Annotated in this window: 58 protein-coding genes and 1 pseudogene (1 of these 59 only partly in view); 26 read left to right on the top strand and 33 right to left on the bottom strand. The window is 40.2% G+C overall.

Features of this window, described 5'->3' with window-relative positions; genetic code table 11:
- Positions 1-542 carry the 5' portion of a DUF4437 domain-containing protein gene (locus KZZ04_RS11175; RefSeq protein ID WP_219422764.1) on the bottom strand. The gene continues 274 nt to the left of window position 1, outside the view, so the window shows 542 of its 816 coding nt (coding positions 1-542); its start codon is at positions 540-542; the stop codon falls past the left edge of the window.
- Between the two features lie 176 nt (positions 543-718).
- On the opposite strand from KZZ04_RS11175, the pseudogene KZZ04_RS11170 reads away from it, so the two are divergent.
- Positions 719-1,387: pseudogene (locus tag KZZ04_RS11170) on the top strand (substrate binding domain-containing protein); the annotation flags it as partial.
- An 18-nt stretch (positions 1,388-1,405) separates the two neighbouring features.
- Here the strand turns inward: KZZ04_RS11170 and KZZ04_RS11165 are convergent.
- Positions 1,406-1,735, bottom strand: coding sequence for a 5-carboxymethyl-2-hydroxymuconate Delta-isomerase (locus KZZ04_RS11165; RefSeq protein ID WP_219422763.1), 330 nt, complete (start codon positions 1,733-1,735; stop codon positions 1,406-1,408).
- A 204-nt stretch (positions 1,736-1,939) separates the two neighbouring features.
- Between KZZ04_RS11165 and KZZ04_RS11160 the strand changes: the two genes are divergently transcribed.
- Genes KZZ04_RS11160 through KZZ04_RS21240 form a run of 4 tightly spaced genes read left to right on the top strand, consistent with a single transcriptional unit; the run spans position 1,940 to position 3,504 of the window.
- Positions 1,940-2,422 carry a CreA family protein gene (locus KZZ04_RS11160; RefSeq protein ID WP_058403767.1) on the top strand — a complete coding sequence of 161 codons (483 nt, stop codon included), beginning with the start codon at positions 1,940-1,942 and terminating at the stop codon, positions 2,420-2,422.
- Between the two features lie 18 nt (positions 2,423-2,440).
- On the top strand, positions 2,441-3,202 hold the full coding sequence (locus KZZ04_RS11155; RefSeq protein WP_058403766.1) for a hypothetical protein: 762 nt from the start codon (positions 2,441-2,443) through the stop codon (positions 3,200-3,202).
- 8 nt (positions 3,203-3,210) lie between these two features.
- On the top strand, positions 3,211-3,369 hold the full coding sequence (locus KZZ04_RS11150) for a hypothetical protein (RefSeq protein ID WP_160327100.1): 159 nt from the start codon (positions 3,211-3,213) through the stop codon (positions 3,367-3,369).
- Between the two features lie 12 nt (positions 3,370-3,381).
- Positions 3,382-3,504 carry a hypothetical protein gene (locus KZZ04_RS21240; protein WP_257903615.1) on the top strand — a complete coding sequence of 41 codons (123 nt, stop codon included), beginning with the start codon at positions 3,382-3,384 and terminating at the stop codon, positions 3,502-3,504.
- 308 nt (positions 3,505-3,812) lie between these two features.
- On the opposite strand, the gene KZZ04_RS11145 is transcribed toward KZZ04_RS21240, so the two are convergent.
- Positions 3,813-5,006 carry a hypothetical protein gene (locus KZZ04_RS11145; protein ID WP_058403765.1) on the bottom strand — a complete coding sequence of 398 codons (1,194 nt, stop codon included), beginning with the start codon at positions 5,004-5,006 and terminating at the stop codon, positions 3,813-3,815.
- 260 nt (positions 5,007-5,266) lie between these two features.
- On the opposite strand from KZZ04_RS11145, the gene KZZ04_RS11140 reads away from it, so the two are divergent.
- The 5 genes from KZZ04_RS11140 (at position 5,267) to KZZ04_RS11120 (ending at position 9,228) form a co-directional block, all read left to right on the top strand.
- Positions 5,267-5,527, top strand: coding sequence for a hypothetical protein (locus KZZ04_RS11140; RefSeq protein WP_152995665.1), 261 nt, complete (start codon positions 5,267-5,269; stop codon positions 5,525-5,527).
- The gene (locus KZZ04_RS11135; protein WP_058403763.1) at positions 5,511-6,137 is read left to right on the top strand and encodes a LysE family translocator; all 627 of its coding nucleotides are present in this window, start codon (positions 5,511-5,513) and stop codon (positions 6,135-6,137) included. The genes KZZ04_RS11140 and KZZ04_RS11135 overlap by 17 nt, the downstream gene beginning before the upstream one ends.
- A gap of 26 nt (positions 6,138-6,163) precedes the next feature.
- Positions 6,164-6,655: a gamma-glutamylcyclotransferase family protein gene (locus KZZ04_RS11130; RefSeq protein WP_058403762.1), complete on the top strand. Its 492-nt coding sequence runs from the start codon at positions 6,164-6,166 to the stop codon at positions 6,653-6,655.
- A 13-nt stretch (positions 6,656-6,668) separates the two neighbouring features.
- The gene (locus tag KZZ04_RS11125) at positions 6,669-8,210 is read left to right on the top strand and encodes a serine hydrolase (protein WP_138530614.1); all 1,542 of its coding nucleotides are present in this window, start codon (positions 6,669-6,671) and stop codon (positions 8,208-8,210) included.
- 100 nt (positions 8,211-8,310) lie between these two features.
- Positions 8,311-9,228: a histone deacetylase family protein gene (locus tag KZZ04_RS11120; protein WP_058403760.1), complete on the top strand. Its 918-nt coding sequence runs from the start codon at positions 8,311-8,313 to the stop codon at positions 9,226-9,228.
- A 15-nt stretch (positions 9,229-9,243) separates the two neighbouring features.
- On the opposite strand, the gene KZZ04_RS11115 is transcribed toward KZZ04_RS11120, so the two are convergent.
- The 14 genes from KZZ04_RS11115 to rsmD form a co-directional block, all read right to left on the bottom strand.
- On the bottom strand, positions 9,244-9,537 hold the full coding sequence (locus tag KZZ04_RS11115; protein ID WP_138530612.1) for a hypothetical protein: 294 nt from the start codon (positions 9,535-9,537) through the stop codon (positions 9,244-9,246).
- A 2-nt stretch (positions 9,538-9,539) separates the two neighbouring features.
- The gene (locus tag KZZ04_RS11110) at positions 9,540-10,349 is read right to left on the bottom strand and encodes a DUF2797 domain-containing protein (protein ID WP_058403758.1); all 810 of its coding nucleotides are present in this window, start codon (positions 10,347-10,349) and stop codon (positions 9,540-9,542) included.
- Positions 10,350-10,372: 23 nt separating this feature from the next.
- On the bottom strand, positions 10,373-12,913 hold the full coding sequence (locus tag KZZ04_RS11105; protein ID WP_219422762.1) for an EAL domain-containing protein: 2,541 nt from the start codon (positions 12,911-12,913) through the stop codon (positions 10,373-10,375).
- A gap of 109 nt (positions 12,914-13,022) precedes the next feature.
- Positions 13,023-14,306: a phosphoribosylamine--glycine ligase gene (purD, locus tag KZZ04_RS11100; protein WP_138530610.1), complete on the bottom strand. Its 1,284-nt coding sequence runs from the start codon at positions 14,304-14,306 to the stop codon at positions 13,023-13,025.
- A 16-nt stretch (positions 14,307-14,322) separates the two neighbouring features.
- Positions 14,323-15,144 (bottom strand): class I SAM-dependent methyltransferase, encoded by an 822-nt coding sequence (locus tag KZZ04_RS11095; RefSeq protein ID WP_058403755.1) that lies wholly within the window; start codon positions 15,142-15,144, stop codon positions 14,323-14,325.
- 101 nt (positions 15,145-15,245) lie between these two features.
- Positions 15,246-16,832 (bottom strand): bifunctional phosphoribosylaminoimidazolecarboxamide formyltransferase/IMP cyclohydrolase, encoded by a 1,587-nt coding sequence (purH, locus tag KZZ04_RS11090; RefSeq protein ID WP_219422761.1) that lies wholly within the window; start codon positions 16,830-16,832, stop codon positions 15,246-15,248.
- A gap of 325 nt (positions 16,833-17,157) precedes the next feature.
- A complete protein-coding gene (gene fis, locus KZZ04_RS11085; RefSeq protein ID WP_002957804.1) occupies positions 17,158-17,448 on the bottom strand; it encodes a DNA-binding transcriptional regulator Fis in 291 nt (96 codons plus the stop codon).
- A gap of 19 nt (positions 17,449-17,467) precedes the next feature.
- Positions 17,468-18,439 (bottom strand): tRNA dihydrouridine synthase DusB, encoded by a 972-nt coding sequence (gene dusB, locus KZZ04_RS11080; RefSeq protein ID WP_201020856.1) that lies wholly within the window; start codon positions 18,437-18,439, stop codon positions 17,468-17,470.
- Between the two features lie 281 nt (positions 18,440-18,720).
- A complete protein-coding gene (prmA, locus tag KZZ04_RS11075) occupies positions 18,721-19,602 on the bottom strand; it encodes a 50S ribosomal protein L11 methyltransferase (protein WP_219422760.1) in 882 nt (293 codons plus the stop codon).
- 66 nt (positions 19,603-19,668) lie between these two features.
- On the bottom strand, positions 19,669-21,513 hold the full coding sequence (gene rpoD / locus KZZ04_RS11070) for an RNA polymerase sigma factor RpoD (RefSeq protein WP_058403752.1): 1,845 nt from the start codon (positions 21,511-21,513) through the stop codon (positions 19,669-19,671).
- A gap of 124 nt (positions 21,514-21,637) precedes the next feature.
- Positions 21,638-23,389, bottom strand: coding sequence for a DNA primase (gene dnaG, locus KZZ04_RS11065; RefSeq protein ID WP_219422759.1), 1,752 nt, complete (start codon positions 23,387-23,389; stop codon positions 21,638-21,640).
- Between the two features lie 240 nt (positions 23,390-23,629).
- Positions 23,630-24,076: a GatB/YqeY domain-containing protein gene (locus KZZ04_RS11060; RefSeq protein ID WP_008114877.1), complete on the bottom strand. Its 447-nt coding sequence runs from the start codon at positions 24,074-24,076 to the stop codon at positions 23,630-23,632.
- A gap of 19 nt (positions 24,077-24,095) precedes the next feature.
- Positions 24,096-24,311 (bottom strand): 30S ribosomal protein S21, encoded by a 216-nt coding sequence (gene rpsU, locus KZZ04_RS11055; protein ID WP_002957797.1) that lies wholly within the window; start codon positions 24,309-24,311, stop codon positions 24,096-24,098.
- Between the two features lie 145 nt (positions 24,312-24,456).
- Positions 24,457-25,062 carry a 16S rRNA (guanine(966)-N(2))-methyltransferase RsmD gene (rsmD, locus tag KZZ04_RS11050; RefSeq protein ID WP_138530600.1) on the bottom strand — a complete coding sequence of 202 codons (606 nt, stop codon included), beginning with the start codon at positions 25,060-25,062 and terminating at the stop codon, positions 24,457-24,459.
- Between the two features lie 206 nt (positions 25,063-25,268).
- Between rsmD and ftsY the strand changes: the two genes are divergently transcribed.
- The 4 genes from ftsY to rpoH all read left to right on the top strand — a co-directional run bounded on the left by ftsY (position 25,269) and on the right by rpoH (position 30,079).
- Entirely contained in the window at positions 25,269-27,026 is a 1,758-nt protein-coding gene (ftsY, locus tag KZZ04_RS11045) for a signal recognition particle-docking protein FtsY (protein WP_219422791.1), read from the top strand.
- 85 nt (positions 27,027-27,111) lie between these two features.
- Positions 27,112-27,789 carry a cell division ATP-binding protein FtsE gene (ftsE, locus tag KZZ04_RS11040; protein ID WP_058404528.1) on the top strand — a complete coding sequence of 226 codons (678 nt, stop codon included), beginning with the start codon at positions 27,112-27,114 and terminating at the stop codon, positions 27,787-27,789.
- Complete coding sequence (gene ftsX / locus KZZ04_RS11035; protein WP_058404527.1) at positions 27,786-28,772, top strand: permease-like cell division protein FtsX; 987 nt, start codon at positions 27,786-27,788, stop codon at positions 28,770-28,772. Before ftsE ends, ftsX begins: the two co-directional genes overlap by 4 nt.
- 443 nt (positions 28,773-29,215) lie before the next feature.
- Positions 29,216-30,079 carry an RNA polymerase sigma factor RpoH gene (rpoH, locus tag KZZ04_RS11030; RefSeq protein ID WP_219422758.1) on the top strand — a complete coding sequence of 288 codons (864 nt, stop codon included), beginning with the start codon at positions 29,216-29,218 and terminating at the stop codon, positions 30,077-30,079.
- A gap of 266 nt (positions 30,080-30,345) precedes the next feature.
- Here the strand turns inward: rpoH and KZZ04_RS11025 are convergent, their stop codons facing one another.
- From KZZ04_RS11025 to gpmM, 4 genes are all read right to left on the bottom strand, one after another.
- The gene (locus KZZ04_RS11025; RefSeq protein ID WP_219422757.1) at positions 30,346-31,101 is read right to left on the bottom strand and encodes a divergent polysaccharide deacetylase family protein; all 756 of its coding nucleotides are present in this window, start codon (positions 31,099-31,101) and stop codon (positions 30,346-30,348) included.
- Positions 31,102-31,177: 76 nt separating this feature from the next.
- On the bottom strand, positions 31,178-32,425 hold the full coding sequence (locus KZZ04_RS11020) for a S41 family peptidase (protein ID WP_219422756.1): 1,248 nt from the start codon (positions 32,423-32,425) through the stop codon (positions 31,178-31,180).
- Between the two features lie 34 nt (positions 32,426-32,459).
- On the bottom strand, positions 32,460-33,599 hold the full coding sequence (locus tag KZZ04_RS11015; RefSeq protein WP_219422755.1) for a murein hydrolase activator EnvC: 1,140 nt from the start codon (positions 33,597-33,599) through the stop codon (positions 32,460-32,462).
- Between the two features lie 3 nt (positions 33,600-33,602).
- Positions 33,603-35,147 (bottom strand): 2,3-bisphosphoglycerate-independent phosphoglycerate mutase, encoded by a 1,545-nt coding sequence (gpmM, locus tag KZZ04_RS11010; protein ID WP_219422754.1) that lies wholly within the window; start codon positions 35,145-35,147, stop codon positions 33,603-33,605.
- 271 nt (positions 35,148-35,418) lie between these two features.
- On the opposite strand from gpmM, the gene KZZ04_RS11005 reads away from it, so the two are divergent.
- Genes KZZ04_RS11005 through gpsA form a run of 4 tightly spaced genes read left to right on the top strand, consistent with a single transcriptional unit; the run spans position 35,419 to position 37,674 of the window.
- Complete coding sequence (locus KZZ04_RS11005) at positions 35,419-35,850, top strand: rhodanese-like domain-containing protein (RefSeq protein ID WP_058404523.1); 432 nt, start codon at positions 35,419-35,421, stop codon at positions 35,848-35,850.
- Between the two features lie 32 nt (positions 35,851-35,882).
- Positions 35,883-36,140, top strand: coding sequence for a glutaredoxin 3 (gene grxC, locus KZZ04_RS11000; RefSeq protein WP_058404522.1), 258 nt, complete (start codon positions 35,883-35,885; stop codon positions 36,138-36,140).
- Positions 36,141-36,174: 34 nt separating this feature from the next.
- Entirely contained in the window at positions 36,175-36,663 is a 489-nt protein-coding gene (gene secB, locus KZZ04_RS10995) for a protein-export chaperone SecB (RefSeq protein ID WP_058404521.1), read from the top strand.
- A gap of 3 nt (positions 36,664-36,666) precedes the next feature.
- Positions 36,667-37,674 carry an NAD(P)H-dependent glycerol-3-phosphate dehydrogenase gene (gene gpsA, locus KZZ04_RS10990; protein WP_058404520.1) on the top strand — a complete coding sequence of 336 codons (1,008 nt, stop codon included), beginning with the start codon at positions 36,667-36,669 and terminating at the stop codon, positions 37,672-37,674.
- A gap of 72 nt (positions 37,675-37,746) precedes the next feature.
- On the opposite strand, the gene trmL is transcribed toward gpsA, so the two are convergent.
- The gene (gene trmL / locus KZZ04_RS10985) at positions 37,747-38,211 is read right to left on the bottom strand and encodes a tRNA (uridine(34)/cytosine(34)/5-carboxymethylaminomethyluridine(34)-2'-O)-methyltransferase TrmL (RefSeq protein ID WP_058404519.1); all 465 of its coding nucleotides are present in this window, start codon (positions 38,209-38,211) and stop codon (positions 37,747-37,749) included.
- Between the two features lie 156 nt (positions 38,212-38,367).
- Here trmL and KZZ04_RS10980 point away from each other — a divergent pair, with 156 nt between their 5' ends.
- Positions 38,368-39,234, top strand: a complete 867-nt coding sequence (locus KZZ04_RS10980; RefSeq protein WP_082653611.1) for a cation diffusion facilitator family transporter — start codon at positions 38,368-38,370, stop codon at positions 39,232-39,234.
- Here the strand turns inward: KZZ04_RS10980 and KZZ04_RS10975 are convergent.
- The 3 genes from KZZ04_RS10975 to KZZ04_RS10965 are packed head-to-tail and all read right to left on the bottom strand — an operon-like array spanning position 39,194 to position 42,227.
- Complete coding sequence (locus KZZ04_RS10975) at positions 39,194-40,141, bottom strand: alpha/beta fold hydrolase (RefSeq protein ID WP_219422753.1); 948 nt, start codon at positions 40,139-40,141, stop codon at positions 39,194-39,196. The two genes, KZZ04_RS10980 and KZZ04_RS10975, sit on opposite strands and share 41 nt — an antisense overlap.
- 3 nt (positions 40,142-40,144) lie before the next feature.
- Positions 40,145-41,560, bottom strand: a complete 1,416-nt coding sequence (locus tag KZZ04_RS10970; protein ID WP_219422752.1) for an ATP-binding protein — start codon at positions 41,558-41,560, stop codon at positions 40,145-40,147.
- On the bottom strand, positions 41,538-42,227 hold the full coding sequence (locus KZZ04_RS10965) for a response regulator transcription factor (RefSeq protein WP_138530584.1): 690 nt from the start codon (positions 42,225-42,227) through the stop codon (positions 41,538-41,540). Before KZZ04_RS10965 ends, KZZ04_RS10970 begins: the two co-directional genes overlap by 23 nt.
- A gap of 184 nt (positions 42,228-42,411) precedes the next feature.
- On the opposite strand from KZZ04_RS10965, the gene KZZ04_RS10960 reads away from it, so the two are divergent.
- A complete protein-coding gene (locus KZZ04_RS10960; RefSeq protein WP_219422751.1) occupies positions 42,412-42,903 on the top strand; it encodes a Spy/CpxP family protein refolding chaperone in 492 nt (163 codons plus the stop codon).
- 97 nt (positions 42,904-43,000) lie between these two features.
- On the opposite strand, the gene yacG is transcribed toward KZZ04_RS10960, so the two are convergent.
- The 5 genes from yacG to KZZ04_RS10935 form a co-directional block, all read right to left on the bottom strand.
- Positions 43,001-43,231, bottom strand: a complete 231-nt coding sequence (gene yacG, locus KZZ04_RS10955) for a DNA gyrase inhibitor YacG (RefSeq protein WP_006794561.1) — start codon at positions 43,229-43,231, stop codon at positions 43,001-43,003.
- Between the two features lie 109 nt (positions 43,232-43,340).
- On the bottom strand, positions 43,341-45,017 hold the full coding sequence (gene pilB / locus KZZ04_RS10950) for a type IV-A pilus assembly ATPase PilB (RefSeq protein ID WP_219422750.1): 1,677 nt from the start codon (positions 45,015-45,017) through the stop codon (positions 43,341-43,343).
- A gap of 132 nt (positions 45,018-45,149) precedes the next feature.
- On the bottom strand, positions 45,150-45,782 hold the full coding sequence (coaE, locus tag KZZ04_RS10945) for a dephospho-CoA kinase (protein ID WP_219422749.1): 633 nt from the start codon (positions 45,780-45,782) through the stop codon (positions 45,150-45,152).
- A 17-nt stretch (positions 45,783-45,799) separates the two neighbouring features.
- The gene (locus tag KZZ04_RS10940; RefSeq protein ID WP_219422748.1) at positions 45,800-46,693 is read right to left on the bottom strand and encodes an A24 family peptidase; all 894 of its coding nucleotides are present in this window, start codon (positions 46,691-46,693) and stop codon (positions 45,800-45,802) included.
- 135 nt (positions 46,694-46,828) lie between these two features.
- Positions 46,829-48,055 (bottom strand): type II secretion system F family protein, encoded by a 1,227-nt coding sequence (locus KZZ04_RS10935; protein ID WP_219422747.1) that lies wholly within the window; start codon positions 48,053-48,055, stop codon positions 46,829-46,831.
- Between the two features lie 123 nt (positions 48,056-48,178).
- Here KZZ04_RS10935 and KZZ04_RS10930 point away from each other — a divergent pair, with 123 nt between their 5' ends.
- Complete coding sequence (locus tag KZZ04_RS10930; RefSeq protein WP_257903614.1) at positions 48,179-48,790, top strand: fimbrial assembly protein; 612 nt, start codon at positions 48,179-48,181, stop codon at positions 48,788-48,790.
- Here the strand turns inward: KZZ04_RS10930 and KZZ04_RS21365 are convergent.
- From KZZ04_RS21365 to nadC, 3 genes are all read right to left on the bottom strand, one after another.
- Positions 48,771-49,202, bottom strand: a complete 432-nt coding sequence (locus KZZ04_RS21365) for a prepilin-type N-terminal cleavage/methylation domain-containing protein (protein ID WP_219422746.1) — start codon at positions 49,200-49,202, stop codon at positions 48,771-48,773. The genes KZZ04_RS10930 and KZZ04_RS21365 overlap by 20 nt on opposite strands.
- A 6-nt stretch (positions 49,203-49,208) precedes the next feature.
- Positions 49,209-49,634: a prepilin-type N-terminal cleavage/methylation domain-containing protein gene (locus tag KZZ04_RS10920; protein ID WP_306430581.1), complete on the bottom strand. Its 426-nt coding sequence runs from the start codon at positions 49,632-49,634 to the stop codon at positions 49,209-49,211.
- Positions 49,635-50,162: 528 nt separating this feature from the next.
- Positions 50,163-51,008: a carboxylating nicotinate-nucleotide diphosphorylase gene (gene nadC, locus KZZ04_RS10915; protein ID WP_219422745.1), complete on the bottom strand. Its 846-nt coding sequence runs from the start codon at positions 51,006-51,008 to the stop codon at positions 50,163-50,165.
- A 217-nt stretch (positions 51,009-51,225) separates the two neighbouring features.
- Here nadC and ampD point away from each other — a divergent pair, with 217 nt between their 5' ends.
- The 5 genes from ampD to KZZ04_RS10890 all read left to right on the top strand — a co-directional run.
- Positions 51,226-51,780: a 1,6-anhydro-N-acetylmuramyl-L-alanine amidase AmpD gene (ampD, locus tag KZZ04_RS10910; RefSeq protein ID WP_219422744.1), complete on the top strand. Its 555-nt coding sequence runs from the start codon at positions 51,226-51,228 to the stop codon at positions 51,778-51,780.
- A gap of 13 nt (positions 51,781-51,793) precedes the next feature.
- Positions 51,794-52,645 carry a beta-lactamase regulator AmpE gene (ampE, locus tag KZZ04_RS10905; protein WP_058404509.1) on the top strand — a complete coding sequence of 284 codons (852 nt, stop codon included), beginning with the start codon at positions 51,794-51,796 and terminating at the stop codon, positions 52,643-52,645.
- Positions 52,646-53,031: 386 nt separating this feature from the next.
- The gene (gene pdhR / locus KZZ04_RS10900) at positions 53,032-53,781 is read left to right on the top strand and encodes a pyruvate dehydrogenase complex transcriptional repressor PdhR (RefSeq protein ID WP_138530562.1); all 750 of its coding nucleotides are present in this window, start codon (positions 53,032-53,034) and stop codon (positions 53,779-53,781) included.
- A 90-nt stretch (positions 53,782-53,871) separates the two neighbouring features.
- Positions 53,872-56,538: a pyruvate dehydrogenase (acetyl-transferring), homodimeric type gene (gene aceE / locus KZZ04_RS10895; RefSeq protein WP_219422743.1), complete on the top strand. Its 2,667-nt coding sequence runs from the start codon at positions 53,872-53,874 to the stop codon at positions 56,536-56,538.
- Between the two features lie 10 nt (positions 56,539-56,548).
- Positions 56,549-56,961, top strand: a 413-nt coding sequence (locus KZZ04_RS10890; RefSeq protein WP_306430580.1) for a biotin/lipoyl-containing protein, incomplete at its 3' end; no start/stop codon positions are given.

Here is a 56,961-nt window from a genome sequence, read left to right as displayed (position 1 = left end):
TGTACTGCATTAGCATTAATATTATTTATGTCGCTTTTGTTTAGCCAAACCAGGTTGTCTTTATGTAAGTTTAATGGGCGTTCGCCATTATCAAACTGTTTGTTTGTAGGTTTTACTAAATAAGGACCAGAATCTATTTCTAGGTAAATTAGATTTGTAGTGTCATTAGCTGCAGTAGTGTGGTTTTCACCGGCGGGTTGTGTCCAAAATGATCCTGTTGGCATCCACATTTTTTCAGCTGTGGGGTCGTCATTGTGCATTTGACCTTCAATTACGATACCTCGGTAAGTAATGTTATGAATGTGCGGCGGAGACTCAAACCCTTTTTTAAAGCGTACTAGCATACCTGTTGGAGTGTCTGCAGTACGATCGCCCCATAAATCAGCTGCACCAGGACTTTGCTCGCCTCTTAATGGGTTTAAGTAGCCCCATTTTACTTTGTTGGCAGGTATTACTTTTGACTCGTGTTCGTCTGCAAAAGTAGGTGCAGATATAAGTGAAGTTGAGAGTATTAAAGCCGATAAAACAATTCTACATTTCATAAATAGTTTCCTTTGCGTTGAATACAGACACAATAGCGAGTGTTTATCATTCGATAAATAGGCTAATGTTTAATACACTTTCGTTAAAACGTGAATAATAGTTTTTTAGGGTCTGTTTATCTCTCAAGGTTGAATTTGCACCAGTCTGTTTGGTATTTAGACAAGGCAGAGCCTATGCTGTGTCGTCTGAAATGGGACGTAATTTAATGCGTGTTTTGCTCAATGATATTATGAATGCCCATAGCTCTATAACATTGAGGTTGCATGCAAGTGATAGCCGTGCCGATTTTTATCGTGATGGGGTTGATGTTGCACTAAGGGCGATGAAAAAAGGCGTAGCTGAGGATCTTAACTTATATGGGTTTAAAATTTGTAATATTCCACACGTAGTGTGTGCTTCACTTAGTTACTTAAAACTCAATGGCGAGCCGTGCGTGCCGAGCGACTTAAGCGAGCATAATGCATTACTTTATAAACTTTACGAAGTCGTGCATGCTGATTGGGAATTTTATGATAATACGCAGCAATACAAAGTTAAAATGAACAGTGATAGAGCTGTAAACGATGGTGATATTGTAAGGCGCTGGTGTATTGATGGTGCCGGGATTGCTAAAAAGTCAGCTATTGATGTGGCAGACGATTTGCTTAGCGGTAAGCTCAAACGAATAATTCCCAATTATAAAGTCCCGTTAACAGAAATGTGGCTAGTGCTTCCGAGCCGGCAATTTATTTCGCCTGCAATAAGGCTAATTCGCGATGAGTTAAAAAGTAAAATAATGGCGCTTAGGGCATCGCTATTGGCAAAGCATATTCTTAGTGAAGATGAGTGGCCTTGTGACGACTAGCACAAGGCCGTACTTGTGTTAGTTTTTACGGTAAATCTCGTGATCCATGTCGTAAATATTAACGCTTAAACTGTCAGATTCCCTGCAATAGGTTTTTAAACACGCAAGTAGGTGCTCACTTAACATTTGCTTTTGTTCTACTGTTCGCCCTGTCATAATATGCGCCTGTACATGTATAAACCCTTCTTTGCCTACACCTAACTGATACTGCTGATATGCAACTGCGCGAGTTTTAATAGTTTCTAAATCAAATAAACCGCTTTCGAATGTACAGTTATGAATTTTTTCAACCAGTACTTGAGGTAATACAGGAAGGTCTTCTGAGTGCTCAATAATAATGTGCGGCATGTGGGTGGTTCCTATTGTTTACGGCATTAAGCGTGTCGTTAATTGTAACAAATACACGAGGACTCGCTAAACCCCATACGGCTAAAATGTTTGTTTTAAACTAATTTAGTTGTGCTGATTTTTGATGTTAGTATAAAAACACACAGGTGAACCCAAGCTTATTGAAATAAGCGTATAAAAACCGAGTTTAGGTTAAGGATGAATATGAAACTTCAGCAAAAAATTAAACGTTTAGCCCTGCTTATGGGCGCAGTGGTTACGTTAAGTGCCTGCTCTGATGATGTTGCGTCAGTGAGTTTAGGTTTGTTTACTACAAAAGATGTGGTGGTGAACTCGCAGCAAGATCCGATTATTAAAGGCGTAACGTGTCACATCAGTCATGTTGAGGCCGACTTAGACTTTTCTGATCCGTCAGATATGTCGATTGCGTGTCGTCAAACAGGGCCTATCACCGCGGAGCAATTACAAGAAATTGATCGTAGTAAGTCTGGAGAGGTAGTGTTTAAGTCATCAAAGAGCATTTTATTTAAATCGTTAAAAGTGCGTCGAATATACGATGCAAAAACGCGTACTTTATTGTACTTGTCGTATTCAACAAAAGAGTCGAGCGGCAGCCATCACCACGCATTATCAACTGTACCGCTATATAACACAAAGGCGTGGCAATGGGCAAAAGAACAAGAATAACTAAATTAAGAGCACACTATGTTAGCGTTATTTAAATCAGCGCCCTTGCTAGAGCAACAAGAGCAACAATGGCTTATTGATACTTTTATTTGGGCTGTCGAAAATTTTGATGCTGAGTTTTTTACCAAACACACACAAATAATATTGCCTACAGGGCAATACTTTCCTGATTCGGTATCAAGTATTGAGCAAATGGCCACAAGCGTATTTAAACGAGTCACTTCTTATGCGGGAATGAGCGCATGGCCAATTCAATTAGTTGCGCCCCAGCAATTACAACCGCAAGTGTTTCCACGTTTTGAGTTTAGTAGTGCAATTCGTGGTGAGGGCTGTCAGTTAATTGTGCCGCCGAGCCATGCTATTAATATTTCGTTTAACCCTAATCAAATAAATCAGCCGCAAGATTTAGTAGCCAGCTTTGCCGGAACTCTGGCTACAATTATGATTCATCATGTTGGTGTATTACCCCCAGGTGGAAAAGAATTTTTACCTCAAGCAGCTGATGCGCTTGCCTGCTTTTTAGGGTTTGGTGTAATGATGAGCAATACGGTGTATCAGTTTAAAGGCGGATGTGGCTCTTGTTATAACCCGTACGCAAACCGTGAAGCACAATTGAGCGAAACACATACGGTATTTATGCATGCATTAGTTTGCTACTTTAAAAAAGACACCCTCTCTAAAAAACACTTAAAGCCCCACTTACGTGGTGAGTTTAAAAAAGCACAAAAAGAGATTAAAGCATTGGTAAATAACTCAGCTAACCCGCTGTTATTAACTTAGCACGTATTATGGCAAACAGTTTGGTCAATCAATCGGTATCGCAAGCAAGAAGTAAATTTGTGCCTAGCTCGGTGGGTGGTAAACAAGCCAAGGCCCGCAGACCTCATCCTTTTTCGCATACTCGCACTTCAACTTTTGGTTCTAGGGCTGACTACAGTGTGCCTTAAGCTAATTTAAAAGTGCTTGATTCTGGTGTGTTTTGGCGCGGTGAAAATGAAAAAGGCAGTTTGCTGTTTAACGACAAACGCCTTGGTGATAGAGGCAGCGACAAAGAAGTGTCGTCTGAACACAGCTTGGTATGAGTTACAATTCAGCTAGATTAATACTTAAATAGTCTGATTATTGTCACCGACACAAGAAATAGGCTCTGCCGTAGTGACAATGCTTGCGTTCAAAGACTAAAAACTGTTTCATTATCAAAAATTCTTAGATCATCTTCACAAAGACTTGTAGCAATCTTAAATTCAGCTGTAACAGAGGGTAGCAAATAACATTAATTCCACTTACAAAACATGAGTTTTTTGAAGCATTGAATTCATAAAAACAAGTTGTGACAACCAATAGGCTGCCACAACTAATTCGTACTAACACCAAGACTTTACGTTTCAACTTAGCAGTCTACATATCGAGCAACGACATGAATGCAGTCGCCTGTATCATCTCTACAAATTCTTCCCTTTGATTCAACAATACGACAACCCGCTAAGTTAACCCAGATACCTGCCGGTGGAATTAGGGTTCCACCGTTTGATGCAGCTGCACCTACGATGTCAATCAAATCACCATCACCAGCAGCTCCCCCTACTACTTTCACATCGTCTAATACCTCTGAAAGTTGATTAGCTAAACAAACTGAAATGGGAAGATTGGTTAAATCTATAATTCCTCTCGTGAGTTCAGTAAGCGGAAGGTTATCAATACGAGATGAGCCTGGCCTTAGGCTGTACGAAAGATTAAGAAAACGCTCCCTTATTGTTCGCGCTCTTCCTTTTTGCACTATATTGCGCGTTTCACCATTATAATTGACTTGATATACAAGCTTATCACCGTTTGGCCAAGTTTGAGTGACAAAGTATTTTCTTTCGACGTGACTGAAATCGATAGTTATTCCAGTACTCATTCCTATACTCAAACTCCCCGAAGTTCTCCGTTCGGACGTGAATTCACCCCAAGACTGAAGCCCCATCGCCTCGGTAATTCTGTCAGAAAAGCCCTTTCGAATATCGTTTCGAAAGCTAGGGTCATTGGCAAATACATTTGAGGCATGGCTATTACAACTTGCGTCAGAGTTTGTAGAAGCGGTAATTGAGCTGGTGCTGAATATTTTAGTTGATTGAATAGCGAATGAAGAGGTTGCTGCAGAAAAACCAACAGTTTCATTGTGCGCCATTGCTTGTCTGAAGTCGTCGTCAATGTCATAAAACATATGCAATGCATTGTTTTCAGCAACGGTTACAGTAGCGTCTTCAACGACAATATCATATGCTGGGGCCCAATTATAAAGCTGCTCTGTACGCACTGTAAATTTAAAACTACGTTGTGTGATTGGATTAGAGACAATGATATCTTTGGATGTAGCTGGACAAGTAAATGTCGTTTGTCCTAAGAATATATCAGTATCAGAAGCAGTACATGATGGAGCTACATGATACTGTTGTGCCAAGTCAAGGGCATCGTTGTAGTTACAAGTATCACAAGCAAGGGTTTTTGTACGACCGCTCGCCTCAGCGATTGTTGGGAATATGGATAAAACGACTATAATTGAAAATAATCCTTTTATCATGTTAGAAAACAGCTCCTTCATATTAAAATTCCTTTTTTGTTTAATTTGAGTTAATAGGCTAAAAAACACTGCCTAAACATAAATTACCCCCCCCCCCGCAATAACGTCAACAAAAAATTTAAGCCACTCTATTTTGGACATCCTTTTATAAAGCCTGAGCAGAGTAAATTCACTAAAAAACATAATAGCAGTACCATTGAAATAAACTGCAATGAAGGTAATTTTCATTACAATGAATCTTATAAAATATAATTGACCAAAAAGTTGATACTATGACTCACATGAAAAGACCTCATTTTGGGCTAATTGCCATTTTTACACTTATTTTGTGTAGTTGTTCACAAATAGTAGCAGAGCAAACCGCTGTTCAACCAAGTCGTAATATGACCTTAAAAGATGCGTACGCGGATAAATTTCTAGTGGGTGCCACTTTAGGTGCAGCAATATTTACTACACCCAATCACCCATCCTTAGCATTGGAGGAAAAAACCTTAGCGCCATTTCGCCAAACTAGCAAGGACAAGTATGGAATACCTAGATGAATTTTTATTAATTGTGATTGCTCACTTTTTTGCTGTTGCGAGCCCAGGTCCTGATTTTGCTGTTGTGCTTAAGCAAAGTGTACAACAAGGTAGGCGAAACGCATTATGGACGAGTGCAGGTGTTGGCGGCGCTATTTTGTTACACATCGCTTATTGTGTATTAGGTGTGGCGCTTATTTTATCTCAATCGCCCAGCTTATTTATGGCACTTAAGTATGTTGCAGGCGCTTATTTGACTTACCTTGGCATACAAGCATTAAGAGCCGCTAAGCCGAGTGAATCATCAGCCGAAAATATTGAAAACAAACAAGCCCCTGAAGAGTCTATTTGGGTTGCTTTTAGGCGTGGTTTTTTCACTAATGCACTAAATCCAAAAGCAACGTTATTTTTTATGTCGTTATTTACCTTGGTGATAAGCCAAACAACGCCACTGAGTATACAAATTGGTTACGGTATTTATATGGCGCTTGCCACATGGGCATGGTTTTCTGCGCTCTCGTTGGTACTTTCTAAAGCCTATGTTCGTGGTTTTTTTCAGCAACACGGCTACTGGTTTGACCGAGGTATTGGCGTTATTTTAATTGCGTTGGCTATTCGCGTTGTTATTTAATTTATGCAATACAAGTAGGAGTAAATATGCCCTTATATAATTTTTCGTTTGGATCTAACATGTCGTCTAATCGTTTGTTGGCACGTTTGCCAAATGCTAAGCGTATTGGTACAGCAGTGCTTAAAGGGTATGAGTTGACCTTTGATATGCTTTTTTCTGATGGCTCAGGTAAATGCAGCATTCAAAAAGCTGATAAAGCGGATGCCTTAGTATACGGTGTAGTATATGAAATTAACGCTAACGAAAAGGTCACTTTAGATGCAATAGAAGGCCCTGGTTACGATTGTGTAGATATAAAGGTTGAGCTGTTAACCGGGGAAATTATTGATACTCATTGTTATATTGCTAATACTCATGACGAAAGTATTTTACCCTACGATTGGTACGTTAAACACGTTCATCGCGGAGCACTTGAAGCGGGCGTACCAAAGGCTTACAGTAATGCCATACTTAATCGCCCACAAAAGAGCGATCCTAATAAAGAACGCGCGGCAATAGAATTTGCAGTGCATCAATAATAAAAGGACTGATATGAAACTGACCAAATTAGCGGCTTTTGCACTGCTAGCCAGTACTACTTTTAGCAGTTGGGCACAGGTTGATACCAACAAAATAGAAGACGTAATTAAAACCTCTATGGCACGCTTTGATGTACCGGGAATGGCGGTTGCGATTGTTGAAAATAACGAGGTTGTGCTAGCAAAGGGGTTTGGTACGGCAAACCTAAATACAAAGGCTGAAGTAAATAAAGATACGTTATTTGGTATAGCATCAAATACAAAAGCATTTACCAGTGCCGCGTTAGCTAAATTAGTCGATGAGGGGAAATTGCGCTGGGATGACCGCGTAATAGACCATTTACCCGAATTTAGGTTATACGACTCATATGTAACCCGTGAAATGCGAGTTCGTGATTTATTAAGCCACCGCAGTGGCTTAGGGCTTGGGCAAGGCGACTTAATGATATGGCCAAGCACAGATAAATCAGTCGATGATATTCTATCGGGGTTAAAATATTTAAAACCAGCTAGCAGTTTTCGTAGTAGGTACGCATATAACAACCTAATGTTTGTGACTGCGGGTGAAGTTGTAGCGCGTGTATCTGGAATGAGTTGGAACGATTACGTTGAAAAACATATTTTACAGCCGCTAAAAATGACCAATTCACGCGCAGGTTTTTCGCGTATTCCAAAAAGTAACAAAAACTGGGCAATAGGGCATATTCCAATGGAGGGGAGCCTGCATCCATTTTTTGTAAATTACTTAGAAGATTTTAGAGGAGCAGGCGCTATCGCATCCAGTGTAAGCGATATGAGTCAATGGCTACTAACTCAACTCGCTGGTGGCAAAATGCCCAATGGCGAGCAATTGTTTAGTGAAAAACAACAAGCGCAAATGTGGCACCCACATATAACCTCTATGGCGTCTAAAAGTGCCTTTGAGGCATATCATCAACAGTTTAGAGGCTATGGGTTAGGTTGGAGTATAGAGGACTACCACGGGTTTAAAAAACTAGGCCACGGTGGTGGTATTTTAGGGATGGTGTCGCAAGTCACTTTGCTTCCAGAAAAAAAACTCGGTATTGTTATTTTGTCTAACCAGCAAGCATTTAGTGCCTTAAGTGCAGTTACACACGAAGTACTTGAGGATGTGCTCAATCTAGAGGACAAAGATTGGGTCGAAGATTTGGCCAAAAAGCATTTTGAAGGAAAACAAAATGCGTACGCTAATGCTACACCATCTGCACCTGCGGATTATCAGCCACAGTTACCTAATATAAATTACACGGGCACATTGCATGACGATTGGTATGGCGATGTCATTATTGAAGAGCTAGATGGTAAGTTACGAATTGATTTTACTCATACAAAGCGTTTAAAAGGGGAGCTTGAGCACTACACTGGCAACACGTTTATTGTTAAGTGGGACGAAAAGCTACTTGAGGCCGATGCGTTTATACATTTTGAAATGAGCACTGCAAACCGTGTAAAGCGTGCGAGCATGCAGGCGGTTTCAACAGCGGTTACCGACTTTAGTTTTGACTTTAGAAACCTAAATTTAAAAACCAAATGATTAACGCTCGGGTTATATAGTTATACACCAAAGTCGCAAAGCCACCGTTAGGTGGCTTTGTTATATTAAACGCTCATACTAGTTTACTTAGGAGCATTTTATGCGTACTGCAGTTATTTCACACCCTCATTGCCGTAAACATAAAATGATAGACGACCACCCAGAGTGCCCCGAGCGCTTAGATGCAATTACCGACCGCTTACTCGCCAGTGGCGTCGATGTGGGGCTAAAGCATTTACAAGCCCCTAAAGCTCAGCGAGAACATTATTTATTAGCGCACGATGAGTCGCTTGTAAACTTAGTTGAGCGCTTAATTCCTCAAAAGGGGTTAAATAGCCTCGATGGCGATACATGGCTTTGCCCTGACTCATTTAAAGCGATTGAGCGCGCTGTAGGTGCCGGGCTGTTAGCTGTAGATGAAATACTAGCAGATAAGCTAGATGCGGCTTTTTGCTCTGTACGCCCGCCTGGTCATCACGCAAACAAAAACGCATCATCTGGATTTTGCGTATTTAACAACTTAGCTATTGCTGTTAAGTATGCCCAAAGCAAAGGAGTTAAACGAATTGCGATTGCTGATTTTGATGTGCACCATGGCAATGGAACCCAAGATATTTTTATTGATGATGAAAGTGTATTGCTTTGCTCGTTATTTCAATACCCGTTTTACCCAAATACAGCTGTAAAAAACAATAGCCATATTGTTAATTCGCCGTTACCCATTGCCAGTAATGGCGACGATTTAAAAGAGGTGTTTAATACTCAATGGTTAGAAAAATTAAAGGCTTTTAAGCCCGAGTTGTTATTTATAAGTGCAGGTTTTGACGCACATGTAGAAGATGACATGGCAAGTCTGAACTTTGTAGAAGACGATTATATTTGGTTAACTGAACAGCTATGCAAAGTTGCAAAAGAAAACGGCTGTAGCGGGATTGTATCGTATCTGGAAGGAGGTTATGCGCTATCAGCATTGGGTAGAAGTGCTGTAGCGCATATTAAAGTGCTTAGCGAGAAATAGTGATTAACACTGTGTTTAAAGCCCGAGTAAATCAAATGCCTGTGAAGTAGTTAGCGTTTTAATTTTACCTAGACAACAACGCCCTTCATTTAGTAAATGAGCAGTAACAAGCTGTGCTAGCTGTTCTTCAGTTAAGGCTGAGAAAAGTTGACCCTGCAAGTTAAGGTATTCACCTTGTTTATTAAGCACTCTCACATCGTTCAGTTCACTTGATGTAATGCCATGTAAGCACTCATTTTGCTCTTGCTGGTTGTGTGCTATTTCAAGCTCATTATAGATAACCATTAACTGTGGAAAGCTGTTTAACATAGTTAGCCTACGGTTACTTCGTATGAGGTAAATTTTCGTATATTAATAACGCCGTTATCAAATATTAAATATTGGCCTTTAATACCTTGTAAAATACCGCTTACAACGGGGTTTTTATCAAAGTTAAATGAGCTGATTTTGGTTGGGTATTCAGTGACTGGAAAGTTTAAATCAACCACGTTTTCATCTAATTGCTCTATGGCTGTTGCGCCAAATAGCTCACTAAGCTCGTTTAATTTTTCGCTAATTTGCGGAATAAGTTCAGCGGCAGCGGCTTTGAGATCTATAACTTCGTTCTGACCTTTAAGCATATTACGCCAATTAGTTTTATCGGCAATAAACTCGGCTAATGCAACTTCTACCAAGCCCGACTGCAAGCGTGTTTGCACTTTAAATATAGGTAAAGCCTGAGTGGCGCCTTGATCAACCCAACGCGTAGGAATTTGTGTATGGCGTGTGATTCCCACCTTTAAGCCTGAGGTATTAGCTAAATACACATAATGTGGGATCATACAGTTTTCTTCGCCCCACTGTGGCTCTCTGCATGTGCCTTGATCGTAATGGCAAGTTTCAGGTTTCATGATGCACATATCGCAGCTAGCCAGCTTACGCATGCACACAAAACAATGGCCTTGAGAATAACTTTTTTTGGTTTTTTTACCGCAGTTAGCGCACAAAATAGTGCCGCTAAAAGTAAGCGTTAGCTCTTTACCTATAAAGGCATTTAAGTCAACTAGCTCTTCACCAACGGGAAGATGATATTGAACGGGTTCTGTTAAACTCGATTTTAATTTACGCAGTGTGCCTTGCATCTTTACATAGCCCCTAAAGATGTTTAAAAAGAAGAGTCTAACATTTTTAAACTGTATTGGCTTTTTAAGAAGTTAATGTACTCAGGATAAGGTAATGCTTTAGCGTATAAATAGCCTTGTGCGCGGTCTGCATTCATTTGTTTTAATAGCTGGTGGATCTCTTGGGTTTCAACACCTTCTACAGTAATTGATAAATTAAGCTGATGCGCCATATCAATTGATGTTTGCACTATGACTTGGTGAGCTGGATTATTGACTAAGTCAAAAACGAATGACTTGTCTATTTTTAGTTCGCTAAAATGGTAATTAACAAGGTAGCTCAATGATGCGTAACCTGTGCCAAAGTCATCCAGTACAACTTTTATGCCCAAAGCTGATAATTCATCAACTAATTTAATAAGCACGTTTTGGCTTTCTACAAAAGCAGATTCAGTTAATTCAAACTTAAGTAAGTGAGCGGGAGCCTGATGCTTAATTAATATATTTTCTATTTTTTCAGCTAAGTTATTAATGGCTAAGTTTTTAGCACTTAAGTTAACACTAATCGTGTGCTCTTTATGGCCGCTGTTTATTAGCTCTACAATATCTTTACAAGCTTGTTCAATAACCCATAAGGTGAGCTCGTTAATTATGCCTGTATGTTCAGCCAAAGTTATAAGCTCTTCAATCGAAATATTATTATAGGTTGGGTCAGGCCAGCGAAGAAGTGCTTCAGCTCCTGTGACTTGATTATTGACTAAATTTATTTGTGGCTGGTAATACAGGGCAAGTTGGTTTGTTTTGATCGCTTTTTGCAAATGAGCTGCCAAACTAACATCCATTATTATGTTGTTATTAACCGCGGACGACGCAACGCGATCTACACGCCCTTTTGCATCTTTTAAGGCTAAATAACCGCGCTTTAACCAGTATTCAAAATCATTACTTTGGTTTGCACTACTAATGCCTATTGTGTAATTGAGCTGCAGGCTTAAACCTTTAATTTCATATTGTTTAGGAAGGTTACTAATTACTTTTGCAAGCACCGTTTTGAGTATATCTGAGTTTTGAGTTTTAGTTGAAATACAAGCAAATACACCACTGTTTAAATCAGCCAGCCGAGGACTGTTATTTAAATCGGTTTCAAGATTTGCAAACTCTCTTTCATGCATTAATTCATTTTCTAGTCGCTCAGCAATATGCTTTATGAGGGTATAACCTTGGGTTGATGTAATAATGGTATTAAGCGAATTGAAATGACATATTTTAATTAGGCACAAAGTGGTAGAGCGGTTTTGGCTTTGCAGTGCCATAAATGCTTGTTTGAGCTTAGAGCTATTGAGCAACTTAGTTTGCTGAGTGTGGGTAGCATGATATAAAGCACGTTCTCGTTGATAGCGTACGCGATCTGCCAGCGCCATAGCCATTAATACAATTTCACATAAAATTGCCACCAAAAAGGCGTGGCGAGAGGTAAAACTGTAATCAATAACGCCTGTGAGCTCTAGTGGTTGTATTAATGCACCTAAAATAAGTGGCACCCACGAAAAAACGTAAAATTTAGCCCATCTAAAACCACTACGCAGTTTTTTATAAATTAATATAAAACATGCAACATATAGTAGTGCTAATACACAAAAAAAGAGTGGCGCAGCAATGTTTTCAGGAATAAAAAAGCTAGCTACCCCCAAAATAAACATAAGATAAAGCAAGGCTTTGCTCATTGTGTATCGCCAGCACTTATCTTTATGGTAGCGTAAAAACATAGTACAAAAGGCGAGAGTAAAAAACGAAACTGCGTAATTACTCACAATGACTTTGTGATGAAAAAATAGTTGCCACTCTAAAGGCCAGAGGTAAAAACCAAATCCAAGCACAATACCCATTAGTATCAGTGCGCTAATTATGTAACCAATATAAACAAGGTAAACACGGTCTTTTATGCCAAAATAGAGTACTAGGTTGTACAGTGCAGCCATGAGTAATACGCCAGCAAATATTCCCCAAATACCTGTTTGAGAACGCATGAGATCTACAAATTCTTTATCGCGGTATAAATTGATAGGTGTTTTACTAATGCCTACCGTATCTACCTTAATTACGAGGCGCTGCGATGACTTTTGCTCCATTAAAAAGTTGATGTGTGGCACGCTGTACTGAAACAAAGTCAGTTTTTCTTCTCTATCGCCCAATTTATATGTTTGTAGTATCTGGTTTTGTTTGTCTAAGCGATAGACTGTTAAGTGATCGGCCATTGGGTTATCAAAGTGAGCCACCACCTTTTGACTTTTTTGGCTTTTGTTTTCTAAATCAAGAAACAGCCAATAATTTTGCTGAGTAAAGCTCCAAGGAATTTCTGAAAAAGGGGCATAGGTGAGTAAATTCGGTTGCTTAATAATTGTATCGAATGTTTTGCTTTTGGTTTCATCAATGTAGTAGGCGTGATTGAGGTACATTGGTGATGTTTTATCAATTGTGTAACGAGTAGGCACTACTAAATTAGAAGCCAATGTATTGATAATAAAAAATATAAATATCAAAATGGCAACAGCTAGTGAATGGTAGCGTAAAGTTCTAAGTTCCAATGTATGCTTACTTTTTAAAAACTTTTAATTAGTGTAGCACTAAAAAAGCGCAGGCGAACTGCGCTTTTTTAGTTAAATTAACTGGTTATACCAATCAATTATTACTAACTTACTGCTCACGGGCAATGGCACGATAAGCAATATCAGTACGGTATTCCATGCCGTCCCAGTTAATACCTTTAATCAGCTCATAAGCACGTGCTTGAGCCTCGGTTACGGTATTACCTAGCGCAGTTGCACATAAAACGCGTCCGCCAGCAGTCACAACGTCATTACCGCTTTGTTTAGTACCTGCATGAAATACTTTTTCGCCAGCAGGGTAGTTAACTTGTAAGCCTGAAATAGCATCACCTTTAGGATAATCTCCTGGGTAACCTTTAGCCGCAAGCACGACACCTACCGCTGCGCGTGGGTCAAACTCAATGGTGGTTTTATCAAGCTCTACACGATTAGCCGCTTCTATCAGCTCAACTAAATCTGATTGTAAACGTAGCATCATAGGTTGTGTTTCAGGGTCGCCAAAACGACAGTTATACTCAATCACTTTAGGTGTACCTGAGCTGTCTATCATTAAACCTGCGTATAAAAAGCCAGTGTACGGATGACCTTCTTTTGCCATGCCTTTTACTGTCGGGATGATCACTTCATCCATAATGCGTTGGTGGATTTCGTTTGTCACCACTGGCGCAGGAGAGTAGGCACCCATACCGCCAGTATTCGGACCCGCATCGCCATTATAAGCACGTTTATGGTCTTGGCTTGTTGCAAACGGTAGAACGTTTTTACCATCTACCATCACAATGAAAGACGCTTCTTCGCCATCCAAAAACTCTTCAATTACTACGCGGCTACCTGCATCACCAAAGGCATTGCCCGCTAGCATATCGCGAATAGCGTCTTCAGCTTCGCGCTCGTCCATTGCGACAATAACGCCTTTACCTGCGGCTAAACCGTCAGCTTTAATTACAATTGGCGCGCCTTTTTCTTTTAAATATGCAAGGGCAGGGTCTATTTGTTCAAATGTTTGGTAGTCGCCAGTAGGAATATTGTGGCGTGCTAAAAAATCTTTCGTGAATGACTTCGAACCTTCAAGCTGGGCAGCACCCGCTGTTGGACCAAATATAGCCATATTATGTTCACGAAATTTATCCACAACACCCAATACTAACGGTACTTCAGGCCCTACAATGGTAAGTTCAACATTATTTTGCTGAGCAAAGTTTAATAACCCATCTAAATCTTCAACATTAATTGCAACATTTTCGAGTTTAGGTTCAAGGGCTGTACCCGCATTACCTGGAGCTACAAATACCGTGTTTACTTTTGTGTTTTGAGCGGCTTTGAACGCAAGTGCGTGTTCGCGGCCGCCGCTGCCAATGACTAATACATTCATGGCGTACTATTCCTATTTAAAGCGGTTTTTTAAATTTAAGCGTCATACGGTCGCTTTCACCAATAGCTTTATATTTTTCAGCGTCTTGTTCGCCAAGTCTTAAGCTAGGTGGTAGCGTCCACACCCCTTTAGGATGATCGGCTGTATCTTTTGGATTAGCATTAATTTCACTAGTTGCTGCTAGCTCAAATCCTGCTTGCTTTGCAAGGTCAACCACGTAGCTCTGTTTCATATAACCTGATGTTTTCTGATCGTCGTCAGCACGGTTTTCGGCTAAACGATGCTCAACTACACCCAATGTACCACCTGGTTTTAGTGCTTTATAAAACGCTTTAAATGCGCTTAATGCACCGTCTGTATCTTTACCCATGTACCAGTTATGCACATTGCGGAAGGTAAGTACCATATCGGCAGATTCTGCAGGTGCAATATCTAGGTGGGTTAAAGGGGCAAACTCTGTAATTTTAACATTACTAAAGCGTTCGTCTTCAGCTACTTTTTGTTTAAACGCCGCTAATGAACGTTGATAGTAACCAACCGATGAGTCGCTAGGGAAATGAGCAGCGTAATATAAGCCTTGCTCTTTCAATGCAGGCGCTAAAATTTCACTGTACCAACCACCGCCTGGCGCAATTTCAACAACGGTCATTGACGGTTTAAAGCCAAAAAATGCCAATGTTTGCTCAGGGTGGCGATATTCATCACGAGCACTATTTTTAGCGCTTCGCTCGCTTGCTTTTATTGCGTGGCTTAGGCTTGATTCATGGTTATGGCTTAATGCCATTGTTGAAGTAAGTGCTAGGCTAGCAACAAGTAAAGACTTTAGTGCAAATTTCATCGTTTGTTCCTTCACATTAAAATTAGGAGTTAGAATAATCAGAATACGTGAATTGCTTGCAAACAAAAAGGGTTAAACGTTGAGCTTAACCCTTTTTGTGATTAGTGGCGAAAGTGACGCATGCCAGTGAAGACCATGGCCATGCCTGCTTCGTCAGCTGCGGCAATAACTTCTTCATCGCGCATTGAGCCACCTGGTTGAATTACGGCAGTAATCCCTGCTTCTGCAGCAGCGTCTATGCCATCGCGGAATGGGAAAAACGCATCCGACGCCATAACAGAGCCCGGGACTTCTAGGTTTTCATCAGCAGCTTTGATACCTGCAACTTTTGCAGAGTAAACACGGCTCATTTGACCTGCGCCTACGCCAATGGTCATACCGTCACGGGCATAAACAATCGCGTTTGATTTAACAAATTTAGCGACTTTCCAACAAAATAGTAAATCTTTAAGTTCTTGCTCAGAAGGTTGACGCTTAGAGACGACTTTTAAGTCGCCTTGGGTAACCATACCTAAATCACGGTCCTGAACTAGTACACCGCCATTTACACGTTTAATGTAGTGACCGGTTGCTTTACCACTCCACTGCCCGCACTCTAATAAACGCACGTTCTTTTTCGCTTCAACAATTTTTGCCGCTTCGCTCGAAACGCTTGGTGCAATAATTACTTCAACAAATTGGCGGTCAACAATAGCTTGAGCTGTTTGCGCATCAAGCTCACGGTTAAAGGCAATAATTCCGCCAAACGCTGATGTTGGGTCTGTTTTAAATGCACGCTCGTAAGCTGCAAGAATGTTTTCACCAATCGATACGCCACACGGGTTTGCATGTTTTACAATGACACACGCTGGTACATCAAATTCTTTAACACACTCAAGCGCTGCATCGGTGTCTGCAATGTTATTAAACGAAAGCGCTTTACCTTGTAGCTGAGTTGCTGTTGCCACTGATGCTTCACTTACATCATTTTCAACGTAAAAAGCTGCGTCTTGATGTGAGTTTTCACCGTATCGCATGTCTTGCTTTTTAGTAAACTGCATATTAATAGTGCGAGGGAATTTAGTATCTTCAGCAGCTTCTTCGGTGTAATCAGGCACCATTTTACCAAAGTAGTTAGCAATCATGCCATCGTACTGTGCTGTATGCTCATAAGCGGCAATAGCTAAATCAAAACGTGTTTTATACGTTGTTGAGCCACTGTTGTTTTGCATTTCACTAATAACACGGTCGTAGTCGCTCGCGTTTACCACAATTGTTACATCTTTATGGTTTTTAGCTGCTGCGCGAACCATTGTAGGACCGCCAATATCAATATTTTCAATGGCATCTTCAAGGCTGCAGTTTTCTTGAGCGACGGTATTCGCAAAGGGGTATAAGTTAACTACAACTATGTCGATTGCAGAAATGTTGTTATCTGCCATTACATCTTCATCTTGTCCGCGACGGGCTAAAATACCGCCGTGAATTTTAGGGTGAAGGGTTTTTACGCGGCCATCCATGATTTCAGGGTGACCGGTGTGATCTGAAACTTCAGTCACTTTTATGCCGTTATCAGCAAGGAGTTTACACGTACCGCCAGTTGATAATATATCAACGCCTTGCGCTTCTAGTGCGCGTGCAAATTCAACAATACCGGTTTTATCAGACACACTTAATAGTGCGCGACGAATGGGACGATGAGTATCCATTGTAGTTTGATTTCCTCAGTTAATGAGCTAGCTTAGAAGCGGGCATTTTAACTGATTACGACTCAAAAAACGACTTTTAAAGCGCCAATAAGCGTGAGCATTTTGCAACATCTCTACTAAATTGTACGCATAAAAAAAGCACCCTAAGGTGCTTTTTTTGCATGATACCAATTGTATTGGATTAGTAAGCAGTTATAACGATAGAAAAACAAGTCTATAACAAGGCAAAAATTTTACAGTGTAGTTATTCTACATAAGAACTTTTTAACGCCGTTATGGGCTTGTTTAGCTCGTTAGAATGCTTACGCTTTCAATATAATTGGTATTAGTTCATGCCGTATTTTTTAAGCTTTTTACGTAAAGTACCACGGTTTATACCTAGTAAAATAGCTGCACGAGTTTGGTTACCACGTGTGTATGTCATTACTTCTTCAAGTAATGGCGCTTCTAGCTCTGAAAGAACAAGGTCGTATACGTCTTGCACATCTTGACCGTTAAGCTGTTTTAAGTAGTGGTGAACAGCTTTTTTTACTGCATCACGCAATGGCTGCGGTTTCTCGTGTGACTGAACATGAGGGTTTGTGATAAATGGAGAAGTCACGTTTTGTTCGAACATTATAAAGTCTCTTTCTTTCTTAGTTAGCTGCTAGTGTTTTAAAGTATTGCTCTAATGCGACGACCTGTGCTTGTGGGTTGTCGAGCGCATTAAATACTCGCCTAAACTGACCATCACTGTCATGGGTTTGCAAATACCAAGATACATGTTTGCGAGCAATTCGCGCGCCCATTGGCTCACCGTAAAACGCATGGAGGTTTGTTAAATGCTCCATTAAAATACTGCGCACCTCTTCAATAGCAGGTGGCTGCATGTGTTCACCAGTTCGCAAATAGTGGTCTATCTCCCTAAATATCCAAGGGCGACCTTGGGCGGCTCGACCAATCATAATGGCATCTGCACCCGTATAGTCTAAAACCTGTCTTGCTTTTTCTGGTGAAGTTATATCACCATTTGCAACAACAGGAATCGACACTGAACGCTTTATATCCCTAATCGTGGCGTACTCTGCTTCACCTTTATACATACATGCGCGTGTTCGCCCATGTACAGCCAGTGATGCAATGCCATAACGTTCAGCTATTCTCGCAATCTCTACACCATTACGGTTATCCGGATCCCATCCAGTACGGATTTTAAGTGTCACAGGTATATCAACAGCATTAACGACTGCATCAATAATCTCTTCCACGAGTTCAGGAAACTGTAATAAGGCAGAGCCTGCGAGTTTCTTGTTCACTTTTTTTGCTGGGCACCCCATATTTATATCTATGATTTGTGCACCGTTAGCAACATTGAATTGTGCGGCCTGCGCCATAAGCTCAGGATCAGCTCCTGCAATTTGCACCGCGCGTATACCCGACTCACCGCTGTGATCCATACGGTTCATCGACTTTTCAGTTTTCCAAACCTTTGGGTTTGACGATAACATTTCAGACACAGCAAGCCCGGCGCCTAAACGACGGCAGAGTTGTCTAAATGGTCTGTCTGTAATGCCGGCCATAGGCGCAACAATTACATTATTCTCAAGTTGGTATTTACCGATACGCACTGTATTCAATAGGCCTCTTTTCAAGGGGCGCTAAGTTTACGGCTTTTTTGACAAAAATCAAAGGCTATAAATTGAACAAAAGTGACTTTTTTTTGCTCTTTTCGTATTGACATTTGATAACCGTATGACGAAAGGGTTTATTTGGATGAAATTTGAACGAATGATGTTTTTATAATAAATAATGTTTATTTTTTATTTTGTAAAAAAATAGTAAAGCCTGTTAAATACAGGCTTTACATGCGACTTTTGAGTTAATACTCTAAAATTGTTAATGTACGTGATTAGCTATTTTTTGTACCGCTAACACGGGTCCAATCACCTTCAACGGCAATATCATCTAGCTCAATAAAAGGGGCATAGATATCAGCTACTGACTGGGCTTGCTCTTCTAATATACCCGACATGGCAATTTTACCACCGGGTTTTAACAACCCTAAAATTACACTGTGCAGTTCGCGTAGCGGTTGAGCTAAAATATTGGCAACAACAATATCGGCAGTAAACTCAGGTTGATTTTCCGGAAGGTATACTTCTAACTTGTCTGCAACGCCATTTCTATTTGCGTTATCAAGGCTTGCCTCGAGTGCTTGTGGATCAATATCAATCCCAATCATGCGCTCTGCACCGAGTTTAATAGCAGCAATACCTAGAATGCCTGAGCCACATCCAAAATCGACTACGGTTTTACCTGTTAGGTCTTGGCTTTCTAGCCATTTTAGACACAAAGCAGTTGTTGCGTGCGTGCCTGTGCCAAATGCAAGGCCTGGATCAAGCAAAACGTTAACAGCTTCTGGGTCTGGAATGTCACGCCAGCTAGGACAAATCCATAGCTTCTCGCCAAATTGAATAGGGTGGAAGTTATCCATCCACTCACGCTCCCAATCTTTATCTTCGAGCTGCTCAATTTTGTATATGAGTGATTCGTTTATTTCATTATGGCGCTTTAATAATGCAATCACTTCGTTCATATCGTGATTAGCTTCGAATAGACCAATTACGGTGGTGTCTGCCCAAAACTCTACAGTGCCAATTTTAGGCTCGTAAATAGGGGTGTCTTTAGCATCTATAAAAGTAACAGACGCACTGCCTGACTCCATTAATAGGTCACTTACTGCATCTGCCGTTGCAGCATTGGCATTGATACGGATTTGGATCCAAGCCATGATTTTTTCCTTTAAATAGAAAAAAGGCCGCTACAGCGGCCTTTTCGGTTTTTACATAGCGCTAAATTATTTAGCGTCTAAAAAGCTTTTCAGTAAATCTGAACGAGAAGGGTGGCGTAATTTACGCAGCGCTTTCGCTTCTATTTGACGAATACGCTCACGTGTTACGTCAAATTGCTTACCTACTTCTTCTAAAGTGTGGTCGGTATTCATATCAATACCGAAACGCATACGAAGTACTTTTGCTTCACGCGCTGTAAGTCCAGCTAGTACATCGTTAGTTGCGCCACGAAGCGACTCCATTGTTGCCGAATCGATTGGCGAATCAATGGTGGTATCTTCAATAAAGTCACCTAAGTGCGAATCTTCATCATCACCAATGGGTGTTTCCATCGAAATTGGCTCTTTAGCAATTTTAAGTACCTTACGGATTTTATCCTCAGGCATCATCATGCGTTCTGCTAATTCTTCTGGATTTGGCTCACGACCCATTTCTTGTAACATTTGACGAGAGATGCGATTAAGTTTATTGATCGTTTCAATCATATGTACCGGGATACGGATAGTTCTTGCTTGGTCAGCAATAGAGCGAGTAATAGCCTGGCGTATCCACCACGTAGCATAAGTAGAGAACTTATAACCACGGCGGTATTCAAACTTATCTACTGCTTTCATCAAGCCAATGTTACCTTCTTGGATTAAATCTAAGAATTGTAAGCCACGGTTTGTGTATTTTTTAGCAATTGAAATTACAAGACGTAAGTTTGCTTCAACCATTTCTTTTTTCGCACGGCGGGCCTTTGCTTCACCAATGCTCATTCGACGGTTAATGTCTTTAATGCGCTCAATGCTTAAACCTGTTGTTTGCTCAATAATAGATAGCTTATTAATACAGCGAATTATTTCAGGTTTAACTTCTTCTAGTTTAGCTGAGTACTTTTCATTATTTGAAATTTCTAAATCAACCCACGAAGCGTCAGTTTCGTTATTAGCAAAGTGCTTAACGAATGCTTTTTTAGGTAACTTAGCAATTTGTACAGCTTGTTTCATGATTAGGCGTTCTTGAACACGAACACGATCCATCATTTCGCGCATGTTATTTACCATGCGATCAAACTGTTTAGGAATTAGTTTAAAGGTTCTGAAAAGCTCGCCAATTTCAAAAATAGCAGCTTGTGAATCAGGATGTGAACGACCTTTAGCTTCAAACGTATCACGTGCTTTATTGTATAAATCACGTAAGTTTTCAAAATGAATTCGAGCTTCTTCAGGATCTGGGCCTGTGTCTACTTCTTCTTCATCTTCATCGTCGTCGCTTTTATCTTCATCGTCATCGTCGTCATCAAGTTGTTTTTCACTTAATTCTGAACCAATGTTAGTTGCTGAAATTGGCGCTTCGTCTTCGTTTGGATCAATGAATCCTACGATGATATCGCTTAAACGCATTTCTTCTGCTTCAAACTTATCCCACTGCTCTAGTAGGTAAGTGATTGCTTCAGGGTATTCAGCAACCGAAATTTGTACTTGGTTGATCCCTTCTTCAATACGCTTAGCGATTACAATTTCGCCTTCGCGTGTAAGAAGTTCAACGGTGCCCATTTCGCGCATGTACATGCGAACGGGATCGGTAGTGCGGCCAATTTCTTTTTCTACCGTAGCAAGTGCAGCAGCGGCAGCTTCAGCTGCGTCTTCGTCTGTCGTTGTTTCTTGCATCATTAATTCATCGGCATCAGGCGCATTTTCGCTAACCTTAATACCCATGTCATTAATCATGCTTATGATATCTTCTACTTGATCTGAGTCAATTATGTCTTGTGGAAGGTGATCATTTACTTCTGCAAAAGTTAAATAGCCTTGCTCTTTACCTTTTTGAATCAGAAGTTTTAATTGTGACTGAGGAGTTGGATCCATAGAGATTGTTTCTTCCACTCTGATAAGTTGATACAACAGGCGCCATCACTTGGTTTACATTAATGCCAACCAGAACAATGTGACGCAGTGAATAGCACAGTATAACATCCAAAACTAGATCTGACTAGCTGTTAGTCGCTTTTAACGCTGTCATTAGTAAATGACATTCTAGCCTTTCGTCGCTATTTAGACCTTGTGTCTTGTCCTTTATTAATAGGGTCTCTAGTCGATAATTTAAACACTGATCTTCAATAAATTTAAAAGTATTTTTAAAAACAGTCTCTAAACGCTCTTCATTTATTTCATGTTGCCAAGTAGCGAGCTTAATAAGAGGCTCATAATCGTCAGTATCTCTAAAAAATTCGAGTAGCTGAGCCGTAGTGATATTCTCTTTTTCAAGTGCTTGTTGCTGCAAGCGAAGCAATAAACCAATACCTGCAATGTTCATTTGTGCAAGTTCTGGTAAAAAAGGAACGCTTTTAGCTAAATTAGGATGCTGAACTAAAATACCGATAGCCTGTCGCATCGGGGTTATTTTAAATTTTCGCTCAATAGCGTGCTGTTGTTTTGGTGTTTTTAAGCGGTTATTAAGTTGTTCACGCGTGCGCCCAATTAATCGGCCTAATTGCTCTAAAATGTTTTCTTGATAAAATTCACTCGGAATTTTTTCAATGAGTGGCAACGCTGCACTAAGTAATTTTGCTTTACCTGAATCTAATGTTAAATCAATTTCTTGGCTTAATTTATTAAACATAACTTTAGTAAAGTCATCGGCCTCACTTAAACGCTGTTCGAATGCATCTTTACCTTCTTTTTGCACTAATGAATCGGGGTCTTCTCCGTCAGGTAAAAATACAAAATTTAATGCTTTACCGTCATTTAAATAGGGGAGTGCATTTTCAAGTGCTCGCCAAGCTGCGTCGCGTCCAGCTCGGTCGCCATCGTAACAACAAATGACCTTATCGGTTGTTCTGAATAAGGTATGCATGTGCTCGCTTGTTGTTGCTGTTCCCAGTGCTGCAACGGCGTATTCAATCTCTTTTTCTGCAAGTGCAACAACATCCATGTAGCCTTCTACAATAAGAATGTGCGCTAACTTTTTGTGCGCTTGTTTTGCTTCATAAAGACCATAAAGTTCAAACCCTTTATGAAAAATTCGGGTTTCTGGAGAGTTTAAATATTTAGGGCCTTGATCAGCTTGCATAACGCGTCCGCCAAAAGCGACTACCCTGCCGCGTTTATCACGAATAGGAAACATTAAGCGGTCGCGGAAAAAGTCGAACTGCCTGCCGGGTGTTTTTTCTGAGGCGAGCTTTAATTCTACGAGTTGCTCTTTTTGTTCTTTATTACGACCAAGTTGCAAACATAAACCATCCCATTCACTAGGGGCGTAGCCAACCATAAACTTTTTAACGGTTTCGCCACTCAGTCCTCTACCTTTAACATAGTCAATGACTGCGGCCGAGTTAGCGTGGTGCTTAAGTTGGTGCTGATAAAAGCGAGCTGTATGAAGCATCAAATCGTAATCTGAGCGTTTTTGCGCAGCAGTGCGTTCTGGCGCCGAACTACCTCCTTGTTCGCGAGGCACGTCTAAGTTAAGCATACTGGCTATTTCTTCAATAGCATCAACAAACTCAAGCTTTTCGTATTCCATAACAAACGAAATAGCATTCCCGTTAGCGCCACAGCCAAAGCAATGATAAAACTGTTTATCTTGTGATACAGTAAATGAAGGCGATTTTTCGTTATGAAAAGGGCAACATGCCTGATAGTCCTTGCCGGCTTTTTTTAGGCCAACTTTGGAGTCTATCAGATCGACAATATCGGTTCTGGCAAGTAAATCATCTATAAAACTTCGTGGGATCTTTCCAGCCATTAGTAAAATACAGTCCTGAAATATTAAGAAGAATAACGAAAGTGAAACTCACAATTTATACCAGTGAGGTATAAACAATTGGACCTTAACTTACCAAAATGACGGCTAAATAAATAGAGTCAGTATGAATAATTTCATTTTTTGAATATAGGCCTAAAGTTTACTTTTTAGTGACGTAAAAACAAAGAAACCGAGCACAAGGCTCGGTTTACTTCAATTATACTTTACGTATAGGGAGTGTTAGGCAGTTAATCTTTGCTTAATTAAACCAGAGATCTTGCCCATATCGGCGCGACCTTCAGCTTTGCTTTTGATTATACCCATTACTTTACCCATGTCTTGCATACCTGCTGCGTTAGTATCAGCAATAGCCGCGTCAATGAGAGCTATGATTTCTTCTTCGCTCAATTGTTGAGGTAAGAAGGCTTCAAGTGCTGTTATTTCATTGGCTTCAATTTCAGCTAAATCATCACGCCCAGCATCTTTATACTGAGTGTAAGAGTCGCGACGCTGTTTAACAAGCTTTACTATAACGGAGGTAATACCTGCGTCGTCTAGTGTTATCTGCTCGTCAATCTCACGTTGCTTGATTGCAGCAAGTACCATGCGAATAGGGTTAAGACGTTGTTTGTCTTTAGCTCTCATCGCATCTTTTTGCGCATCTTTTAGCGTTATTAAAAGGCTCATTTATACAAGACCAAATGTATTAGTATAATTTAACGCGACGAGCGTTATCACGAGAAAGTTTTTTCATGTGACGCTTAACTGCTGCAGCTTTTTTACGCTTACGCTCAGCTGTTGGCTTTTCATAGTGCTCGCGACGACGAACTTCTGAAAGGATACCTGCTTTTTCACATGAACGCTTGAAGCGACGAAGTGCTACGTCAAACGGTTCGTTCTCTCTTACTTTAATTACTGGCATTAAAAATTCACCTACCTAAATTATGAGCGTTGCTCAAGTTGATCAAACATTGATCAAGTGGTTCAAAAATGGTGCGGTATTGTAATCCGAAGCAACACCACATGTAAAGGATAATATTAACAGAAACCCATAGCGTTAAACAGTCTTAATTTGTTTGGCGACGGTAGAGCCTGCTAAACACTTGTCCAGATTTTTTTTCTTTAATTAACAGCCAGTTAGTTGGGATGTTGAATGTATTTAGATCGCTCTCAACTTCAACATAAATAAGCGCATCTTCGTTAAGCCAGTTATTTATTTCTAATAAGTTACAGCTAGTTTGGGCTAAATTTTTGCGAAAAGGCGGGTCAACAAAAACCAAATCAAATGGCGTGTTAATATTTTTTTGTTCTAAAAATGAAAGTGAGTTTGTATGTTTTACCTGCGCATTGATCAGTTTTAGCGTTGAGATATTCTGCTCTAGTTGCTTTGCTGCACTTGGGTCAAGTTCTAAAAATGTAGCGTTGCTTGCAAACCGTGAAAGTGCTTCAAATCCTAATCCCCCTGATCCTGCAAAACAATCGAGAACATTTGCGTCGCGCGTGTCTTGCATCAACCAGTTAAATACCGTTTCTTTGATTCTGTCGGTTGTGGGGCGTAAGCCTTGTACGTCTTTTACTGGAAGCTTACGGCCCCGAAATTGCCCACTTATCACTCTAATAAAGCCATCAGTAGATTTGCTAATTGCTTTATTTTTAGTTGTTTTATTTCTCATTTAGCTCACTAAAAAATGGTATCTGGGATCTAGCTCAGATAATATTGTAGTAGATTACGTATAGCTTCATTTTTCAACCGCATTAAAAGTGTTACTATTGAACACTTATGTTTTGAATGGTTGTTTGGCTGGCAAAGTATGTTGGCTCTTCCAAGCTATTTTCAAATTTTAGTTTATCAGATTTTTATAAGTGGTTATTAGCAAGTATGGCAAAAAAAAGTAAATTAATGTCTTGGCTCGGCTTTGGTAAGTCAGATAAGAAACAAGCCGAACAAAAAGCAGAGGCTGATAAACAACAAGCTTTAGCAGAGCAGGAAGCTAAACGCTTAGAAGAACGCGTTGTCGCTGAAAAAGCCGAACAAGAGCGTGTTGCTGTAGAGCAAGCTGAAAAATTAGCAATAGAACAAGCAAATGCTGAACTGCTAGCAAAAGAACGTGCTGCAGCAGAGCAAGCAGAGGCCCAGCGTTTAGAGCAGGAACGCGCTGCTGAGCAAGCTGAGGCGCAACGTTTAGAGCAAGAGCGTGTTGCAGCAGAGCAAGCAGAAGCCCAGCGTTTAGAGCAAGAGCGTATAGCAGCTGAACAAGCAGAAGCGCAGCGTTTAGAGCAAGAGCGTATAGCAGCTGAACAAGCAGAAACGCAGCGTTTAGAACAAGAACGTATAGCAGCAGAGCAAGCAGAAGCCCAGCGTTTAGAGCAAGAGCGTATAGCAGCTGAACAAGCAGAAGCGCAGCGTTTAGAACAAGAACGCATAGCAGCAGAGCAAGCAGAAGCGCAGCGTTTAGAACAAGAACGTATTGCAGCAGAGCAAGCAGAAGCGCAGCGTTTAGAACAAGAACGTATTGCAGCAGAGCAAGCAGAAGCCCAGCGTTTAGAGCAAGAGCGTATAGCAGCTGAGCAAGCAGAAGCCCAGCGTGTAGAACAAGAACGTATAGCTGCAGAGCAAGCAGAGGCGCAACGTTTAGAGCAAGAGCGCCTTGCTTTAGAAAAAGCTAAGCAAGCAGAAAAGAGCAAGCAAGGAGAAAAACCTAAAAAAGAAGGGTTTTTCTCTCGTCTTAAAAAAGGGTTACTAAAAACTCGCGTTAATATAGGCGCTGGCTTTTCATCTATTTTTAGCGGTAAAAAAATAGACGATGACCTTTTTGAAGAGCTGGAAACTCAATTATTAACGGCTGATTTAGGTGTTGATACGACCATGAAGTTAATCGATAGATTAACGGATGGTGCAAATAGAAAGCAGCTGAAAGACGGCGATGCACTGTATGAATTAATGAAGCAAGAGATGGCCAGCATGCTCAAGACTGCTGAGCAGCCATTAATAATACCCGCAGAAAAAAAACCGTTTGTGATTTTAATGGTAGGTGTAAACGGTGTTGGTAAAACAACGACCATTGGTAAGTTGGCAAAACAGTTTCAAAATGAAGGTAAGTCGGTCATGCTTGCTGCGGGCGACACTTTTAGAGCCGCTGCGGTTGAGCAACTTCAAGTATGGGGTGAGCGTAACAGCATCCCGGTTATAGCACAGCACACCGGAGCCGATAGTGCATCGGTGGTATTTGATGCTTTTCAGGCTGCAAAGGCGCGTAATGTTGATGTGTTAATTGCTGATACAGCTGGCCGTCTGCAAAATAAAGATAATTTAATGCAAGAGCTTGAAAAAATAGCTCGCGTAATGAAAAAAATAGATCCTGATGCACCGCATGAAGTTATGCTAACAATAGATGCTGGCACAGGGCAAAATGCGATTAGTCAAGTAAACTTGTTTAACCAATGTGTAGGTTTAACGGGTATTACTTTGTCAAAACTTGATGGTACAGCAAAAGGTGGGGTTATTTTTGCAGTAGCGGATAAGTTTAACATTCCAATTCGTTATATTGGTGTTGGTGAAGGTATTGATGATTTACGTTCTTTCAAGAGCGATGACTTTATTGATGCATTATTTAGCCAAGATGAGGACGACGTTTAATTTACCAAGAAGGGAGCTTGCTCCCTTTTTAATTGCAAGGAATACCAATTGCATTAACACTTTAATGAGGTTGGCATAATAAAAAATGATAAACTTTCAGCAAGTAAGTAAAACCTATCCAGGTGGGCATCGAGCCCTCGAAAAAGTTAATTTTCATATCAAACCCGGCGAACTTGCCTTTTTAACAGGTCACAGTGGCGCAGGTAAAAGTACGCTTTTAAAATTAATTAGTTTAATGGAACGCCCTTCTGCCGGTAATGTGTTTATTAATGGTATTGATTTGAATAAAGTTAATTCGCGTCAAATTCCTTATGCACGACGAGATATTGGTATTATTTTTCAAAATCATCGATTACTAGAGCGATACACTGTATTTGATAATGTTGCGCTACCGTTGATCATTGAAGGTACTCACCGTAATCAAATTGCAAAGCGTGTTCATGGTGCGCTCGATAAAGTGGGTTTAATCGATAAGGTTAAATGTCACCCATCTATGTTGTCAGGTGGTGAGCAACAGCGAGTTGGTATTGCACGTGCTATTGTTAATTCTCCGCCAATTTTACTTGCTGATGAGCCAACGGGTAACCTAGATCCTGAACTGTCTATGGAAATACTTAAATTATTTGAAGACTTTAATAAACACGGCACAACCGTACTTATTGCTACCCATGACTTAGGGCTTGTTGCGCGCATGAAGTATAGGAGCTTAACGTTAAAGGATGGCAGAATGCTTGAAGATCCATTAGCGCAGGGGGCATTATGAGTTTATTGTTTAAAAGCCGCCAAAACAAAAACGAAAAACAAAAAAAATCATTCATTTCAAATGGCTATTTTTTTATCGTTAATATTTTTCGTCAAGGGATTCATAGTCTGGGTGAAATGTGGCGCACACCACTGGCATCTATGATGACAATTGCGGTACTTGGATTAAGCTTAACGCTTCCTGCCACACTTTACTTAGTGGTTAAAAACGTGCAGCAAGTAAGCAGTGGCTTTGAAGAGGCCAGTGAAATATCGTTATTTGTAAAACAAACAATGACGGAACAAGAAACAGCAACGTTAGTTAAGCGCTTAGCCTTATACCCTGAAGTAGAGAGCGTAACGTTTATTTCAAAGCAGCAAGCATTAAAAGAGTTTCAGGAAGTGTCAGGTTTTGGGCAAGCGCTAGAATATCTAGATAGCAATCCATTACCCGATGTTGTGCTAGTTACACCCACCAAGCGGCACCGCCAGCCTAATGCTGCAAAGGTGCTTTTAACTAAGTTAGAAGCGGAGCGTGAGGTTGATTTTGGCAAGCTTGATATAGCCTGGTTAGAGCGCTTAAATGCACTACTTGGCTTGCTAAAAGAAAGTGTAATAACCATTACCTTGTTATTATTAACGTCTGTAACGCTCATAATAGGTAACACTATTCGCTTATCTATCATGGACAAAAAAGAAGAAATACAAGTAATGAAGCTTGTAGGTGCTACAAATACATTTATACACGCGCCATTTTTATGGACCGGTATTTGGTATGGCGTTATTGGTGGATTGTTTGCTTTTATATCCGTTGCGCTAATGATGTGGTGGCTTTCTTCAGCCGTAAATAGCGTGGCTGGTGTGTATCAAACTAACTTTTTACTCATTGGTTTAACGCTTAGCGAATTTGGCTTTTTGGTTTTACTTGCTACAAGCTTGGGGTTTGTTGGCTCTTACTTATCTGTAAATAGATACATTAAAGAAATAGAGCCAGACAAAGTGTAATAGGTACCTGCATAGCTCGTTGCTAATTAAGCGAGCTATATAGGTTATGCTATTGATGTTTTATTCACTTTAAAGTGAAACTTTTTTGAATAGACATTTAACTTTATGAGTGTGTTGCTCTCTTCCTCATCTACACAAACTTATATAAGTGAACTAACTCAGTGCTTAGCGCGTATGCTAATGGGTTGGGTTGTACAGCCTCTATATAAACTGTCACATTTATCTACTACCCTCCATATTTGGCATGAATTGTAAATAAGGTGAAAAACTCACGTTAACCACCTGCAATCCCTTAATTCATCGCTTATTCAGTCGCTTATAGTAGACTTCAATAACGCTAAAAAACCGCTTGATTTATGCTTTAAAAAAGTTTTAAATTGGGGTTAGCACTCTTAGAGAAAGAGTGCTAAGATGGTTTCAAATGTTTATCACCGAGGTGAAAAATGAGTAAAGATTTATACGCAATGGCACTTACAGTTGGACAACAAAGCGCAAGCATGGATGGCTATCTTCAAGCGGTGAGCACTATCCCTATGCTTAAAGTTGAAGAAGAGCAAGAACTTGCTAAAAAGCTTCAGGAAGAAGGCGATCTTAGTGCTGCAAAGCAACTCATTATGTCGCATTTACGTTTTGTAGCGCATATAGCAAAAAGCTACTCGGGATACGGTTTACCACAAGCTGACCTTATTCAAGAAGGTAATATAGGCCTGATGAAAGCGGTTAAACGTTTCGACCCAAGCGTGGGTGTTCGTTTAGTCTCATTTGCAGTGCACTGGATTAAAGCTGAAATACACGAATTTGTTCTGAAGAATTGGCGTATTGTTAAAGTAGCTACAACTAAAGCACAGCGTAAATTATTTTTTAATCTTCGTAAAAATAAAAAGCGTCTAGGCTGGTTTAACCAAGCAGAGGTTAGCACTGTTGCTAGTGAGCTGGGTGTAAGCGAAAAAGAAGTGCGTGAAATGGAATCTCGCATGAGCGGTCAAGATATGGGGTTTGATTTAACGGGTGATGATAACGATGACGCCCCAACAAGCACTTATTCACCGGTACAATATTTAACAGATGGTTCTGCTGATTTAGCAGATGACATTGAACAACAGCAATGGCAAGAACAGTCACATACTCGTTTGTTCAGCGCACTTAAAACACTTGATGAGCGTTCACAAGATATAGTTAGTGCTCGTTGGTTATCTGACGATAAAGCAACACTGCAAGAGCTTGCTGAGAAATACAGCGTATCAGCTGAGCGTGTTCGTCAGCTTGAAAAAACAGCAATGAAAAAGCTTCAAAGCGCTATGTGTTGATACGTTCTAAAAGCGTAACATTTTAAAAGCCCTGCATGAAATGCAGGGCTTTTTTGTTGAAAATTAATAATGTACACAAATATCATACCAATTCACTTATGAGGCCGGAAAACGTGTTGATAGCTAGGCAGAAAAATTGCTATTTATTTGTTCTAAATGAGAATTTTTTCACGCAGTTAGCGACACATTTAGCTCCGCAAAATGATTAAGTATCATTGCGGATGGGTATTATAAAGCATAAGAGACAAATACCTTATTTGATTTAATTATCGCGCGCTAATTGTTTTTCCTTGAGCCTGCGCTAACTGAATGTATTTGCGTTGTACTAACTGAGAAACTGGCACTAATTCATAGCCTTGTTGGCTCAGCTCTGGCAGTGCTTTACGCAAAAAATCTATCGTCTCTGGGTAGGGGTGGGCAATGGCAATAGCAAAGTTGTGTTTAGTTGCTTTTTGTTTTAGTTCATCGAGCCTAAACTGAAGCTGATCTGCTGTTGTTATGTTGTCTAAAAAAACATGACGACTAACATTTTCGACCCCAAAAAAATTGGCGGCATTTTGTGCTTGGCTTTGGCCTGTTGTCCGGCTATCTAAAAAGTATAACTGTCGCTTTTTAAGTACTTCCATTGTCCATTTCATGGCTTGGCTTTGCTGAGTTAATGCCGAGCCCATGTGATTATTCACGCCTCTAACCTGCGGCAAACTTGCTAGTGCTGTTCCTAGGGTTTGTTGTAGCTGAGCTTTGTCCATATCAAGGGTTAGCGCACCTGGCCCAAGCGCTTTGCCGTTAAGCGCCTGCATAGGCACATGTAACAGTAACTCTTTATTTGCTTTGCTAGCACGTGTTGCAAAAATTTGTGAATAGGGTGTGTGGGGCAAAATTGAATAGGTCAATTGCCCAGGCAAGGTTAAAAACTCTAAGTCTCTTTGGTGGTAGCCTATATCATCAATGACTATCGCTATTTGTTTAGCGTTGGCGTTAGCGCTAAAGTAAGCAATACATATGCTGATAAAAAGCCACATTCGTATGTTTTTGTTAATAGTATTCACGTTTATAATTTTTATTATCTTTTTCTCAGTAAATGCCAGAATTTAACTGTTACTGCATGCTGAGTAATTGTTTCGCTTTAACTAATTGTAAATCAGCTAAGGTATTAACAAGCTGGTTTTGGTTATTTTTTGCTTGCTCATTTTTTATTATAACGGCTTTATTGTTTTGTGGAAGTATTGTTTGATTAATCGTCACATCGGGTGTTATTCCAACGCCATCAATTGATTTACCAGAAGGGGTAAAATACTTTGCGGTGGTGAGCTTTAATGCAGTGTTACCATTCCCTAGTGGTATAAGTGATTGCACCGACCCTTTCCCAAACGATTGGCTTCCAACCACTTTTGCTCTGTGGTTGTCTTTTAAGGCGCCGGCTAAAATTTCGGCCGCAGAAGCTGAGTTTTCGTTAATAAGTACAACAATTGGGGTGCCTTTGAGTATGTCGCCCCGTTTAGCATAAAAAGCCTGGTTAGCGTCAAAGTATCGGCCCTTAGTTGTAACTATTGTTCCACTTTGTAAAAAGAGATCCGAGACCGCAATCGCACTTTTTAACGTGCCACCGGGGTTATCACGTAAATCAATAACAAGTCCTAATAATGGGGAATCGTAATTATTTTGCATCGCTGCAATTTGCAGTGCTACTTCATGTAGCGTGTGATTAGAAAAACTATTGATAGCTAAGTAGCCAATGCCTGACTCTAAAATTTTACTGGTTACACTTTCTAGTTGTATTTGCGTACGAGCTACGTTAAACGACACAGGGGCAGGGCTTTCATTTCGCTTAACGGTGAGGTTAATCGTTGTAAATTGATTTTCTTTTATTAACACGGCCACCTCTTCAACGCTGAGCGTGTTTACCGCTTTTTGATTAACACTTACAATAATATCGTTTGCTAATATCCCCGCTTTTTTGGCTGGAGAGTTACTCACCACATTGACAATTTTTATATCTTTATTAACTTTTTTAACCTCAATACCAATGCCTGTGTAGCGGCCATTGGTATTGTCAAATAAGGCGTCTAACTCGTGTTGATTTAGGTATTTAGAGTAGGGGTCTAGCTTTGAGTATAAGCGCTCAAATTGTTTGTTGTTGTATTGTACATAATGGCTGTTTTGTAGATCTAAATCGTCAACATAATAAGCGTGTATGTTAAATAAAATTTCATCGATTTGTTGGCTTTTTAGATTTTTTACTGAGCTTGCGAGTGCACTGTTAAATATTAAAATAAAAGTGAATAAAAGCAGGCTGGAAACATAGCCTGCTTTTTTAAATGCGGGTATTACATTATTGTTTTTCATCAGCTACTCCTCAGCGGAGCAGCGGTTTAGTCAATTAAATTCGTCTGCACCATTTTACGGGGTTTACTGCGCGTCCTTTGTGTCGTATTTCAAAGTATAGACCAGAACTTGCCTGCCCGCCGCTTTGACCAACCAACGCTAATGTTTCACCTTGTCGTACCATGTCACCTACGTCTCTTAGTAGCGTTTGGGCATGGCCATACAAGCTCATAAAGCCTTCACCATGATCGACTACAATTACCCAGCCATAACCTTTTAACCAATCTGCAAATACAACTTGCCCATTGTGGACACTATTTACATTGGTACCTTCTTTTGCACCTATAAGCACGCCTTTCCAGTCAATGCCGCCATGCTTTCGTTGGCCAAATGTGTGCTGTAATTTCCCTTTACTCGGCCAGTTTAATTTCCCTTTATTTTTATTAAGACCAAGTAATTCTATTTTTTCTGTTTTTTCTTTTTCAAGTTCTTCAATAGTGGTAACCAATATTTGCTGATTTTCTTTTAAGTAATCGATTGAGCTTTTAGTACTTGTAAGTTGAACCTGAAGGTTCCTGAGGTTTGCCTGGCGTTCACTTTGTGCATTTACTAAAGCTGTTTGACGTTTTTTTTGCTCATCGTACAAAGCTAATAGCTTTTCTTTTGTTTTATTTAGTGCAATTTGGTTTAACGTGATTTGTTGTTTAAGTTCTTTTAATTCTTCTATCTGTTCAATTCGTGCTTTGTTGAGGTAATTATAATAGCTCAGTGTGCGCTCAAATTGCGCTGTGTTTTCTTGATTCAGTAACATTTTAGAGTAGTCATCACCACCTGCCATGTAAGCACTTTTTAACTGCGCCCCTAAAATACGTTGAAATTCGATATGTTTTTTATCTAGCTCATCAGCTTTTATTTGTTGTTGATTTTGCTGTTGCTGGGTTTCTTTAACAGACTGCTCAGCCATGTTGAGTGCTTTAGCGTTTTTAGCTATTTCAAGCTCATGGCTTTTAAGGTTTTTTTGAAGTTGAGATATTTTTTTTCGTTGTTGATTATACTCAGATTGGCTTTGTTCAAGTGCTTGTTTCACCTGTGATAGATCTTTTTTAGTGCGATCTTCATTGGCAACTGCTGATGCAGTCACCAATGAGGCGAGTATTAAGCCGCACTTAAAGTATCGGTTAACACGTTTAATCATGGGTTATTTCAACGTCATGATAGGCGTGCCAGTCATTTCACTTGGCTGCTCCATGCCCATTAAATGCAGCATAGTAGGGGCAACATCACTTAATGCTTTACCCTCTGATGGTGTAGCATCGCGACCAACATAAATAAATGGCACCGGTTCACTTGTATGCGCGGTATGTGCTTGGCCCGTTTTAAGGTTAGCCATTTGTTCTGCATTACCATGATCGGCCGTGATCAACGCTTCACCGCCAAATTCATTTAATGCACCAACTACACGGCCAATACATGCGTCAACGGCTTCGCAGGCTTTTACGGCGGCATCAAATACACCTGAGTGGCCAACCATATCGCCATTAGGGTAGTTACATATAATGGCATCGTATTTTCCGCTTTTAATAGCTTCTACGAGTTTGTCGGTCAGCATTTCTGAGTTCATTTCAGGTTGTAAATCGTAGGTTGCTACTTGTGGTGAAGGGATTAATTCACGCGTTTCACCTTCAAATTCGTCTTCTCGTCCGCCACTAAAAAAGAAGGTAACGTGTGCGTATTTTTCTGTTTCAGAAATACGTAATTGCGTTTTACCTTGCTTTTCAAACCATTCCCCTAATACGTTAGTAAGAGGAGTTGGGCCAAAAGCAACGGGTGCGTCTATATCGGCTGCATATTCTGTCATCATGACAAATGCGCTAAGAGCCGGAGATTTTTTCTTGGTAAAGCCGCCAAACTCAGGCTCAACAAAGGCGCGTGTAATTTCACGTGCTCGGTCTGCCCTAAAGTTTGCAAAAATAACGGTGTCGCCATCATTAATCTGGGCCGCTTCGGTACCTTCTGGTGTAATGGTTGTAGGAGCAACAAACTCGTCGTTTTCATCGCGTTCATACGCTGCATTTAATGCGGTTACACCATTGGCGTAGTTAAATTCTCCAATGCCAGAGGTCATTACATCATAGGCTTTTTCTACACGATTCCAGCGGTTATCTCTATCCATTGCATAATAACGACCAACGAGTGTTGCTAATCGTCCACAATTAAGTTTTGCAAATAACGATTCTATACGCTCAATAGATGCTTTGGCACTGCGCGGTGGGGTATCACGACCATCTAAAAATGCATGAAAATAGACTTCCTTAGCACCGCGTTTTGCAGCCAACTCTATGGTTGCAACAATATGGTCTTCATGGCTATGCACACCACCCGGGCTCAATAGCCCCATAACATGAACAGCTTTACCAGCGTTTACTGCTTTATCAATATTTTCAACAAGTGCAGGGGTTGAGTCAAATTCACCGTCATTTATCGCTTTGGTGATCCGAGTAAAGTCTTGATACACGATACGACCAGCCCCTAAGTTTACGTGCCCAACCTCAGAGTTACCCATTTGTCCATCAGGGAGACCTACATCAAAACCAGACGCTGAAATTAACGTGCGAGGGCGAGTCGCCCATAAATCGTCTAATACTGGGGTGTTTGCAGCGAGTATTGCGTTGCTTTGCTCGTCTTCACGATATCCCCAACCGTCTAAAATCATTAATACCAGTGGTTTTTTATGTTCAGTCATAGTCACTCCTAAAAGTTAGCACCTGTTTAGCTTTAGCATACCGTGTTTTGTTACTTGAATCAGCATACAAAACAGCATATTAAATTTTTTCACTTAATTGAATATCGTATTGATGACGATGTGCGGTTAATAACCTTTATATGGGGTGTTTTTAGTACTTTTAAACTCTGTGTAAACTCGCATTTTAAGTTGGTTTGGGTATACTTGCGTGGCTAAAGTCTAAAATGTCTAAAACATTGCGTTTTGGGATGTAATTTATAGTGGAAGTCGAATGGATCAATATATTGAATTTATAAGCAATCACCCTATTTTAAGCCTAGCTTGGGTTGGTATTGTTTTTCTTATTGTCAGTGGTTGGATAAAAAGTAAGTTTTCAGCTATCCGTCAAATAAACCCTCAGCAGCTAACGCTACTTATTAATCGTGAAGACGGTCAAGTAGTCGATATGCGTGCACAAAAAGAGTTTACGTCTGGTCGTATTTCGGGTGCTGAACATTTAAGCCCTGAAAATGCAAAAAAATCTGACTTTTCAGCCCTTGAAAAGTACAAGACTAAACCCATTATATTAGTATGTACTACAGGTATGACAGCCCAAGGTACTGCTACAGCAATGCATAAAGCCGGTTTTGAGCAGGTTTATGTATTAGCAGGCGGAATGGGTGCATGGCAATCTGCTAGCTTACCAACGATAACAGGTCGCTAATCACATTTAGCTAGACCGATAGAGGATTTATTATGAGTAACGTTGTTTTATACACCAAGGCATATTGTCCATTTTGTCAGCGCGCTATGGCGCTTTTAAAAAGCAAAGGCGTTGAGTTCACTAATTATGATATTGGTGTACAACCTGAGCTTCGTGATGAAATGATCACTAAAGCAGGTGGCGCAAGCACTGTACCGCAAATTTTTATTAATGATGAACATATCGGTGGCTGTGACGACATGATGGCTATTGAAGCGCAAGGCAAACTTGACGCTAAGCTACACGCTTAATTTAATTATAATAACGAACAAGTTGGGAATAACAATGAACGAAGAAACTCAAAACGCAGCAGCGGCACAAGACGCAGGCGCACAATTTACTATTCAACGTATTTACACTAAAGACGTGTCGTTTGAAACGCCAAACTCTCCGGCGATTTTTCAAAAAGAATGGACGCCAGAAGTTAAGCTAGACCTAGATACTCGCTCTAACAAGTTAGACGAAGGTGTATTTGAAGTTGTTTTAGCATTAACGGTTACAGCATCAATTGGCGAAGAAACTGCGTTTTTATGTGAAATTCAACAAGCGGGTATTTTTACTATTGCTGAGGTTGAAGAAGTACAGCTTGCTCATATGCTAGGTGCATTTTGTCCTAACGTATTGTTCCCATATGCACGTGAAGCAGTATCTAACCTAGTTAACCGTGGCACTTTCCCACAGCTGAACCTTGCGCCAGTAAATTTTGACGCGTTATTTGCACAGTACATGCAACAACGTACTACGCAAGCTGACCAGGTTACAGCAGACGCATAACTTATGAGTACAGCAACTTCAGCTGTTACTGTATTAGGGGCGGGGTCTTATGGCACCGCCCTTGCTATTTGTTTAGCCCGAAATGGTCATAATGTGACGCTTTGGGGACGCAATAGCGACGACGTTGCCACGCTTGCAGCTGAGCGGAAAAATCAACGTTACTTACCTGACGCACCATTCCCAGAAACGCTAAAACTAGAAGCCGATTTACAACGTGCAGTTGCATGCAGTGCTATTGTGCTCGTTGTTGTGCCTAGCCATGCATTTGGCGACACGCTTGCGCAGATAAAGCCTGCGTTGCAAGCCGATGCAAAAGTAGCATGGGCGACTAAGGGCCTTGAGCCCAATACGGGGCGCTTATTACAAGAAGTTGCACAGCAAGAGTTGGGTGATGAAATGGCGCTTGCGGTACTTTCGGGTCCTACATTTGCTAAAGAAATGGCAATGGGTTCACCAACAGCTATTTCTGTTTCGTCTACTTCACCTGAGTTTGCACAGCAGCTCGCCGATTTACTGCATTGTGGTCGCTCGTTTCGTGTGTACAACAATGATGACTTTATTGGTATCCAACTGGGCGGTGCGGTTAAAAATGTAATTGCTATTGGCGCGGGTATTTCTGACGGCGTAGGTTTTGGAGCGAATGCTCGTACAGCCTTGATCACTCGAGGCCTTGCTGAACTGACTCGGTTAGGTTGTGCACTGGGCGCAAAGCCAGAAACCTTTATGGGGATGGCGGGTTTGGGTGACTTAATTTTAACCTGTACTGATAACCAATCGCGTAATCGTCGTTTTGGTTTAGCACTGGGTAAAGGTGAAAGTGTTGAAGCCGCTATTGAGTCGATAGGCCAAGTGGTAGAAGGCTTTAGAAACACCAAAGAAGTGTATTTACTTGCCCAGCGTGCAGGCGTTGAAATGCCTATCACTGAACAAATCTATAAAGTACTTTATGAAAATAAAGACATGAAAGCCGCTGCTATGGCATTGCTAGGAAGAGAGCAACGCTCAGAATAGCTTTCATCATTGTGAGTAAAACTAAAAAACCGACGTAATGTCGGTTTTTTGTTTGCTTTAATAAAGCAGGTATTACTGCGCGTTTGGAAAGCCCAGCTGTCGCCATGATTCGTAAACAAATACCGCTACCGCGTTTGATAGGTTCATGCTTCGGCTATTGGGTTGCATTGGAATACGCACGCGCTGATCGTTTGGTAGCGCTTGAATCATTTCATCGGGAAGGCCGCGTGTTTCAGGTCCAAATACTAGGCAGTCGCCTGCTTCGTAACGTGCTTCATGATGAAATTGGCTACCTTTAGTCGTACACGCATATACCTTTTTGGGTTTACATTTTTCAAGGTAGGCTTCAAATGATGCATGGCGCTGAACATGACTGAACTCATGGTAATCAAGGCCTGCACGCTTTACACGTTTATCGTCCCACTCAAACCCTAAGGGCTCAATTAAATGCAACGAAAAACCGGTATTCGCACAAAGGCGGATAATATTCCCCGTGTTAGGTGGAATTTCGGGTTGGTATAAAACAATATCCAGCATAATTAGCCTTTTTAATTAACGGTATTTGACGGAAGGAGTATACACGAAACCCTTAAAAAAAATGATATACTCACAGCATGAATACTCTTATTAGCGGATAAAAACGTGCATAACCGCAGTTACGAATTTTGGGTTAAAGCTTCTAGCATTATTACTATGGTAATGGTGAGTTTAATGATTGCAGCAAAAGCGTGGGCTTGGCTTGCTTCAGGCTCAGCTTCAATGCTTGGCTCGTTAACAGACTCATTAATGGACATTACCGCTACATTCATGAGCTTCTTAGTTTTGGGTTACGCACTGCGTCCGGCTGACGATGATCACCGGTTTGGTCACGGTAAAGCCGAGGCATTAGCAGGGCTTGGGCAAGCTGCGTTTATAGCAGGTTCGGGCTGTTTACTGGCATTCCATGGTATAGAGCGTTTATTTAATCCTATAGAGCTTACACATTCACTATTAGGTGTATGGGTAAGTGCTTTTGCTATTGCTTGTACTTTGGTGATTGTTTTTGTGCAAACCAAAGTAATTAAACATACAGAGTCTATTGCTATAAAAGCAGATTCGGTGCACTACAAAGGTGATTTGATTTTAAATGCCGCCGTTTTAATTGCGATTGCTTTATCTTATTACGGAATGATGTATGCCGATCCTATTTTTGCAATAGGGGTCGCAGGCTACCTACTCTATAACAGTTGGGATATTGCCAGAGATAGTGCCGATCATTTAATGGATAAAGAACTCCCCGACGATGAAAAGCAAAGTATTTTTGATATTGCTAAAGAGCATACCGACGTGCATGGTGTACACGGAATTCGTACTCGCCAAGGTGGTAAAATTAAGTTTATTCAAATGCATTTAGAGCTTGATGACCATTTAAGCCTGATCCGAGCTCATACTGTGGCCGATGAAGTTGAAGCGATGATAGGTGCTCGTTTTGAATCAGAGGTTGATATATTAATCCACCTCGATCCGCTGTCGGTTCTGACTAAGCCGTCACCGACTCACAAAACTGATACAAGCTGTTAAGCACTGGCTGGCGTATTTCATCACATTCAAAAAATAGTTCATGTTTAGCGTCAGCAAAGCTTTCTAGAGTAATATTTGCGTGCTTATTGGCCAGCCTATAGTGCGCTTCATTATCGACAACCACATCGTTTTTAGCGCTGGCAATATAAACTGGAATATCAATATTGAGCTCATCTATTGAGGCTAAAAAAGTAAAGGTTGAGTTTAGCCATCCATAGGTAACCCCGCCAAGTTGCAATAAAGGCTCTTCGTTATAAGTTTGTCTAAATAAGCTATAGCGTAATTCACAGCTTGTTAATACGTTTAAAGGAAATTCCTCAGGGGTATAATCGGTTTGCCCAAGTGCATAGCTAAACTGAAAACCAAGGCGTACGGCATTACTTGCAATTATTCGGGCTAAAGGCTTTGGGATCCCTTTGGTGTGTATATCAAACATGGGAGCTGATAAAAACGCACCGCTAAAACTATGCTCATAGTTTGCCAAATAATCAAATGCAATAGCACCTCCCATCGAGTGGCTCACTAATAGCTTTTTACCTTGCCAAACGGTGTCGACTATTTGAGTGTTAAATAAATTAAGATCGGCACTGTAGTCACCAAAATTATTTACATAGCCTTTATGTTTATTTTTTAAATAGCGGTAAGAGCGACCTTGTCCTTGGTGGTCAACAATGAATACAGCAAAATTATTAGTGTAAAGCTCCCATAATAACTCTTTGTATTTATCGAGCCCTTCGATTCTGCCCGAGCTAACAACTATGGCAACATGAGCTTTATCCGGCTGGGCATGCGCGTAAAATAACTGCCCATTAGGCGTATTTAAATACGCTTTAACTAATGTGTTTTGATAAAAATCATTAATGGCTGATTGGTTACCTTTAAGCTCGCGCTCACTACTATAAAACATGGTTTACTCTTTGATTATTGGCAGTGTGATATTAGCACACAAGCCGCCCTGATCTTTATTAGATAAAACTAAGGTGCCATTATGAGCTGTAATTGCATTTTTTGCGATAGCTAAGCCTAAACCGGTTCCGCCACTGACTCTATCTCTAGCATCAGATTGCCTAAAAAACGGCTCACATAGCTTATCAAGCTGGTTATTTGGTACACCAGGGCCATCATCACATATTTCAATATGTACGGTATCTGCATGCGATAACGTTATATTTATGGTGTTATTTGCATATTTAATGGCATTACGCAGTAGGTTTTCGAGCGCGCTGGCAATCAGGGCCTCATCGCAGTTAATGGTTACTTTTGTATCGCCAGATATTGTGAGCTGTTTATTACATTGCTTTGCTTCAAACTGTGCATCGTTCAATACGTGTTCAACAATAACTTGTAGCGATTGTTTTTGCAGCGAAAGAGTTTGGCTTTTCGCCTCTAAACGAGAGACTTGCAAAACGTCAGCAATCATTTTGTCGAGCTGGTTCGCTTCTTTTTCTATTCTTACTAAGTACGGCTGACTTGCTTCGTTTGCTTGCATTTGTGCTAACCCTGTTGCCATTTTTAATCGAGTAAGAGGGGATCGCAATTCATGAGATATATCGGCGAGCAAACGTTTTTGTGAGCTTATTAGCAGCTCTAATTGGTTTGCCATGCTGTTAAAGTCACGGCCAAGAACACCCAATTCGTCTTTTCGGTTTGCTGAAATAGCAGCGCGTGCGCTTAAGTCACCAGAAGATAGTTTTACAGCCGCTTTTTTTAAGCTATTTATAGGCGCTATTAAATTGCGGCTAAACAAAAAGCTTAAAATTAAAGACGCGCTAATAGCAATTGATATTTTTATCCAGCCAGGCATTAGCTTTAAGCGTATAAATAAAGGAGGCTGATTGTTTATGTCTATTTCATATAAATAAAAAGTGCCTTCGGGTAGTGTTAATTGAACAGGGCCAAATGCTTGGTATTGCTCTGTAAACACAACTTGTGGCGGCATGTTTTTTGTAAAATTAAGCAAGCTTAAATCTATATTTGCTGGAACGGTTTTATTAGTTAGCGAGTCTTCAGATTGCTCAGCGCTTAAATATAATAGCTTACGTTTAGAAAGTCGTGGATGTGAAAGAATACTATTAAGCGAACGCTTATGCTTAAATGCAGAGCGTTCTATGCTTTTAGCGGTATAGGCTAAGTTTTTTTCTATTGGCCCTTGTAATGGCTCGTTACTCACTAAGTTAAGAGCGCCTATATTACTAAAAAAAATAAGCGCGGTAACAGTGCCGATTATAGTCACCCAAAACCATGTAAATATTTTAAAAAATAAGTAATGCTGAGGGTGCTTAAGCCAATAAAAAGCGCTGGGCTTATTCGCCTTGAATGAAAACATAACCCGTGCCTCTCATTGTTTTAATTCGTTCGGTTTTGATGTGCTCTGCTATTTTTTTCCGGATATTACTAACATGCATATCAATAGAGCGGTCGAACGATGCTAAACGTCTGCCTAGTACCTCTTCACTTATTTGTTCTTTACTAACAACTTCGCTAGCATTTTTACATAAAAGCGCGAGTATTTCGTACTCTGTGCCAGTAAGCGTGAGCGTGTGCTCATTTATTAATGCTTCCCTTGCCCCAAGGTTTATCGTCACCCCATTCACAAGCAGCTTATTTGTGTTAGTAACACCTAAACTATTTATATGTTCAATGCGGCGAGTAATTGCTTTTACGCGGGCTAGTAACTCTCTGTGATTAAACGGCTTTGGTATATAGTCGTCAGCGCCAAGCTCTAATCCAAAAATACGGTCAAAGTCTTCACCTTTAGCTGTAAGCATAATGACTGGCGTAAGTTTTGTTTGCCTAAGCTGTTTTAGTACTTCAAAGCCATCTAAAGTAGGTAGCATTACGTCAAGCAATATTAATGCATACTCGTTGTTTTGTGCCAGCTTTAGGCCTTGTGCGCCATCGTGTACGCTCTGTACTTCAAACCCTTGGGTAGAAAGGTATTCGCTTAGTAATTCACAAAGACCCGTATCATCGTCAATCATTAATAGCTTCATTTACAAACCCTTAGGTAATATGTCATTTCTTTATTTTACGCCCTTAATTGGTCAAAAGTGAATCTTTACACAACCTTTACACTGCTTTGCGTTACTTTGCGTTGAGTTAGTTATAGTTAACTCACAGGCTAAGCAGTCACAACGACAGCTAACCACAACCAACCCAACAGTTAAGGTGATGATTATGACTAAAGTAAATACACTTTCAAAATTAGTACTTATTTGTGGCCTAGCAACAGCCACTCTTGGCGCAGGCAGCGTATTAGCTAAAGGCGGCATGCATGATAAGCAAGGCCACTCTCAAGCGCGTTTTTTACTCTCTGAGCGCGGCGCCAACAAGCTTGATTTAACCGACGAGCAGCAAACTAAGCTTAAAGCTATTTTTGAAGCACAAAAAACGCAAATGAAAGCCTTAAGAGGCGGCGATAAAGAAGCACGTAAAGAAATGCGTGAAACGCATAAAGCCAAAATGGATGCATTACTTAGCGCTGCAACATTTGATGAAAATGCAGCTAAAGAGCTATTGAATGCAAGCCAAAGTAAAGGCGAAGAGTTTGGTTTAATTAAGCTAAAAACGCAGCACCAAGTAATGCAGGTACTTAACGCTGAGCAGCAAGAGAAGTTTGCTAAAATGCAAAAGCGTATGGGCAAAAAGCACCGTAAGCAAAGAGGTTAATTTGCCAAAATATAGGTTGTCACAACCTTATATTTTAGCTTAAGCACTAAAAAGCCAGCAATTAGCTGGCTTTTGTTTTTATAGATACTTTATGACATTACTTAAAAAAGTCATCTTCGTTTTTGGCCATCATGGCTTCTATGTCTTCAATCATGTCTTGGTTTATTTGATCTGCTGATGTAATGGGCGCTGAAATTTTATTATTTTCAAACGACCATTCACCTAGGTCAATGAGTTGGCAACGCTTAGAACAAAATGGGCGATGAGGGCTTTGCTCAGACCACTCTACATTTGTTTTACAGGTTGGACAGTTTACAACAGTAGGCATGTTTTACTCTCTACATTTTTCTTAGCCTAAGGACTGGTTAAACTTATTTATTTCCAGAGCTTAGGTTAGTCATTAGCGCTCGCTATAAAATAAAAAGCGCTAAATAGCTTTACATATTGGTTACGCGGTTTATTTCTGCAAGTGACGTTAAACCATCAGCGGCTTTACGTAAACCCGATAGGCGTAAATTATTAAAACCGGCTTTTAATGATACCTCAGCGATTTCTAATGAGTTACCGCCGCGCATAATTATTTGTGCAATTTCTGGTGTAATTTGCATTACTTCGTAAATACCGACACGGCCTTTGTAGCCATCGGTACAGCTATCACAACCTTTAGGTGCATATAGAGTCATATCGTCAATTTGCGCTGTGCTAAACCCTTGGCGAGATAGCTCTTCGCTTGGCAATTGCTCTGGCATTTTACATTTTGGGCATAAACGACGTGCTAACCGCTGTGCAATAATCAAACTAATAGAGCTGGCTACGTTATAGGCGGGAACGCCCATATTTAATAGTCGAGTAATGGTTTCTGGCGCTGAATTGGTATGCAATGTAGATAAAACCAAGTGACCCGTTTGCGCCGCTTTTATTGAAATTTCTGCGGTTTCAAGGTCACGTATTTCACCCACCATTACCACGTCGGGATCTTGGCGTAAAAACGCACGTAGCGCATTAGCAAAGGTCATGTCGGCTTTAGGGTTAATTTGTACTTGGTTTATTCCCTCCAGGTTTATTTCAACCGGATCCTCAGCGGTACTAATGTTTCGCTCAGGTTGGTTTAGTATGTTTAAACCCGTATAAAGAGAGACCGTTTTACCTGAACCGGTTGGGCCTGTAACCAGTATCATACCTTGTGGTTGACCAAGTGCATCCATGTATAGCTTTTTCTGTTCTTCTTCGTAACCAAGTACATCAATGCCTAGCATAGCGCTTGATGAATCAAGAATACGCATTACTATTTTTTCGCCCCACAGCGTTGGCATAGTACTGACACGAAAATCGATACTTTTTCGCTCAGTAATTTTTAATTTAATTCGGCCATCTTGTGGTTTGCGCTTTTCGGCAATATCAAGTCGCGACATTACTTTGATACGAGCAGAAAGCTTAGTTGCTAATGTATTAGGTGGGCTTGCCACTTCGTGTAAAATGCCATCAATACGAAAACGAATGCGGTACTTGTGCTCGTAAGGTTCAAAATGTAGATCTGATGCGCCTTTTTTTATCGCGTCCATTAAAATTTTATTAATGTAAACAATAATAGGCGCATCGTCTTTATCATCATCTTGCGGTGTAGATTCTTTTTGGCTTTCTGTGTCTAGGTCGGCAAATTCTTTAAACTCATCCTCGCTTAAATTTAAGCTGCCGGTTGCGTCTAGCAATTGCTCAATTTTATTATCGAGCTGAATATAATCAACAACGACGATTTCGCATGAAAAGCCGGTACTAAATTCAAAGTTTTCGAATGCGCCGTAATCGGTTGGATCAGAGGCTGCCACATAAACCTTTCGGCCTTTTTGGACCAGCGGTAAAATATGGTGCTTGCGGATCAATTTTTCTTTTACAAGGTCGGCAGGAATAGACGCAGGATCAAAGTCTTTTAAATCAAAATAGGGAACACGGAACAAATCAATACATTGCTCTGCTAACTCTTTACTGTCTATTTTTCCGCATTTAGAAATCAGTTCAGCTGTTGAGGCAAACTCTTGCTGCTTTGCTTTTACCGTATCGGCATCAATACGCCCAAGCGTAAGAAACTTTCTTAATAACGGTGAGTTAATATTCATTGCGCACCTTTTTAATCCTTCAGAGAGAGTAATTTATCAGAAAAAAGAAGGGGATTACATTACTCTTCACAATCTAGGCTAAATTTATTAATTAATATAGGAGATTAGTTTGTTTTGACTCGGTTTTACAATTTAAGTTACTAGCATTTGTGCCATGTGTAGATAACTTTTATGAAGTTCTAATAAGTCGTGGTTAACGTCGGTAAGTGAGCGGTCGTTATTTAAAATATCATCTGCTTTTTTTTGTTTGTCTTCACGTGGCATTTGCGCTGCAATAATCGCTTTTACTTGCTCAACACTTACATTATCACGCGAAGCTGTACGCTTTATTTGCACACTTTGAGGTATATCAATCAGTAGCGTTCGATTACACAATTTATCAAGGCCGTTTTCAAACAAAAGTGGTGCCACAAGAACAACGTATGCACTTTTAGCGGTAGTAATATCGTTATATATTTTGTTTCTAATAAGTGGATGTAATAGGGTATTTAGCCATTCTTTGTCTGCATTGTTAGTAAAAATACGTTCACGCAGAGCGCTTCTGTTGAGTGTGCCATCGCTCAATAAAATACCTTGACCAAATTTGCTCACAATGGCATTTAAACCATCGCTTTTAGGTTTTACAACTTGGCGCGCAATAATGTCGGCATCAACTATTGTTATACCCAGTTGCTCAAACATATTACTTACCGCTGTTTTGCCACAGCCTATACCGCCTGTTAAACCAAGAACCCAAGGTGATGTTTTATTTATGGTGTCACTCATTTTAGGCTGCACTCAAGTTAGTAACCAATTAAGTTAAAATACGCGCTTTGCAATTGGTTACCCCACAGTAACGTGATCCAACCAGCAATTGCTAGGTAAGGACCAAATGGGATGGGGGTTGCTTTATCTTTACCCTGAATACTTAACAAGGCGATGCCAATAATGGCGCCAACAACACTTGAAAGCAGTATTATGGTGAGTAACGATTGCCAGCCGAGTAGCGCACCAAATAAAGCTAAAAGTTTAAAGTCGCCATAGCCCATGCCTTCCTTACCTGTTAACAGTTTAAATAACCAAAAAACACTCCACAAGCTTAAATAACCAAAGGCGGCCCCTATAATGGCATCACTTGGCGTAATTGTAATTCCGGCAACGGCGGCAATAAGTGCCAGCCAAACAAGCGGCAAAGTTAGCTGATCGGGCAGTAACATGTGGTCTATATCAATAAAGGTCAGTGCCACAAGTGCCCACGTGATCACTATGTATAATAATGCTTGTTCTGTTGCGCCAAAGGTATAAGCAACCACTAAGCTTAATAGAGCCGTAACAGCCTCAACTGCAGGGTAACGAATAGAGATAGGGTGACTACAACTTGCGCATTTACCCTTAAGTATTAACCAGCTAATAATAGGTATATTTTGCCAAGGCTTAATGGCCGTTTTGCATTTAGGGCAGGTAGAATTTGGTTTTACAAGATTAAAAGGCTCGCTGATATTTTTGGGTTTTGCTTGATTGGTATTTAGCTCGTCATCTAATAATAGCCTACACTCGCTTTGCCATTCATGTTGCATCATAAGTGGTAAACGGTAAATAACAACGTTTAAAAAACTGCCTACACATAAACTAACTAAGCCAACAGTGGTTAAATAAAACCAGAGTTGGCTTTGCATTACTTCAATAATACTTTGCATTATATACCTGAAAACTGCTTTAAAAAATTAAGTGTAATAATTATCAAAAAAAAGTGATAGAGAATCAATGAGAAGACGTTAGCCGCCAACCTTATAAAAACAAGGCTCTCTTTAATTCCTGTAAATTTTTATTAATTAAATTACAGAGCCTAACTGGAAAATTGGTAAGTACATAGCAATAATCAATCCACCTACAAGTACACCAAGTACCGCCATAATAAGTGGCTCTAACAAGCTTGAAAGGCCATCAACCGCATCGTCAACCTCTTGCTCGTAAATAGTCGCTACTTTTGCCAGCATGCCATCTAATGATCCAGATTCTTCACCAATGGCGACCATTTGTATTACCATATCAGGAAATATTTTAGAGTTACGCATAGCCCAGTTCATTTGGTTACCTGAGCTTACCTCGGCTTTTATATCTAAAATAGCATAACGGTACACTGCGTTACCCGAGGCACCTGCAGCAGAGTCAAGCGCATCAACAAGTGGTACACCTGCCGCAAAAGTGGTTGAAAGTGTACGCGCATAACGGGCAACAGCGGCTTTGTTTAAAATCATACCAACGACTGGCATTTTTAATATTAGCCTATCCGTTGCATCTCTTAATTTTTGACTCTTCAGTAACGCTTCTTTATATCCGTAACCAAATGCAGCCATAATTAGCACGATTATCCACCAGTATTCCTGCATGAACTCAGATATTGCAATAACAAACAATGTAAAAGCAGGGAGTTCTGCGCCAAAACCATTAAATATGTCCTGAAATTGAGGAACTACGAATATCAATAAAATCGAAGTTACAATAAGCGCAACAACTAAAACTGCTATTGGGTAAAACATCGCTTTTTTTATTTTCGACTTTAACGCTTCAGACTTTTCTTTATAAAGTGCTACACGGTCAAATATTTTATCAAGCGCACCTGATTGCTCGCCCGACGCCACTAAATCACAATATAAGTCGTCAAAATAACGAGGGTGTTTTCTGAGTGCTTGGGATAAAGGCTGACCTGCTTTTACTTCATCACCAATAGTCTCCATTAGCTTGCCAACGCTTTTGTTGGTTGCGCCAGAGCCAATCATTTCCACAGCTTGTATAAGCGGGACGCCCGCCATTAACATTGTGGCAATTTGCCTTGTAACCATTGCAATGTCTTTTGGTGTTATCTTTTGTAGTCTTGTCCCGAACAACGGTTTTGGCTTACGTTTTACTTTTGACGGGGTTATACCTTGCTTGCGAAGTTGGGCTTTAACTAAGGCAATACTATTTCCGTTTAGCTCACCTTCTAGGCGCTTACCTCTGGCACTAACTCCTACCCAAACAAAAGTATCCTGTCCTTTTTTTTCTTGTTGTTTAGCCATCATAATCCTGTATCGAAGTATAAGGTATAAGATTTAACCTAATACTATATAATAGCTATAAACTAGAACTTAAACAATTGATGTATTTACTTTTAGTACTAAATAAATTAGGAGGAGTTTGCAGTGATTTCTAAAATTATTAATAAGAAAATAAAGTGGTCATTTGTTCATTTTATTATTGGTTTTATTTTATTAAACGCTATTGGTTTTCTTATTTTTACTACTTGGTTTGATAATGGCAGGTATTTGTTAACTGATTTATTAGGGGTAGCTGTGATTATTTTTTTATTAGACTTGGTTTTGGGTCCATTGCTGAGTTTATGGTTGCTCTCGCCTTTAAAGTCCTACAAAGAAAATATGATTAATATTAGCGTTATTATTTTACTGCAAATTTTTTCGTTGGGTTATGGATTAATTCAGATTGATAGTCAAAGATTAGCTTATTTTATAAAGTGGCAAGGTTCGTATTTTGCTATTACTAACGGGGACTCTAGAAAAGAAGCTAGTAACGAGCAATTTTATATATTTAATGAACCTGATGTTGGCAGCAAAGGAAGATTTGTATATGAAAAATTAATACAAGAAGGTATTTCGCCTGTTGAAATGCATGAGTTTTTTATGCTTTCCAGCTTTGAGGCGGAGTGTGAAACAATGTGTGGTGTAATAACCAAAAAAGGGATTGTTAATGTAATTAAACTGGAAGGAGAACTTCGATTTAACAAGTCCCTTCACTAATGCAAGTGCTTGAGGTTGATAATTGCCACTTTATGTAGTTTGTGTTGACAATAGCATTCATTATATAGGTATCTCCACTTGAAGATATTGAGGCTTCACCACTCCCCGTGGCCCTTATTTGAAGTACGCCTGATAAATTAGTAATTTCAATATTGCTCACGTAGGTAGGTGCTGTAAAATTAGACTTTTTTGAGCCTGCTTTTTCAAATGTATCACATTCGTTAATGTTATGTTTAATGTTAAAGCATATTTCAATTTGACGTTGAAGTGCATTAGAGGCTAAAACTACTTCGGTGAATTTAGAACGTTTGAAATGATTATTGTAACCAGGAAGAGCTAATGAAACGAGTATCCCAATTATAGCGATAACTATCATTAGCTCTATTAATGAAAAGCCATTAAGCTTTTTCATTCTATATTAACAAACACCTTCGGCTATGCAAGTACCAGTTTGTGCCCATGTTAAGCTTCCAGCAACAGCGCTTGGAGTTAATATATAAGTTGCACTATCAACAGTTGTGGCTCCTGTTGCAGTAATTGCAGCAGTTGTTTCTGCAATAGTAACAGTAGAAACGTGTGTTCCAGCTTGTGCGCCAGCTGCGTCTAATCCGATTTCATCAGCTGTATCACAAGCGGCTAAAACACCAGCCCCACGAGTTTGATAACAAACATCAACTAGGCCTTTAACAGAAGATGCAGCAAGCACTACCTCTGAGAAGCGTGCCTTTTTAGTGTAGTTCTGGTACTGCGGTAAAGCGATAGCAGCAAGAATACCGATGATTGCGATAACAATCATTAATTCAATTAGGGTGAAACCCTGTTGTTTTTGAGTCATTGTTTTCATGTTTCCTCTCCTAAAGGATAGATTGTGTAAATTAAATCACTTAATTGGCATTATGCCGAACTTAATTTAACTGATTTACTTTACAGTTTTGCTTAAAATAAACTTTTTGCGCTATCTCTCGGTTTGAATGAGATTATCTGCGCTCTGTATGCACTTTAGCTTTAGGGTATGAAACACAAAAGCTAGGTGTGAATTCATTATATTTTATATGTAACTTGCTATTTATAAATTGGATGCAAATAAAGTCTACCAGCAGCCAATAAAAGTGTAGGAATAAATAACAAAAGTTGCTTATTAACTTTAATTTAAACGTTAATAACTCATTATTTATTACGAGCTTTTATAATAAAACAATACAAGTGTATCATTTTATTTTAGTTAATAGCACGTTACTTTTCCTAAAACAGCTAATTAATTTAACAAGTTGTTACAACTAGTTATTTTTAACTATTAAATTACTTTTGTTTTAACTTGTCAACGCTTTAGCATTTATTAAATGTAGAACTAAATTATTACTTTGGCTATACATCATTCAAAACGCATCGATAAATCGATTGATTGTAAGTTTTTTGTTAATGCACCGCTGGATATAAAGTCTACGCCCGCTTGAGAATAGGTTTTGAGTGTTGCTAACGTCATATTGCCAGACACTTCTAATTTAGCGCGTTTGTTAGTTAAAATAACTGCTTGCTTAATTTGCTCAACGCTAAAGTTATCAAGCATGATAATATCGGCGCCTGCGTCTATGGCTTGCTTTAACTCTTGAAGCGACTCAACCTCAACTTCAACCGGTTTACTTGGGTGGTTTAGCTTTGCCTGAGCAACGGCTTTGTCTATACCGCCGCAGGCTGCTATGTGATTTTCTTTAATTAAAAACGCATCAAACAATCCTATGCGGTGGTTTGTGCCACCGCCGCATTTTACTGCATATTTTTGTAAGGCTCTGAGCCCCGGAATAGTTTTACGGGTATCGAGTAATTGGGTCGTTGTGCCGCTGAGTTCTTTTACATAATGCGCGGTGGTGGTTGCTGTGCCAGATAAAGTTTGTACAAAGTTAAGAGCGGTTCGCTCTGCCGTTAAAATTGCGCGGGCTGAACCTTTTGCTGTAAACAGGGGGCTGTTGGCCGTTACAAAGTCGCCATCGCTAACAAGTACTGATACTTGTACTGTTGGGTCCACTTGCTTAAATACTTCAATTATGATGTCTTTTCCACAAAATATGCAATCTTCACGAGTTATAACTTTAGCACTAGCTTGCTCGTTTTGTGGGATAAGCTGAGCGGTTATGTCACCATCGGCTGCGGTTTGGTAGTTTAAGTCTTCGTCGAGCGCAAGGGTAACAAGTTGACTAAGTAAAGTGTGCGAAATAGACATGGCTAAAAGCTCATAAGCATTAATAAATTAAAGAAAATTTTACTATGTTTAAATAATGAATAGAAGCGCTTTTAATTATTAGCGTATAGCTTAGGGCTTTCATAGCAAAATGTAAGAAGCTTTTAATTGCCTACCTTATCAAGATGGGGCTTGGTCACTATCATTATTTTTACAAATCCTTTAGCATCAAGGTTATGAATAGTTTGGTAATAATGTAATGGCAATAGATTTAAATGGGGTTTTAAAAGCTGCAACTCAGCGAGCATGTACGCACTATGATGAGCGCCCTGAACACACAGATATTACCTTGCTGGTCATTCATAATATTTCATTACCAGCAGGGCAGTTTGGCACCCCCTTTGTGGATGATTTATTTATGGGGTGTATTGACTGCAATGCTCATCAAAGCTTTGGTGATTTAAAAGGGCTGCGCGTCTCAGCACATTGCTTTATTAAACGCACCGGTGAGGTGGTCCAATACGTGCCATTTAATAAGCGTGCTTGGCATGCGGGCACATCTGAATTTGCAGGGCAAACTGCATGCAACAATTATAGTATTGGTATTGAGCTTGAAGGCACCGATACAACGGCTTATACCAGCGCTCAGTACGCCTCGTTATGTCATTTAAGTAAATCTATAATGCAGCGCTATCCAAAAATTACCCCTTCGCGTATTGTGGGGCACTGCGATATTGCACCAGGTCGTAAAACAGACCCCGGCGTTAGCTTTAACTGGCCATTATTTTTAAATATGCTTGAGCAACCAAGTTGAGAGAGTCACTGTCATGATTTTAGTATCTATTATTTTAGCGTTAATTTTAGAGCGTTTAGGGGCACGGTCTAACTATTGGCAAATAAGTTATTACGCCAATGGCTATTTAAAGCGCTCCAACCGCTTACTTGCCCGTAACGGTTTATTTAGTTCGGCAATTGGCTTTTTAATTTGGCTGTTTTTACCTGTAGTAGCCATGGCATGCATTTATAGCTTGTCAAATTTTGTGTTGTGGGAGCTGGCTATTAATATTGCTGTTTTACTTGTTTGTTTTGGTTGTGCAAAGCAGCGCGCTTTATATAAAGCCTATTTAAACGCACTCACACGAGATGATGGTACTGCAGCCTCTTTATATGCATTGCAAATGGGGCAAAAACGTACTGAAGATCAACAAGGCGGTGAAACCTTTGGGCAAACACTTGCTTGGGTAAACTTTAGATTTTACTGTGCGGTTATTTTTTGGTTTGTGGTTTTGGGGGCACCAGGCGCTGTTTTATATGCTCTTGTGCGTACCTTTGCTGATTTAGTACGAGACAACCACAAAGTGATATTTGCTAAACATTTTAAGCTAATACATAAACTACTATTTTGGTTGGATTGGTTACCCGCACGTATAGCGAGTTTTGGTTATTTAGTGATTGGTAACTTTAATAAAGGCACTAGCTGTTGGTTACATTATGCGCTTGATTTTTCAAGCCCTAACCGAAAGGTCGTCACCTATACTGCGCTTGCAGCAGAGCAAGTAGAAAAGCGTTATTATGGTTGCACTTACGAGGCAACGTGTATGATTAAATTAGTTAAGCGTAACGTGCTATTTTATTTAGTTTTAATTGCATTACTGACCCTGTTTGGTGGCTTGTCTTAACACCTTATTTATTTTTACAGCCTATTTAAAAGCAAAGCACTTATTTCCCCCAAAGTGCTTTGCCTTTTGGTTATCTTTTCTATTTAAACATTGCGATTAGCCCCTCCTTTAAAATAGAGCTAAAACTCTAAACTTATCTGGTCAGACCATTTGAATGGCCACCTTATCAGTTACTCAAAATTAAGCTATATTGTGTATTGTTTGATCTTCGTTCAAAATGCGTTACGCTAATATCCCCGTGCAAGTAACCTGTAAATTGACAGCTATATGGGTTTTTGATAACGTATTGCAAATTCTTGGTATGACCAATTTACCTTTTGGGTGAATCTTATAACTTTAAGCCCCAATTTTAGGGCTTGGTATTTATACAACGCGGACGTTGATTCATGTCTTTAAAGATTAAAGCAGCAAAATTATCTGATGTTATTTTACAGCAACTCGAAAATATGATTCTTGAGGGCTCGTTAGCACCAGGAGAAAAGCTGCCTCCAGAGCGTGAACTAGCAAAACAGTTTGAAGTGTCTCGTCCTTCGCTGCGCGAGGCCATCCAAAAGTTAGAGGCAAAAGGGCTCGTTACGCGTCGTCAAGGCGGTGGCACGTTTGTAAAAAATCAGCTTGAAGAAGGGCTAACTGATCCATTGTTTGAGCTGATAAGTAAACACCCTGAATCACAATTTGATTTACTCGAATTTCGTCATGCATTAGAAGGTATTGCTGCTTACTATGCAGCACTACGAGGAACGAGTAATGATTTTACTAAAGTAAAACAAAGCTTTGATCAAATTGCGCTATCGCAAGATGACTTACAGCAAAAAGCAAAAGCAATTAATGCCTTTCATTTTAGTGTGGCTGAAGCCTCACATAATGTTGTGTTATTGCACTTGGTTAGAGGTATGCAAGCGCTGCTTGAACAAAATGTATTGCAAAATTTAACGGTTTTATTAGAAAAGCCAGATATTAGCAGTCAGTTAGCTCAGCACAGGCGTTTGTTAATGGATGCGGTTATTGACGGCAATCCAGAGCAAGCTCGTTTAGCAAGTAATGCGCATTTAGCGTTTATTGAAGAAGCATTGCTTGAAGCGGGCAAAGAATATTCGCGAATTGAACGTAGTTTAAGACGCACCAAACAAAATTAAGCTAATACTCTATTACTTGAACACACTAAGTTAAGTATCAGTTGTATTAAATTAACAACATTCGTATTTTAAACATAAGGAAACCTCCATATGTCTGAAGTCAATAAAATTGACGTAGACGCGCTAGAAACACAAGAGTGGTTACAAGCTCTTGAATCAGTTGTGCGCGAAGAAGGTGTTGAACGAGCTCAGTACTTACTTGAGCAAGTATTAGAGCAAGCCCGCTTAGATGGCGTTGATATGCCAACGGGTATTACCACGAACTACGTTAATACTATTCCTGTAGATCAAGAGCCTGCTTACCCAGGTGATGTGAATCTTGAACGTCGTATTCGTTCAATTATTCGTTGGAACGCGATTATGATCGTTCTGCGTGCATCTAAAAAAGATCTCGACTTAGGCGGCCATATGGCGTCTTACCAATCGTCAGCTGCTTTTTACGAAGTGTGTTTTAACCACTTCTTCAAAGCACCAAACGACGTAGACGGTGGCGACTTAGTTTATTACCAAGGCCATATTTCTCCGGGTATTTATGCACGTGCATTTGTTGAAGGGCGTTTAAGCGCTGCTCAACTAGATAACTTCCGCCAAGAAGTTGATGGTAAAGGTTTACCGTCGTATCCACACCCTAAATTAATGCCTGAATTTTGGCAGTTCCCTACAGTATCAATGGGTTTAGGCCCAATTGCATCTATTTACCAAGCGCGTTTCTTAAAATACCTAGACGGCCGTGGCTTAAAAGACACTAAAAACCAACGTGTATATGCGTTTTTAGGTGACGGTGAAATGGATGAGCCAGAATCACGTGGTGCAATCTCGTTCGCTGCTCGTGAAAAGCTAGACAACCTATGTTACTTAATTAACTGTAACTTACAGCGTTTAGATGGCCCAGTAATGGGTAATGGTAAAATTATTCAAGAACTAGAAGGCCTATTTAAAGGTGCTGGTTGGAACGTAATTAAAGTTGTATGGGGAAGCGGCTGGGATATTCTGCTTGCTAAAGATACAACAGGTAAATTACTGCAGTTAATGAACGAAACTATTGACGGCGATTACCAAACATACAAAGCAAAAGATGGCGCGTACGTTCGTGAGCATTTCTTTGGTCGCTACCCAGAAACAGCAGCCCTTGTTGCAGATATGACCGATGACGAAATTTTTGCACTTAAGCGTGGTGGTCATGAGCCATCAAAACTTTACGCAGCATTCAAAAAGGCCGAGCAAACTAACGACCGTCCTACTGTGATCCTAGCTAAAACGGTAAAAGGTTACGGCATGGGTGAAGCAGCTGAAGGTAAAAACATTGCGCACCAAGTGAAAAAAATGGACATGAGCCATGTTGAACACTTACGTGACCGTTTAGGCCTACAAGATTTAGTCTCTGAAGAAGCAATTAAAGACTTACCTTACTTAGAGCTTGATGAAAGCTCTGAAGAGTACAAGTACTTGCATGCTCGTCGTAAAGACTTAAAAGGTTATACACCAACGCGTATTGCTGAGTTTTCTGAGAAGTTACAGTTGCCAGAAGTCGAAGCGTTTAAGCCATTACTTGAAGAGCAAAAACGTGATATTTCAACCACAATGGGCTTTGTTCGTGCACTTAATATTTTATTAAAAGATAAAGGCATTGGTAAAAATATTGTGCCAATTATTGCCGATGAAGCGCGTACCTTTGGTATGGAAGGTTTATTCCGCCAGATTGGTATTTACAACCCGCATGGTCAAAACTACACCCCTCAAGACCGTGATATTGTTTCTTACTACAAAGAAGCAACATCAGGGCAGGTACTTCAAGAAGGTATTAACGAGCTAGGTGCAATGTCGTCATGGGTGGCTGCTGCAACATCATACAGCACGAACGATTTACCAATGATCCCGTTCTACATTTACTACTCTATGTTCGGTTTCCAACGTGTTGGCGACATGGCATGGATGGCGGGTGACCAACAAGCACGTGGTTTCTTATTAGGTGCTACTGCCGGTCGTACTACGCTAAATGGTGAAGGCCTGCAGCATGAAGATGGCCACAGCCATATTCTTGCAAATACGGTTCCTAACTGTATTTCTTACGACCCAACGTACGCATTTGAAGTAGCGGTTATTGTTCAAGACGGTATTCGTCGTATGTACGGTGAAAACCAAGAAAACATTTACTACTACCTAACGCTTATGAACGAAAACTACCATCAGCCAGCAATGCCAGAAGGTGCTGAAGAAGGTATTCGTAAAGGTATTTACAAGCTTGAAAGCTACGAAGGTAAAAAAGCCAACGTACAGCTATTAAGCTCAGGTACTATCATGACGGAAGTACGCAAAGCTGCGGCAATTTTAAGTGAAGATTACGGCATTGCATCAGACGTTTATTCTGTAACGTCATTTAATGAGCTTACCCGTGATGGCCAAGATGTTGAGCGTTTCAACATGCTTAACCCAGAAAGCGAGCAAAAAACAGCTTATATTACGAGCGTATTAAACGACTCAGTAACTGTTGCCGCTACCGATTACATGAAAAACTACGCAGAGCAAGCCCGTTCATTTATCCCAAGCAGTAACTATAAAGTGTTGGGTACAGATGGTTACGGTCGTTCTGATAGTCGTGAAAACTTACGTCGTCACTTTGAAGTTAACGCAAGCTACGTTGTTGTTGCAACGTTATCTGAACTTGCTAAACGCGGTGAAGTTGAAAAGTCTGTAGTTGTTGACGCGCTTAAGAAGTTCGACATCGACACCAATAAACTAAACCCACTGTACGCATAAGAGGTTTGCAATGAGTATTGAAATTAATGTTCCAGATATCGGTGGCGATGACGTAGAAGTAACCGAAATCTTAGTAAGCGTTGGTGACAAAGTAGATGTTGACCAATCTTTACTGACTGTTGAAGGCGATAAAGCTTCAATGGAAGTACCTGCTGCGCAAGCGGGTACTGTAAAAGAAATTAAAGTAAATGTTGGCGACACGGTAACAACGGGCTCTTTAGTGTTTATATTTGAAGGCGAAAGCGCTGGTGCTGATGCAGCACCAGAAGCACCTGCTGAATCAACAGTACCAGCTCAAGCTTCAGGTTCTTCAACTAAAGAAGTAACCGTACCAGACATTGGTGATGACGAAGTTGAAGTAACCGAAATCATGGTTGCTGTTGGCGACACTGTTGAAGAAGAGCAATCTATCTTAAACGTTGA

It is taken from the genome of Pseudoalteromonas sp. CR1, assembly GCF_019392235.1.
Taxonomy (GTDB): Bacteria; Pseudomonadota; Gammaproteobacteria; order Enterobacterales; family Alteromonadaceae; genus Pseudoalteromonas.
Note: the sequence above shows the minus strand (reverse complement) of the source record. Positions and strands in the feature narration are given on the sequence as shown.

Bases quoted from the DNA above. Each gene is read 5' to 3' on its own strand.
- KZZ04_RS11165 (WP_219422763.1), bottom strand. From the start codon at position 1,735: ATGCCGCACATTATTATTGAGCACTCAGAAGACCTTCCTGTATTACCT.
- KZZ04_RS11160 (WP_058403767.1), top strand. From the start codon at position 1,940: ATGAAACTTCAGCAAAAAATTAAACGTTTAGCCCTGCTTATGGGCGCA.
- KZZ04_RS11155 (WP_058403766.1), top strand. From the start codon at position 2,441: ATGTTAGCGTTATTTAAATCAGCGCCCTTGCTAGAGCAACAAGAGCAA.
- KZZ04_RS11150 (WP_160327100.1), top strand. From the start codon at position 3,211: ATGGCAAACAGTTTGGTCAATCAATCGGTATCGCAAGCAAGAAGTAAA.
- KZZ04_RS11145 (WP_058403765.1), bottom strand. From the start codon at position 5,006: ATGAAGGAGCTGTTTTCTAACATGATAAAAGGATTATTTTCAATTATA.
- KZZ04_RS11140 (WP_152995665.1), top strand. From the start codon at position 5,267: ATGAAAAGACCTCATTTTGGGCTAATTGCCATTTTTACACTTATTTTG.
- KZZ04_RS11135 (WP_058403763.1), top strand. From the start codon at position 5,511: ATGGAATACCTAGATGAATTTTTATTAATTGTGATTGCTCACTTTTTT.
- KZZ04_RS11130 (WP_058403762.1), top strand. From the start codon at position 6,164: ATGCCCTTATATAATTTTTCGTTTGGATCTAACATGTCGTCTAATCGT.
- KZZ04_RS11125 (WP_138530614.1), top strand. From the start codon at position 6,669: ATGAAACTGACCAAATTAGCGGCTTTTGCACTGCTAGCCAGTACTACT.
- KZZ04_RS11120 (WP_058403760.1), top strand. From the start codon at position 8,311: ATGCGTACTGCAGTTATTTCACACCCTCATTGCCGTAAACATAAAATG.
- KZZ04_RS11115 (WP_138530612.1), bottom strand. From the start codon at position 9,537: ATGTTAAACAGCTTTCCACAGTTAATGGTTATCTATAATGAGCTTGAA.
- KZZ04_RS11110 (WP_058403758.1), bottom strand. From the start codon at position 10,349: ATGCAAGGCACACTGCGTAAATTAAAATCGAGTTTAACAGAACCCGTT.
- purD (WP_138530610.1), bottom strand. From the start codon at position 14,306: ATGAATGTATTAGTCATTGGCAGCGGCGGCCGCGAACACGCACTTGCG.
- KZZ04_RS11095 (WP_058403755.1), bottom strand. From the start codon at position 15,144: ATGAAATTTGCACTAAAGTCTTTACTTGTTGCTAGCCTAGCACTTACT.
- purH (WP_219422761.1), bottom strand. From the start codon at position 16,832: ATGGATACTCATCGTCCCATTCGTCGCGCACTATTAAGTGTGTCTGAT.
- fis (WP_002957804.1), bottom strand. From the start codon at position 17,448: ATGTTCGAACAAAACGTGACTTCTCCATTTATCACAAACCCTCATGTT.
- prmA (WP_219422760.1), bottom strand. From the start codon at position 19,602: ATGGCTTGGATCCAAATCCGTATCAATGCCAATGCTGCAACGGCAGAT.
- rpoD (WP_058403752.1), bottom strand. From the start codon at position 21,513: ATGGATCCAACTCCTCAGTCACAATTAAAACTTCTGATTCAAAAAGGT.
- dnaG (WP_219422759.1), bottom strand. From the start codon at position 23,389: ATGGCTGGAAAGATCCCACGAAGTTTTATAGATGATTTACTTGCCAGA.
- KZZ04_RS11060 (WP_008114877.1), bottom strand. From the start codon at position 24,076: ATGAGCCTTTTAATAACGCTAAAAGATGCGCAAAAAGATGCGATGAGA.
- rpsU (WP_002957797.1), bottom strand. From the start codon at position 24,311: ATGCCAGTAATTAAAGTAAGAGAGAACGAACCGTTTGACGTAGCACTT.
- rsmD (WP_138530600.1), bottom strand. From the start codon at position 25,062: ATGAGAAATAAAACAACTAAAAATAAAGCAATTAGCAAATCTACTGAT.
- ftsY (WP_219422791.1), top strand. From the start codon at position 25,269: ATGGCAAAAAAAAGTAAATTAATGTCTTGGCTCGGCTTTGGTAAGTCA.
- ftsE (WP_058404528.1), top strand. From the start codon at position 27,112: ATGATAAACTTTCAGCAAGTAAGTAAAACCTATCCAGGTGGGCATCGA.
- ftsX (WP_058404527.1), top strand. From the start codon at position 27,786: ATGAGTTTATTGTTTAAAAGCCGCCAAAACAAAAACGAAAAACAAAAA.
- rpoH (WP_219422758.1), top strand. From the start codon at position 29,216: ATGAGTAAAGATTTATACGCAATGGCACTTACAGTTGGACAACAAAGC.
- KZZ04_RS11025 (WP_219422757.1), bottom strand. From the start codon at position 31,101: ATGTGGCTTTTTATCAGCATATGTATTGCTTACTTTAGCGCTAACGCC.
- KZZ04_RS11020 (WP_219422756.1), bottom strand. From the start codon at position 32,425: ATGAAAAACAATAATGTAATACCCGCATTTAAAAAAGCAGGCTATGTT.
- KZZ04_RS11015 (WP_219422755.1), bottom strand. From the start codon at position 33,599: ATGATTAAACGTGTTAACCGATACTTTAAGTGCGGCTTAATACTCGCC.
- gpmM (WP_219422754.1), bottom strand. From the start codon at position 35,147: ATGACTGAACATAAAAAACCACTGGTATTAATGATTTTAGACGGTTGG.
- KZZ04_RS11005 (WP_058404523.1), top strand. From the start codon at position 35,419: ATGGATCAATATATTGAATTTATAAGCAATCACCCTATTTTAAGCCTA.
- grxC (WP_058404522.1), top strand. From the start codon at position 35,883: ATGAGTAACGTTGTTTTATACACCAAGGCATATTGTCCATTTTGTCAG.
- secB (WP_058404521.1), top strand. From the start codon at position 36,175: ATGAACGAAGAAACTCAAAACGCAGCAGCGGCACAAGACGCAGGCGCA.
- gpsA (WP_058404520.1), top strand. From the start codon at position 36,667: ATGAGTACAGCAACTTCAGCTGTTACTGTATTAGGGGCGGGGTCTTAT.
- trmL (WP_058404519.1), bottom strand. From the start codon at position 38,211: ATGCTGGATATTGTTTTATACCAACCCGAAATTCCACCTAACACGGGG.
- KZZ04_RS10980 (WP_082653611.1), top strand. From the start codon at position 38,368: ATGGTAATGGTGAGTTTAATGATTGCAGCAAAAGCGTGGGCTTGGCTT.
- KZZ04_RS10975 (WP_219422753.1), bottom strand. From the start codon at position 40,141: ATGTTTTATAGTAGTGAGCGCGAGCTTAAAGGTAACCAATCAGCCATT.
- KZZ04_RS10970 (WP_219422752.1), bottom strand. From the start codon at position 41,560: ATGTTTTCATTCAAGGCGAATAAGCCCAGCGCTTTTTATTGGCTTAAG.
- KZZ04_RS10965 (WP_138530584.1), bottom strand. From the start codon at position 42,227: ATGAAGCTATTAATGATTGACGATGATACGGGTCTTTGTGAATTACTA.
- KZZ04_RS10960 (WP_219422751.1), top strand. From the start codon at position 42,412: ATGACTAAAGTAAATACACTTTCAAAATTAGTACTTATTTGTGGCCTA.
- yacG (WP_006794561.1), bottom strand. From the start codon at position 43,231: ATGCCTACTGTTGTAAACTGTCCAACCTGTAAAACAAATGTAGAGTGG.
- pilB (WP_219422750.1), bottom strand. From the start codon at position 45,017: ATGAATATTAACTCACCGTTATTAAGAAAGTTTCTTACGCTTGGGCGT.
- coaE (WP_219422749.1), bottom strand. From the start codon at position 45,782: ATGAGTGACACCATAAATAAAACATCACCTTGGGTTCTTGGTTTAACA.
- KZZ04_RS10940 (WP_219422748.1), bottom strand. From the start codon at position 46,693: ATGCAAAGTATTATTGAAGTAATGCAAAGCCAACTCTGGTTTTATTTA.
- KZZ04_RS10935 (WP_219422747.1), bottom strand. From the start codon at position 48,055: ATGGCTAAACAACAAGAAAAAAAAGGACAGGATACTTTTGTTTGGGTA.
- KZZ04_RS21365 (WP_219422746.1), bottom strand. From the start codon at position 49,202: ATGAAAAAGCTTAATGGCTTTTCATTAATAGAGCTAATGATAGTTATC.
- KZZ04_RS10920 (WP_306430581.1), bottom strand. From the start codon at position 49,634: ATGAAAACAATGACTCAAAAACAACAGGGTTTCACCCTAATTGAATTA.
- nadC (WP_219422745.1), bottom strand. From the start codon at position 51,008: ATGTCTATTTCGCACACTTTACTTAGTCAACTTGTTACCCTTGCGCTC.
- ampD (WP_219422744.1), top strand. From the start codon at position 51,226: ATGGCAATAGATTTAAATGGGGTTTTAAAAGCTGCAACTCAGCGAGCA.
- ampE (WP_058404509.1), top strand. From the start codon at position 51,794: ATGATTTTAGTATCTATTATTTTAGCGTTAATTTTAGAGCGTTTAGGG.
- pdhR (WP_138530562.1), top strand. From the start codon at position 53,032: ATGTCTTTAAAGATTAAAGCAGCAAAATTATCTGATGTTATTTTACAG.
- aceE (WP_219422743.1), top strand. From the start codon at position 53,872: ATGTCTGAAGTCAATAAAATTGACGTAGACGCGCTAGAAACACAAGAG.